The following is a 56904-nucleotide window of genomic DNA, read 5'->3' as shown; positions in this document are numbered from 1 at the left end:
TCCGTCATCACGAGGGGGTCTATCATAGGATGCGGAGACCGCCCATGTCAGGTCGGCCTCGGCCGGCCCGTCCGCAGGCTTCCGCGCTGCCTCCGCGCCTACCAGGCGAGGTCCGGCATGGCGAAGGCGGGCCGGTGCGGGGCGGCGGCGAGGAAGCGGCCCAGGGCGGCGGGGTCGAGCGTGCCGTCCCCCGGTCCCGTGTCGTCGCGGTGGATGCCGTTGGTGACGAAGAGGCAGTCGAGGCCCTGGCCGACGGCGCCCGCCACATCGGTCCGCATGCCGTCCCCGACCGTCAGCACGCGCCGGGGATCGACGTCGCGGCCGCGGCTCCGGGCGGCGAGGGACAGGGCGAGGTCGTAGATCGGGGCGTGCGGCTTGCCGGCATAGAGCACCGTGCCGCCCAGCGCCTCGTAGCGCTCCGCCAGCGCGCCGGCGCAGAAGATCAGCTGGTCCCCCACGTGCACCACGACGTCCGGGTTGGCGCAGATCATCTCGACCCCACGCTCGCGCATGGAGGCATAGGTGGCCTCGTAATGGTCGGGCGTCTCGGACCGGTCGTCGAAGAGGCCGGAACAGATGACGTGGGCGGCCTCGTCGAGGGCGCCGAGCGCGGGCCGGCGCCCGGTCCTGGCCTGGACCTCGTCCATCAGGGCGCGGTCGCGCTCGGGCCCGATGTGGTAGAACGGCCCCTCCCCCCGTGCCGCGATCAGCGCCACCGTGCTGTCCCCCGACGTGACGATGTCGTCGTAGGCGTCGCGCGGCACGCCGAAAGCGTCGAGTTGCTCGCGGATGGGGGCATTGGGCCGCGGGGCGTTGGTGATGAGCACCACGGTGCCGCCGCCCTGGCGGAAGCGCGCCAGCGCCTCGGCCGGCCCCGGGAAGGCGCGCTTGCCGTCGTGCAGCACGCCCCAGACGTCCGACAGGACGACGTCGTAGCGGTCGGCGACCTCGCGGAGGCCGGACAGGATGGGCGTGGAAGCTTGAGTCATGCCCCGGGGCTTAAACCCGGAGCCCGGCGTGTCAAGGCGGGGCGGGCGGGCCGTCGGCCGCCTCTGGCCCTTCGGCATCGGATGCCTGCTGCGCCGCGAAGGCTTCGCGCTCGACGTCGATGAAGGCCGCGATCATCGGACGGTAGGCGGCTTCGGCGATGCGTGGCGCGAGGCCCATCCGCGTGGCGAGGGATCGCACATTCGCGATGACCTCCTCGACGCGATGAGGCGCCGCGACGCCGGCGGTGGTGGTCTTGAACCGCGCCGCCCGCTTCACCTCGGTGCCCCGCTCGGCCATCAACCGAACGATGTCGCGGTCGATGCTGTCGATGGCGTCGCGCACCTCTCGGAGGGAACGAGCGCCTGGCAGACCGTCAGCGCGCGGGACCGCGGGTTCCGGAGCGACGCGCGACACCCGCCCGTCGCCGGACGGCTTCGCCCAGGCGAACAGGCCCAGCGCCTCGTAGATTTCCCCTTTGGTGTCGCGCGTCACCGCATCGGCTCGCGCGGTCCCGTCGCGCAGGATGTCCCTGAGCGTGTCCGGACGCCGCAGTATCTCGGCCCGACGCTCGCGGATCGGCCCGATGACGTCCTGCAGCACGGTCGTCAGATGCCGCTTCAGGGCGACGTCGCCCAAGCCACCGCGCCGGTACTGTGCCTTGAGGTCGGCGACCGCATCGCCGTCACGGTCGAACGCGTCGAGGTAGGCGAAGACGACATTGCCCTCGACGCGGTCGGGATCAGCGGCCCTGAGGTGGCCGGGGTCGGTATACATGGCGGCGACCGCCGCCGTGATCTCGGTGTCCGAGGCCGACAGCGTGATGGCATTGCCGCGCGACTTGCCCATCTTGCCACGGCCGTCCGGGCTCGGCAGCCGTCCGGTCTCGGTGAGCAGGGTCCGCGCCTCGGGCAGAATGGCTCGGCCGACCTGACGGTTGAGACGCCGAACGATCTCGTTGGACTGCTCGACCATCGGCGCCTGGTCGTCGCCGACAGGGACCAACTCGGCCTTGAATGCCGTGATGTCGGCGGCCTGCGCGGCTGGGTAACACAGAAACCCCGCCGGGCTGTCCCGCCCGAAGCCACGCACCCGGATCTCCTCCTTCACGGTGGGATTGCGTTAGAGGCGGGCGACGGAAACGAAGTTGAGGTACAGCCCCGTCAATTGCGCCAGGGCTGGAAGCGCGGACTGCACGCAGATCACCGACGCCACCGGATCGATGCCGACGGCGAGATAGTCGGCCGCGACATCAAGTACGTGGCGGGCGACCCTGCCGGGATCGGCGGCGTTGTCGGTCAGCACCTGGGCGTCGGCGAGCAGCAGAAATTGCCGGTGCGTATGCTGCAGGGCGACGCGGTTCCGCAGAGACCCCGCGAGATGCCCGAGATGCAGCGGGCCGGTGGTACGATCGCCCGACAGGACGACGGGTGTCTGGGACGGCGACATGAAGGCTCTCCGAGGATTGAGCCGCCGTCGAGCCGAGCCTTGGATGTGACGTGAACCGTGCTCGCCTCGGACGGCGGCAGCGGTCGCATGAACGACGGGCCGCTCCCTAAAGGGAGCGCCACCAGCACGATTTGACGTCGGGAAGTGCCGCGTTCATGGGACACCATGGTACCCGCCACGATAGAAGTTGCAAGGTCCAACGGCTCTCCGATGGGGCTCCGCATGCGGGCTGGTGCGAGGTTGCCGGGACACCCCTTCTTTCGCCGGCGCGAGACGGCGTCATCGGCGTGCGTACAGCGCTCGGGCGCCTCGCGTCGGCGGGTGAGGGACGATCGCGCAGGCTTGACCGACCTACGGGCCAAACGTACCCTGTGCTGGTGCATTTCACGTGGGACGAGGCTAAACGCGAAGCCAACCTGCGCAAGCATGGGTTGGACTTCGCCGACTTCGGAGCGTCTTTCGACCGTGCGACGGCCCTGGCGATCCCCACGCGCGCGAGTGCGACTGGCCGGTATCGCGACATGCTGATCGGACGGTGGGAGCACAGCCTCGTCGTGGTGGTGGTCGTATCGCCCCTCGGCCGCGAAGCCTTGTCCCTGGTGAGCATCCGCCCGGCCCGTCGACAGGAGCGCGACCTCTATGCCCAGTTCAAAGCGCCCGGCCCGCTACGTTCCGAGCCCGCATTACACGCGAGAGGACTGGGACGACGTGGGCGACAGCCCCGAACTGAGCCAAGCTGATTTCGCGCGTGCTCGGCCCCTCGCCGAGGCCATGCCGGATCTCCACGCCGCGCTGGAGCGGCCCTACTCCGGAGCACCCAGGATCGAACCCGAGAGCCCGCTCGCGCTCTTCGTCAAGCGCGTCCGCGCGGCGCGGGGCCTGACCCAGCGGGAGTTCGCCGACACCTACGCCATCGCGCTCGGCCGCCTGCGGGATTGGGAGCAAGGCCGTTTCAAGCCGGATGCCATGACGATCTCCTACCTTTCCGTCATCGAGCACGAGCCGGCGGCCGTGGCCCGCGCCAGGGACCGGCACAAAGCCGCCTGAACGACGCGGTGGCGTTCGGAGCCGCCGGCCCGCACGGGCGGTGCCGCCTCTGGCCCGCGGCGGGCCGGCACCCTATAAGCCTCGGAGATCGTCCCGATCCACCGTCTTCATCAAAGGTGTCCCATGACCATCTCGCCCATCAAGCCGCTGTTCACCGCCAAGTCCGTCTCCACCGGAGGCCGCAACGGCACCAGCAAGGCCGAGGACGGCACCGTTTCGGTGACGCTGTCGGTTCCCAAGGAGATGGGCGGCCCCGGCAAGCCCGGCACCACCACGCCCGAGCACCTCTTCGCCACCGGCTATGCGGCCTGCTTCGGCGGCGCGCTCGATTTCGCCGCCAAGCAGCACAAGAAGGACGCGACGGGGGCCGAGATCACCTGCGCGGTGTCGGTCGGCCCGCGCGATGCCGGCGGCTTCGGCATCGCCGTCAAGATGACGGTGACCGACAAGGCCATGCCCACCGCCGAACTCAAGGAGCTGGTGCAAGAGGCGCACGAGAAGATCTGCCCCTATTCGCACGCGACGCGCGACAACGTGCAGGTCGAGTTCGACGTCCAGGGCGCCTGAAGCGGCCGGGGAGGCGGGGGCATGCGCCCGTTTCCCTCCGCGGCCGTCCTGATCTAAGGTCGGCCGGGCGGCGCGGTCCCACGCGGGGGCCGCGCATCCCGTCCTCCAGCGAGCCTCGCCCATGCCGTCATCCGCCGCAGCCGCCCTGGGTTCCCCGACGTCCCAGACCGAGATCCCCAACGATCTCGAAGCCTTCTGGATGCCGTTCACGCCGAACCGCTCGTTCAAGAAGAACCCCCGCATGATCACGCGGGCCAAGGACATGTTCTACTACACGCCCGAGGGGCGCGCCGTGATGGACGGCACCGCCGGCCTCTGGTGCACCAACGCGGGCCACAACCGCGAGCCGATCGTCGCCGCCATTCAGGCGCAGGCCGCCGAGCTCGACTACGCGCCGGCGTTCCAGTTCGGCCACCCCAAGGCCTTCTCGGTCGCGTCGCGCATCGCCGCCCTGGCGCCCGGCGACCTCGACCACGTGTTCTTCGCCAATTCGGGCTCGGAGGCCGTCGACACGGCCCTCAAGATCGCCATCGCCTACAACAACGTCCGCGGCCAAGGCACCCGCACCCGGCTCATCGGGCGCGAGCGCGGCTACCACGGCGTCGGCTTCGGCGGCATCTCGGTCGGCGGCATCGTGTCGAACCGCAAGCAGTTCGGCACGCTGCTGGCGGGCGTCGACCACCTGCCCCACACCTACAGCCGCGAGCACCAGGCGTTCACGGTGGGCGAGCCCGAATGGGGCGCGCATCTCGCCGACGAACTCGAGCGCATCGTGACGCTGCACGACGCCTCGACGGTGGCGGCCGTGATCGTTGAACCCATGGCGGGCTCGACGGGCGTGCTGCCGCCGCCGAAGGGCTACCTGCAGCGCCTGCGCGCCATCTGCGACAAGCACGGCATCCTGCTCATCTTCGACGAGGTCATCTCGGGCTTCGGCCGCCTCGGCTTCGCCTTCGCGGCCGAGCGCTACGGCGTCGTGCCCGACATGATCTGCTTCGCCAAGGGCGTCACCTCGGGCGCCGTGCCGATGGGCGGCGTCGTGGTGCGCAAACCCGTCTACGACGCCTTCATGCACGGGCCCGAACACGTCATCGAGCTGTTCCACGGCTACACCTATTCGGCCCACCCGCTCGCCTGCGCGGCCTCGCTGGCGGCGCTCGACGTCTACCGCGACGAGGACCTGTTCGGCCACGCCCGGCGCATGGAGCCGGTCTGGGCCGAGGCCATCCACGGTCTGCGCGGCCTGCCAAACGTGCTCGACATCCGCACGGTCGGGCTCGTGGCGGCGATCGACCTCGCGTCCCGGCCCGACGCCGTCGGCGCCCGCGCCTACGAGGCCATGGATCGCGCCTTCCGCGAGGCCGACCTCATGATCCGCATCACGGGCGACACGATCGCGCTGACGCCGCCGCTGATCATTTCCGAAACGCAGATCGGCGAGGTCGCCGACAAGCTGCGCAAGCTGCTGTCGACCCTGCACTGAGCCTTCGTGGGTGACGGCCCCGCTCCCCGAAGGCTTCGGGGAGTGCTCCGCCACAGGTCCGGTCCCGCCACCCCCACCGAGCCCGCGACCGGTCCCCCTCCTCCATCCCCCCGCCGGCGGGGGATCCCTGCCCCGTCGCTCCCCGCTTGCGGGGGGCGTTCGCCGGGCGTAGCCAGGGCGGACCAGGGGACCCCGGCCCCCGTTCCCGATCCCGAGCACCATGACCGATCTCACCAGACCCCGCCTGCCGCGCGGCCTCGCCGACCGCGGCCCGGCCGACCTCGCCGCCACGGACCGCATCATGCGGTCGATCCGCGCCACCTACGAGCGCTACGGCTTCGAGGCGGTGGAGACCCCGCTGATCGAATATACGGATGCGCTCGGCAAGTTCCTGCCCGACCAGGACCGCCCCAACGCCGGCGTCTTCTCGTTCAAGGACGACGACGACCAGTGGCTGTCGCTCCGCTACGACCTCACCGCCCCCCTCGCCCGCTCCTTCGCGGAGCGGTTCGACAGCCTGCCCAAGCCCTACCGCTCCTATCGGGCCGGGCCCGTGTTCCGCAACGAGAAACCGGGTCCCGGCCGCTTCCGCCAGTTCATCCAGTTCGACGCCGACACGGTGGGGTCGAAGTCCATCGCGGCCGATGCCGAGATCTGCATGATGGCGGCCGACGCCCTCGAGGACCTCGGCATCGCACGGGGCGACTACGTGATCCGCGTCAACGACCGCAAGGTGCTCGACGGCGTGCTGGAATCGGCCGGCCTGTCGGGCGAGGCGAATGCGGGGCGGCGGCTCACCGTGCTGCGCGCCATGGACAAGTTCGACAAGTTCGGCACCGAAGGGGTGAGGCTCCTGCTCGGGCGCGGCCGCCGGGACGAATCCGGCGACTTCACCAAGGGCGCCGAACTCGGCGAGGCCGAGATCGACCGGGTGATGGGCGTGCTCGATGCCAAGGCGGGCGACAATGCCGCCACCTGCGACCGGCTCGACGCCGAGTTCGCCTCCACGCCGCGCGGCGCCGAGGGCGCCGGCGAATTGCGGGAGATCGCCGCCCTGGTGGCGGCGGCCGGCTATGCCGACCGGGTCGTGATCGACCCGTCGGTGGTGCGCGGGCTCGAATATTACACCGGGCCGGTCTTCGAGGCCGAGCTGACCTTCACGGTGACGGGGGAGGACGGGCAGCCGATCCGCTTCGGCTCGGTCGGCGGCGGCGGCCGCTACGACGGCCTCGTGGCGCGGTTCCGCGGCGAACCCGTGCCGGCGACGGGCTTCTCGGTCGGCGTGTCGCGGCTGGCGGCCGCGCTGCGCGCCATCGGCAGCCCCATCCTGGGCGCCGAACGGCCGCGCGGGCCGGTCGTGGTGCTGGTGATGGACCGCGGCCCGGAGGACATGGCGCGCGTCATGCGGCTCGTCGCGACCCTGCGTACGGGCGGCATCGCGGCCGAGCTCTACCTCGGCGACGCCGGCATGAACGCCCAGCTGAAATATGCCGACCGGCGCCATTCCGCCTGCGCCGTCATCCAGGGCTCGAACGAGCGCGATGCCGCCGGCGGGCCGGTGGTGATGATCCGCGACCTCGTGCTCGGCGCCGAGCTCGCCAAGGGCTCCAAGGACCGCGCCGATTACCTCGAGCTCCGCCAGAAGGCGCAGTTCCCGGTACCGGAGGCCGGGTTGGTGGATGCCGTGCGCGAAGTCCTGGCCCGGCATTGACGCGGTCGCCGGGGCGAGCCACGGCCGGCGGCGGGGCGACGGGCGCGGCGGCCCGCCTCCCCACGGTCGGTCGGCTCAGCCGAGGTGGAACACCACCTTGGTGCAGCCGTCCTTCTTGTCCTTGAAGGTCTGGTAGAGGTCCGGCCCGTCTTCCAGCTTGGTGCTGCGATGGCTGATGAGGCCGGTCATGTCGACCTTCTTCTCCTGGATCAGCTTGGTCAGCGGCTCGAGGTAGCGCTTCACGTGGGTCTGGCCGGAGCGCAGCGTCAGGCCCTTCTGCACGATGCTGCCCATGTTGACCGACTCCGGCCCGCCGTAGACGCCCGGCACCGAGACGACCCCGCAGCCGCGGACCGCCCTGATGGCCTGGTCGAGAGCCGTGGTGCGCTCCGCCGGCAGCAGCTTCTCCTTCACGGCATCCACCATGCCGGCGAGGCCGTGGCCGCCGCTGGCCTCCATGCCGACGCAGTCGATGACGCTGTCGGCGCCCTTGCCCTTCGAGATCTCCTTGATGCGCTCGTAGACGTCTTCCTTGGCGAAATCGATGATGTCGGTGGCGCCGGCCTTGCGGGCCAGCGCGATGCGCTCCGGCACGGTCTCGATGGCGATGATGCGCTCGGCTCCCATCACCTTGGCGGATTGGATGGCGAAATAGCCCACCGGTCCCACGCCCCAGATGGCGGTGATGTCGCCGGGTCGGATCTCGGCATGTTCGGCGCCCTGGTAGCCCGTGGGGAAGACGTCGGTGAGGAACAGCACCTCCTCGTCGGTCATGCCCTCCGGCACCAGCATGGGCGCCACGTCGGCCATGGGCACCCGCACGTACTCGGCCTGGCCGCCGGCATAGCCGCCGGTGAGGTGCGAATAGCCGAACAGGCCCGCCGTCGTGTAGCCGAACTGCGCCGCCGCCATCTCGGCATTGCGGTTCGAACGCTCGCACACCGACCAGTTGCCGCGACGGCACTGGTCGCAGGCGCCGCAGTTGATGTTGAAGGGGACGACGATGCGGTCGCCCTTCTTGAACTTGGTGAAGCCCTGGCCGACCTCGACCACCTCGCCCATGAACTCGTGGCCGAGCACGTCGCCGCTCTTCATGGTGGGCATCAGCCCGTCCATCAGGTGCAGGTCAGAGCCGCAGATCGCGCAGCTCGTCACCTTGATGATCACGTCGCGCGCGTCCTCGATCTTCGGATCGGGGACGGTGTCGCAGCGGATGTCGTTCTTGCCGTGCCAGCACAGCGCTTTCATCGTTTCTCTCCCGTGACGTCGCAGCTCAACGAACCCCGTCGGAGGCGCGTTCCCGTCGTCGTGGCTGGGGGAGAGTGCGATGCCGCGGGCGGGAGCCCGCTTGGCGCTTCGGGCGCTTGGCGCTTGGGGCGCTTGGCGCTTCGGGCGCGTGGCGCTTCGGGCGCTTGGCGCTTCGGGCGCGTGGCGCGTCAGACCTGCATGCCGAGCGCCTGGAGGTAGAGTTCCAGGATCTCCTCCTCCTCGCGGCGCTTGTCCTGGTCCTGCTTGCGGATGGAGACGATCTTGCGGATGATCTTCACGTCGTAGCCGGTGCCCTTGGCCTCGGAATAGACGTCCTTGATCTCGTCCGACACGGTCTTCTTGTCCTCCTCCAGGCGCTCGATGCGCTCGATGAAGGCCATCAGGTGGCCGGCCTCGATGGCGTTGGTGCTCATCCGTTCATCCGTGGGTCTTCGGTCCTGGGGCCGCGGGCGCGGCGCATCCGCCGCCTTATCGGGCGTTCAGGTTGGAATAGCCTTAACGGAGCCGGAAGGCGACCGCGCCCCGCCCGGGATCACCGACTGATCCAGGTCGTGCCCTCGATGACGCGGAAGGAGATGCCGCCGGTCTGCAGCGCGCGCCGCACGGCTTCGGACTTGCTGGCGCGGGTGTTGCCCTCGCTGCCGTCCTCCATGCGCTTGATGGTGGAGACCGAGACGCCCGACACCGAGGCGAGCTGGGCCAGCGACCAGTCGAGGAGGCCGCGCGCGCCGCGGATATGCGCGCCCGTCAGGGCCGGCACCTCGTCGGTGTCGGGATCGCCGATGACCGGACGGTAATCCCCGTCGATCGGCAGCAGCACGCCCTGCCATTCGCGGATGGCCCCGGACGCGTCGCGCACCGGGGCGCTGCGGGCATTGTACCAGCGGTACTCGCCCGCCTGGGTGAGGATGCGATAGTCGATGTTGTAGACGCCCCCCTGCGCCACCGCGGCGCGGTAGGAGGCGCGCACCCGGTCACGGTCGTTCGGGTGCACGGCATCGAGCCAGCCCTCGCCGGCGCAGCTGTCCGACCCCATGCCGGTGAGCTCGCACCAGGCAGTGTGGTCGATGGACTGGCCCGACAGGTCGGCGATCCAGCTGAGGGCCGAGGTGGCCTCGATCAGCGCCATGTGGCGACCGTGGTTGAACTCGACGGCCCGCTGCGCTTCGCGCCGCTCCGTGATGTCCGACAGGATGCCGATGAAGCGCACGGGGCGCCCGTCGTCGCCCAGCACGACGTCGATGCGCGACGACACCCAGCGGATCGTGCCGTCCGGACGCACGATGCGGAACTCGCGCCGCAGCGGCTGGCCGGTGTTGATCAGCCCGACCTGGTCGATCTGGAAGGGGCGGTCCTGCGGGTGGATCCGGTTCAGCAGGTTCTCATGCGTGCGGATGGCAGTCAGCGGCACACCCGAGATGCGGGCCGCCCCAGGCGACACGGAGAAGCGATCGGTCGCCAGATCGTGCCACCAGAACCCGATCTTTCCCTGTTCCTCCATGAGCCGCAGGATGGAGGAGAGCGACAGGCCCGGAACCTCGCCGAAACCATCCGCCGCCGTGTCGGATACAGGCAGCAGGGCCGACCAATTCAGCTCCTCGGCGGCGAGCGCCGAAACATCCGTTGCGTCCATGTCCGTCATTCTTTGTTTCTTCATCGGCATCTCGCGATACCCGCTCCTCGGCCCTTGCAGACGATCAGTCGATGACGACGCAGCAAGTTAGCTCTTCCGTGACGAAAAGCCTACGGAACAGTGGAGGAAAAAGGCCCCGACGCGACCATCCGGCCTGCGTCGAGCAGGTTGTGCTCAGGCGCTCCCCACGAGGACACGAACTGAGCATTTTTTATCCTCTTCTGGATTAGATATGGCCATAGAAGAACCCCAGCTTCAGCTCCGTTCATGATGAATCCCGGCTTCGCGCGGCCGCCGGGACGCCTCGGCGACCGAGCGGCACCGCGGGCCCGGACGCGGCCTCGATCGGGCCCTGGGCCGCGTGCGACCCGGATCCGCTCGTCGAGGACACCCTGGCGGCGGGATGCCGCAATGGCTTGACCGGCATGAAAGACAGAACCCGGGCCGGACCGCGCTCGCAAAGGCATGCAACAGCCTTGCGACACTTCCCCGCACGCTCACCGGGGGTTGATGGGGAGCGGAGCGGTCCCGGGCCAGACCGGAGGGCCGTGCCTGGCGCATCACGGCAGGGGCGGCGGGGGAAAGGCCAGGACGGCACCCGTATAGGTTTCCACCAGGGCGCTGAAGGGCGTGCCGTCGGGCAGCACCAGCACGGCCCGATGCCGCAGCACCTGCGCCGGGATGGCGAGGGCGCCCGGCCCCGCGGGCGGGAGCACGGCGCCGGTCTCCCATCCTGGCGGCAACGGATGCCACAACAGCTCCGCCGACAGCGTGCGCCGCTGGAACGCCAGGGCCGCGACGGCGCGACCGAAGGCCGTGTCGGTGGTGTCGAGCACCCGGTTCATCTCGGGCGTGAGCCGGGCCGGCCGGTACCAGTTGTCCGCCTCCGACAGCACGCGGTCGCCGCAGGACAGGCGCACGTGGCGGTGGCGGACGGGCTCGCCGGCGTCGACGCCGAGCAGCCGTCTCACGGCATCGTCCGCCGGCCCCTCGGCGTCGCGCAGCCGCGCAGCCGTGACGCGGGCCGGCGCGGCGAGGCCGTGGGCCCCGCACCAGCGCTCCAGCGTGAGCGTGGCGCTGTCGTGGCCGAGCAGGTCGGCGTTCAGCGTTTCGAGCAGCGCCAGGGCCGCCAACCGGCTCCTCGCGTCGTCCGGCCACGGCGGCGGCAAGGCCGGCGCCGCCGAGGCGGCACCCGGCGAAGCGCCCAGAATGACGGCGCCCAGGACGATGGCGCCCAGCACCAGGATGCCCAGCAGCGTGGCGGCGGGAAGCGAGGCCCCGGGAAGCGCCGCGCCGAAGCGGGATCGCGATATCGGCACGGTCGGTCTCCTGTGGTCGATCACCGCCGCGGCGTGGGTCGCATGTCCCGGCCCCGGCGTCGAGTCCGGCCGGGGGCCGGCGTTGACGGCACAGGGTGCCGCGACCATGTTCCTGCCCTTGAGGCCCGGCCTGCCCCGCCGCCGCCCGCCGCCGCCCTGCCGGACCGCGGGGTTCGAGGAGGAAACGCCATGTCGCTCGCGCCGCTCAGCCCGGACGCCCCGCAGGCCGCCCCGCAGGAGACTGCGACCGCGCCTCGCCAGGGCCGTGGGCGCGTCTACGATTCCATCACCGACACGATCGGCCACACGCCCCTGGTGCGGCTGCGGCGCCTCGGCGCCGAGAAGGGCTGCAAGGCCGAGATCCTCGCCAAGCTCGAGTTCTTCAATCCCCTGTCGAGCGTCAAGGACCGCATCGGCGTCAACATGATCGACAGCCTGGAGAAGGCCGGCAGGATCACGCCCGGCCGCAGCACGCTGATCGAGCCGACCTCCGGCAACACCGGCATCGGCCTCGCCTTCGTGGCGGCGGCGCGCGGCTACAGGCTGATGCTGGTGATGCCCGAGTCCATGTCGGTCGAGCGGCGCAAGATGCTGCTGCTGCTCGGGGCCGAACTCGTCCTCACGCCGGCCGCCCAGGGCATGAAGGGCGCCATCGCCAAGGCGGTGGAACTCGTCGAGACGACGCCCGGCGCCGTCATGCCCCAACAGTTCGACAACCCCGCCAACCCCGAGATCCACCGCAACACCACGGCGGAGGAGATCTGGACCGACACGGAGGGCAGGATCGACGTCTTCGTGGCGGGCGTCGGCACCGGAGGTACCATCACGGGCGTCGGCCAGGTGTTGAAGCCGCGGCGCCCGGGGCTCAGGATCGTGGCGGTCGAGCCCGAGGACTCGCCGGTCCTGTCGGGTGGCCAGCCCGGCCCGCACAAGCTCCAGGGCATCGGCGCCGGATTCGTGCCGGGCGTGCTGGCGCGCGGCCTGATCGACGAAGTCGTGACGGTCGGCAACCAGGCCTCGTTCGACATGGCCCGGCTGGTGGCGCGGCTGGAAGGGATCCCCATCGGCATCTCTTCGGGCAGCGCGGTCGCGGCGGCCGTGGAGGTCGCGTCGCGCCCCGAGATGGCCGGGAAGACGCTGGTGGTCATCATCCCGTCCTTCGCCGAGCGCTACCTGTCGACCGCCCTGTTCGACGGCCTGTGACCGGGCCGTCGGCCTCCCGGCTCAGCCCGCGTCGGCCAAGACAGCAGGGCTGACAGCAGGGCTGACGGCGGCGGGAACGCTGGGGACCGCCTCGCCGGCGCGGGGCGCGGCGTCCCAGCGTGCCAGGAGCGCCTTCGCGCTCGCCAGCGCCTGCCCCACCACCTGGTCCATGTTGTAGTAGCGGTAGGTGGCGAGCCGCCCGACGAAGCTGACGTCGTGCCGCGCCCGCGCCAGGGCCTCGTATTGCTTGAACAGCGCCTGGTTCTCGGGCCGGGGGATCGGGTAATAAGGGTCCCCGGCGGCGCGCGGATATTCGTAGGTCAGCGACGTCTTGGGATGGCTCTGGCCGGTGAGGTACTTGTATTCGGTGATGCGGGTGAACGGGACCGCCTCGTCGGGATAGTTCACGGTGCCGACCGGCTGGAAGCGCTCCTGGTCGAGCGTCACGTGCCGGAACTCCAGGCTGCGGTAGGGCAGCGGCCCGAACCGGTGGCCAAAGAACTCGTCGATCGCGCCGGTGAAGACCGTGTGGTCGAACACCTCGTCGGCCACCACGTCGCGATAGTCGACGCCCGTCTCGACCGTGATGGCGGGATGGTCGAGCATGCGCTCGAACATGGCCGTGTAGCCGTCGCGCGGCATGGCCTGGAACGTGTCGGTGAAGTAGCGGTCGTCCGTGTCGCTGCGGGCCGGCACGCGGGCCGCCACGGATTTGTCGAGCGAGGACGGGTCGAGCCCCCACTGCTTGCGGGTGTAGCCGCGGAAGAACCGCTCGTAGAGGTCGCGGCCGACGCTCGCCACCACGACGTCCTCCGACGTCCGGACGGGCGAGATCGGCTCCGCCACCGAGGCCAGATAGGCCGCGGCTTCGGCGTCGGAGGCGAGCGACAGGCCGTAGAGCGCGTTGAGCGTGGAGCGGTTGATCGGCATGGGCACGTCGATGTCGTGTCCGTCCGCCGCCCGCCGCGCCCGCGCCAGGACCCGGTGCTCGTAGGGGCGCCAGGCCGTGAACCGCGACAGGTAGTCGGCCACGGCCGTGGAATTGGTATGGAAGATGTGAGGCCCGTAGCGGTGGATCAGCAGCCCCGCCGCGTCGAGGTGGTCGTGGGCATTGCCCGCCACATGGGGCCGGCGGTCGACCACCAGCACGCGGCGTCCCCCGCGAGCGGCGATCTGTTCGGCCATGACGGCGCCGGCGAAGCCGGCTCCCACCACCAGCACGTCGGCCGCCCTGGCGCCGCGGTTCAGCGCCGGCATGGCGATGCCGTTGGGCAGCCCGGGCCCCGGACGGGGCGCGGCCGGCCGACGCGGAGGCGCGGCGTCGACGATGCGGGCCATGGACTCGAAGGTCGCCTGCCAGGAGACGGAGGCGAGGCGGGCCGCGACGGCATCGGCGAAGCGCTCCGGCGTCGCGGCGAGCGCCAGGGCCGCGTCGCAGGCCGCCACGAACGCTCCCGCCGTGTCGGCGATGAGCACGGCCGGAAGGTCGGAATAGTGCCGCACGACGTCGACCACCGGGGTCGACACCACGACGCGCCCGCCCGCCAGGTATTCCAGCGTCTTGGTGGGGGAGATGAAGCGCGTCGCCGCATTGATGGCGAAGGGCATCAGCGCCACGTCCCAGCCCGCCAGGTAGGACGGCAGTTCCGCATAGCTCCGCCCGCCGAGCCAGTGGATGTTGGGGCGCCGCGGCAGGGCGTCGGGGTCGATCTTCACCACCGGCCCCACCATCACGAGCTGCCAGTCCGGCCGGGCCGCCGCGAGCGCGTCGATGAGGGCGAGGTCCATCCGCTCGTCGACGACGCCGTAGAAGCCGAGGCGGGGATGCGGCAGGTGCCGCTGGTCCTCCGGCTCGGGCCGGCCGCCGGCGGCCGCGGGGGCGAAATGCGCCGCGTCGACGCTCGACGGGAAGGGGTGGATATTGGCGTGAAGGCCGCGCTTGGCCTCGTAGATGGCGTGGCCGCCGGTGAAGACCACGTCGGCTCGGGCCAGCAGCGCCGCCTCGAGGCGCGGCAGTTCGGGCGGGGCGAAGTCGAAGCCGGACAGTTCGTCCATGCAGTCGTAGACGACCGTGGCGCCGGCCACATGCGCGGCGAAGCCCCACATCATCGGCGTGTAGAACCAGAGGGTCGGGTGGCGCGCGCCGCTGTCGGCGAGCAGCCCGTCCAGCATGGCGCGGAGCGCGGGTTCGCGGTCCTCCGGCGGGAGGTCGCCGGACAGGTGCGGCGTCGCCACCGTAACGCCGCTCACCGGATCCCGGCTGCGGACGAGGCGGGTGCCGCCCCCGTCGAAGACGGGCTCCTCGAAGATCACCACGGGGCCGCGCCCGGCGAAGCGCGTCATGAGATGCTGGGGACGTTGAAAGACGAAGTTCCACCGCAGGTGGCTGAAGCAGACGAGGAGGTCGTTCCGGGAACCCGAGACGGGAGGGGTGGTGTCGCGCTTGAGACTGGGTTCGGAGACGGAATCCAACGGGTCAGCCTTGTGGCGGGAGGGAGGTCGCGCCCGCGCGGAAGTCGGGCGGACCGAGCCGCAACGATCCCGTCCGGTGTCATGTTCCGAAGCGAGCCGTCGTCGTGCCGCAAAGACGCCGGACCGGGCCCGGCGCGAAGCCCGCGCGATGCCGCGCGCCCGGATGCCGCGGCGCCTTGTGGCCGCGGCGCTCCGAGGCCGCGGCGCCTGGCGCGCTTCCGTTTCGGCGGGCTCGCTCCGGTTCCGGATCGACCGGGGCGGGCTGCCGCCGACAGCGACCGGGTCGGCACGCGATCCTGTTCACGGGTCCTCCGTGGCGGCGAAGCGTCGGCGCCGTCAAGGGTCGATGAGCAGCGCTTCGACGCCGAGTTCGGCCAGAACGGCGCGGAACTCGGCCTGGGTCAGCGACACCGTGGCGGTGTTGCGGAGCGGATGGGAGGTGATGCGCTCGGCGTCCCACAGCGACCGCTCCAGGACGAACCGCACCGCACGGGCCTCGTCCTTCACCAGGCTGAGGAACCCGACCGCGCCGGGGCGGGTGCCGAGATGCTCCATCAGCCGTTCGGGGCTGGCGAAGGACAGGCGCTTGGCGCCGAGCCGGGGCGCCAGGGCCTTCATGTCGACGCGGGTCTCGGCGCCGAGCGTCACGAGATAGAGCCGCGGGCCGTCCTTGAGGAACAGGTTCTTGGTCTGCGCGCCCGGCAGCGCCTCCCAGTGCGGTCTCGCCTCCTCGACCGTGTGGACCGGCGGGTGTTCGACGCGCAGCGGCGCCAGCCCGAGCCGGGCGAACAGCCCCGTCACCGCTTCGTCGTCGCCCGTCATCCCGCCTCCATGGCTCCGTCCCGGCCCGCTGCGGCTTAACCGGAGCCCTGCCCGGCGTAAAGCCGGGCCGGATCTTTACCCGGTCTTCACCACGACGGACGGTCGCGCGGTCGCGGAAGGGAAGCGGCAAGCGGGGCCGCGCCAGGGTGGACCCGAGCGGTGCCGCCCCCCTCGGGCGGAAAGGCGGAGCCACATGATCGACGTCAACCTCATCGGGGCACCGGCCTTCGCCGTGAAGGTGGTGGGGGACGGTTTCGCCTATGCGGGCGTGAACCGGCGCATGACCGACCTCGTCGGGCTGCGCCCGGAAGACGTCGTCGGCCAAAGCCCGCAGCGGTGCTGGCCGCCCGAGATGGCCCGGGCCATCGTGGCGCGCTACCGGCATTGCGTGACGACCCGGCAGGCCCTGGCCTCCGAAGCCCATTACGACCTGCCGGGCGGGGGCCGCTGGTGGCATGTGACGATGACGCCCGTCTTCGCGCCCGATGGGCAGGTCTCCGCCCTGGTGGGCCTCGCCGCCGACGTCAGCGACCGCAAGGCGGCGGAGCGCGAACGCCGCGAGTCTGACGCCCGCATGGCATTGGCCATGGACGTGCTCGACGGCGGCTTCTGGCACCTCGACCTCGCGTCGCGGCTCGTCGAGATCAGCCCGAAGCTGTCGGGGCTGATGGCGGGGCGGCCCGAGCCCCGCATGGGCTGGGACGATTTCACGGCCGCCATCCACCCCGAAGACCGCGACGCCCTCGACGTGTCGGCCCTGGCGCGGGGCGAATGCGAGGACGCCACCATGGAGTTCCGCGCCGGCGCCGGCCCGGCCGACGGCATGCGCTGGTTCCGCTCGCGCTGCCGGGTGATGCGCTGCCCGGCTGGCCGGCCCCGGCAGATCGTCGGCGTGGTCCGGGACATCACCGACCAGAGGCGCCTGCAGGACCTTTACGAGCGGCAGGCCCGCACCGACGCCCTGACGGGCCTCGCCAACCGGCGCGGGTTCGAGGGCAGTGCGGGTCGGTTCCTGCGCGGGGACCGCGCCGCGCAGGCGCGCTTCGGGCTGGTCCTGCTCGACCTCGACCGGTTCAAGCCCATCAACGACCGCTACGGCCACGCCGTCGGCGACGCCGTGCTGCGTGAGATCGCCAGGCGGCTCGGCGCCCTTGTCCGCCCCGAGGACGTCGTGGCCCGGATCGGCGGGGACGAATTCGCCATCCTGGTGGCCGACGTCGCCGGGGATGCCCTGCCGGCGCTGGCGGAGCGCCTCGTCCGCGCCGCCGACGCGCCCGTATCGACGCCGGTCGGCGACCTGTCGGTCGGCTTCAGCATCGGGGTGGCGACCTCGACGATGGCCGACGCGGCGATCGGCGACCTGTCGGATCGGGCCGACCGCGCGCTCTACGAGGTCAAGCTGTCGGGCCGCGGCACTTGGCGGCTGGCGGCCTGAACGGTTCTTGCCGGCTGCCGCCCGAACAGCCCCTGCGGCTGCCGCCCGAACGGCATTCGGCGGCGTCAGTCCTGCGGCATGGCCTCGTTGAGGCGGTCGAAGTTCTTCGTCACGACCGCGACGTTGTCGGGATACTGCAGCTTCGGGATGGTCGCCAAGGCGGCCGTCAGCTGGTCCACCGTGTCCTTCTTGTCCTTGGCGGGGATCTGCTTGTCGGCCTGGACCTCGCCGATCTGCTTCTTGATGACGGCCTCGGGGCCGATATACTGCTTGGTGGCGGGGTCGATGCCGGCCATGACGATACCGATGTTGGTTTCCGTCGCGTCGTACTGCTTGTAGTCGTCGAACTTGTACTTCTTGGCGACGGCATCCAGCTTGGCCAGCGTGGCCGGGTCGGGCTGGTCGACGCCCTCCGGCATGGCGTCGAGGGCGGCGTCCACGTCCTTCTTGGCCGCGATGAACTGGTCCACCAGCGCGGGCGTGAGCGGGATCTGCTTCACGTCGGCGGCATTGCCGGCCGCCGCGGCGGCGGGGCTCTGCGGAGCCGCGGCGGGCGCCTGCGGGGCGGCGGCGGCCGGCGGGGTCTGGGCGAAGGCGCCCGAGGCCGCCGGGACGCCGGCCGCGAGGCCGAGAAGCAGGAGGGCGGGTTTCGTGATGGCGCGCATGACGTGTCCTTCCGATGGCTGGCAACCCCGGCGCTCGGCGCCCGGGGCTTCGGGACGGCCGCGTCGTCCCCCGGGCCACAACGTCTGCCGTGCCGCCGGGATCCTCGCCGGACCGCGGCTGCACCGTCCGGGCCGGAACCCCGGCGCGCCGGCGATACTGCGGGCCGGCAGCGGCGCGGCCGTCGCATCGCAATAGAGGTCCGGTCCAGGCCGTCGCGAAACCTCGGTAGAACCAGGGTTTACCCCGGCTTTTCAACACAGCGACGACTTGACAGGCCCCGGCAAAAGGCTCCAGCTTAGCGAAGATCGGCAGAATTGGCGCATGTTGGCTTTCAAGTCGTGCGGCGAGGTCGATCGACGGCGGTCGGTGGCCCTCATGTCTTCGAGCGTGGGCGCTTCCGCACGGGATCGACGTCGGGGGGCACGGTCCTCCTTCACCGCCGGACGACGGGCGCCGCGACAGCCGCGGGGCTCGACACAGGAGGACGCGCGATGAGTTTCAGTTCCAAGCCCCCTGCGGATGCCCGGGCCCGGGCGGAGTCCAAGTTCCACCTCGCCGAGCGCCGCAAGAGCGAAGCCGACCAGGCGTTGACCGAAGCCCGCGCCGCCAAGACCGCCGAGAGCCAGAAGACCGCGCGCCTGAAAGCGCTGCGCCTCGCCAAGGAGGAGGCCGACCGCGCCGCCGCCGCAGCCGCGCCGCCCCCCGCCAAGGCCCCGGCCAAACGCAAGCTCCGCGTCGCCGCCACGGCCTGAAGGCCGCCCGAAGGCTCCTCGAGGCCCGCGCCTCTCATCCGCCGTCCCGCCCCGGCCGCTTTCCCAGGATCCACCCTTCCCAAAGCCGCATCGCCTGGGTTTCCGGCGGTCCGGCCGGGCGCTCGCCCCGCGCGACCGCCACCGCCGCGAGCAGGCCCAGGACGGCGTCGAAGCCGTCGTCGCCGCCCGTCCCCGGTGGAAAGCCCGACAGCATGGCGGCGGCGAGGCCGGCGTCGGGCCGGATGTCACGGGCCGCCGCCCAGTCGAGGAGCCGGGGCGCGAGGCTCGCCCGCAGGCCGCGGTCGCGCTTGCTGCGGACCGAGACGCCGATCTGCCCGTAGGCGTCGGCCGGGTAGGATTCCGCCAGCACGAGGCCGCCCTGCCCGGCCAGGGTGGCGAAGTCCCCATCGAACGGCCACAGCCGCGCACCGGCGCGGCGCGCCGGCACGATCACGTCGCGCCAGCCGAGCAGCGCGGCCTTGCCGACCTGCTTCGCCCCGAGCGTCCAGAACATGCAGCCGGCCGGCCCGCTGTCGGGCCCGGCGCGCTCGCAGGCGCGGACGAGGTCGGCGACCGACGCGACCCCGTGGCCGTCGAGGAGGTGGCCGAGCCGCGTGCCCCCTGGCCGTGCCGGATAGAAGGGGCGGCGCGCCCCGACCTCCCCGGGGACAGAGGCTACGTCGAAGAGCTCCGGCCATTCGCCCCGGCCGATCGCGTCGAGCGCGGCGGGGAAATCGCCGAAGCCCGTCCGCGCCCCGAAGCCGGCCGGAAAGCCGATCGGGAAGTCGAAGGCCGCCAGGGTGGGGACGGCTTCGGCGGAGGCCGCGAGGTCACGGGCCAGTGCGGCGGGGTCGGGCACGGGGTCCGGTCCGGAAGCCTGCCAGGCCCCGTCGAGGCCGCGATGCGCCGCGGCCATCCAGCGCCCGCGGGCATGGAGGCTCCAGTCGCAATGGACGACGCGGCCGAACATGCCGGCGGGCGCGGCGTCAGCCCTTGGCCGCCACAGTCGCCGGGAACATGTGGCGGCGCGCCTCCTCGTCCATCTCGGCCTTGAAGCTGTGCTTGGCCTTGATGGCTTCGGCGCGCTGCGCGGCCGGCCGCGCATTGACGGCGTCGAACCAGCGCTTGATGTTGGGGAGCTTTTCCCAGGCGGTCTCGCCCAGGACGAAGGGCACCATGCGGGCCCAGCCCCACACCGCCATGTCGACGACCGTGTAGTCGTCGCCGAGCATGTGGGTCCGCCCGGCGAGGCGCGCATCGATGATCGACCAGTGGCGCAGGGCCTCGAAGTCGTAGCGCTCGACGGCGTAATCCTGCGGCTTCGGCGCGAAATGCTTGAAGTGCACGGCCTGGCCCGAATAGGGGCCGATGCCGCTGGCGACGAACATCAGCCAGGAGAAGAATTCGCCGCGCGCCCTGTCGCCGGCCGGGGGCAGGAACCGGCCCGTCTTCTCGGCGAGGTAGAGCAGGATGGCGTTGGAGTCGAACACCGTGGCGTCGCCGTCGACGAGGACGGGCAGTTTGCCGTTGGGGTTCAGCGCCATGAAGGCTTCCGCATGCTGCTCGCCCTTGCGGGAGTCGACCGGCACCGTCGCGTAGTCGAGCCCCGCTTCCTCGAGGAAGAGCACCACTTTCATGGGATTGGGGGCGAGGTTGTAATAGAGGGTGATCATGGCGCGGAAGCTCCCGTGGTCCCGCCGGGTCGGCGGCCGCAGCCGGCATAGCCCGTCCGCGTGGCGAAGCCGAGACGGAGGAGCGCGCCAGCAGGAGCGTCGTCGTCGACGCGTCGTCGTCGCACGTGTCGTCCGTGAGCGACGCGAGGCGGCCCGGCGCTCCTCGTGCATCCCGGCATCGAGCGAGGCCCGATGCCACCGGGCATTGTGAAAACTTTAAGCTTCTTCACGATACAAGACTCTCGTTATTCCCTCCACGGTGACAAACCCATGCTGTTTCGCCGGCCACCGCCCAGCTTCGGCCTGTCGCCCGAGGCAATGAAGATCATGATCTGCAAGGCCGGCGCCATCGATCGGGTGCAGGCGGTGATCGAATTCGAGCCGGACGGCAGGATCATCACCGCCAACGACAACTTCCTGAGTGTCATGGGCTACACGTCCCAGGAAGTCGTGGGGCGGCACCACAGCATGTTCGTCGAGCCCACGCAGCGCGACAGCGCGGATTACGAGGCCTTCTGGGCCCGGCTGCGTCGCAAGGAATTCATCCAGGAGACGTTCAAGCGGATCGGGCGCGACGGGCGCGTCGTGTGGATCCAGGGATCCTACAATCCCCTGATGGACGCGGACGGGAACGTCTACCGCGTGGTGAAGTTCGCCACCGACATCACGGCCGCCGAGACGGCGCGCGGCGCGCGGGATGCGCAGTCGGCCGAGACGGCCCGCAGCCAGATGCAGGTCGTGGCCGCACTCGCGGCCGGGCTGAAGCGCCTCGCGGCGGGCGACCTGCTGTGCCGCATCGACGAGGTCTTCGCCGCCGACTTCGACCAGCTCCGCCACGACTTCAACGCCACGGCCGACACGCTCCAGGAGGCGCTGTGCCGCGTGTCGGAGAATGCCGACGTCATCTCGCGCGGCGCCGCGCGAGATCGGCGCCGCGGCCGACGACCTCAGCCGCCGCACCGAGCAGCAGGCGGCCTCGCTCGAAGAGACCGCCGCGGCGCTCGACGAGATCACCGCCACGGTGCGCAAATCCGCCGAAGGCGCCAACCATGCCAACAAGGTGGTGGCCTCCGCCAAGTCCGGCGCCGAACAGTCGGGGCGGGTCGTGCGCCAGGCCGTGGAGGCCATGGGCAGCATCGAGCGATCCTCGCGCGAGATCGGCCAGATCATCGGCGTGATCGACGAGATCGCCTTCCAGACGAACCTGCTGGCGCTGAACGCCGGCGTGGAGGCGGCGCGGGCGGGGGACGCCGGCCGGGGCTTCGCCGTGGTGGCATCCGAGGTGCGGGCGCTGGCGCAGCGCTCGGCCGACGCCGCCCGGGAGATCAAGGGCCTGATCTCGACCTCGACCTCCCAGGTCCAGCAGGGCGTCGCCTTCGTGGGACAGACCGGCACGGCGCTGGGGCAGCTCGGCACGCAGGTGGCGGAGATCGACGAGATCGTCGGCAGCATCGCGGCCTCGGCCCGTGAGCAGGCGCTGGCCCTCGAGGAGGTCAACACGGCCGTGAACCAGATGGACCAGGTGACGCAGCAGAACGCCGCCATGGTCGAGCAGTCCACCGCGGCGAGCCACGCCCTGGCGCAGGAAGCCGATGCCCTGAACCAACTCATCGGCGCCTTCCAGGTCGGGCAGAGCAGCCGCGGGGCCCGCGCCCCGGCGCGCCCGGCCCCCGGCCGCCACCGCGCGGCGGCCCCCGCCACGGCGGTCGCCCTCAAGACCACGGGCCGGGGCGGAGCGGCCCGCAAGCCGGCTGCCGCGGCGGCCGAGGACGATTGGCAGGAGTTCTGAAGCTTCGCCCAGGCCGGGCCTGCGCCGGCGCGGCGTCGACGCCCCCCCCGAAAACCGACATAATGGACGGGTGTTGATGGCAGGCCCGCCGCCGGGCCTGCCGCAGGAGCCGTTGACCCCATGCCGACCCTCACCCGCCGCTCGGCCGTCCTGTCCGGCCTGGCCCTGGGCTCCACACTCGCGGCGGCCGCCACGGCCCGGTCCTGGCCGGCCCTCGCCGGGGAGGTTCCGTCCGGCTGGCCCGAGCCGCTGCCGCAGGGGTGGACGGAGAGCCACGGCCTGTCGGCCTTCGGCGAACTCGGCCTGCCCGCCGACTTCCGGTCCCTGCCCTACGTCGATCCCGCGGCGCCCAAGGGCGGCACGATCGTGCTGGAGCCCACCACGGCGGGGCTGAACCAGAGCTTCACGACCTTCGACACGCTGAACATCTACATCCTGCGCGGCGATGGCGCCGCCGGCATGTCGCTCATCTTCGACACGCTGATGAGCGGCACGCTCGACGAGCCGGATGCGCTCTACGGCCTCGTGGCGGCGTCGGTGCGCTGGTCGGCCGACCGCCTCACCTACCGGTTCCTGCTCCGTCCGGAGGCGCGCTTCCACGACGGCTCGAAGCTCACGGCCGCCGATGTCGCCTTCTCGCTCGACCTGTTGAAGACCAAGGGGCACCCCAACCTGCGCACCGGGCTGCGCCACGTCCTCGGCGCCAGCGCCCTCGCCGACGGCGTGCTCGAGGTGACGCTGTCTCCCGACCGCACGCGAGAGACCCACCTCACGGTGGCGGGCCTGCCGATCTTCTCGGAGGCGTTCTACACCGCCCAACCCTTCGACCAGACCACGCTCACGCCCCCGCTCGGGTCTTCGGCCTACCGGGTCGGCACCTTCGACCAGGGCCGCACCATCGCGTTCGACCGCGTGAAGGACTATTGGGCCAAGGACCTGCCCATCAACCGCGGCCAGGGCAACTTCGACCAGATCCGCTACGAATATTACCGCGAGCGCCAGGTCGGCTTCGAGGCGTTCAAATCCGGCTCCACCACGTTCCACGAGGATGCGACCTCGATCAACTGGGCCAAGGGCTACGACTTCCCCGCCGCCCAGGATGGGCGCGTGCAGCGCAGGACGGTGCCGAGCGAGGCCCCGTCCAGCATCCAGGGCTGGTGGCTGAACACCCGGCGCGAGCAGTTCAAGGACGCCCGGGTGCGCCAGGCCCTGGGCTGCTGCTTCGACTTCCAGTGGACCAACAAGAACATCATGTTTGGCCTCTACAGCCGCACGGTGTCGTATTTCCAGAACACGCCCATGATGGCGGAAGGCAGGCCCGGGCCGGACGAACTGGCCGTGCTGGAGCCCTTCCGCGGCAAGGTGCCCGACGCCGTCTTCGGCGACGCGGTGCTGCCGCCCGTCTCGGACGGTTCGGGGCAGGACCGGGCGCTGCTGGGACAGGCCTTCAAGCTGCTCCAGGCGGCAGGCTGCAAGCGCGACGGCACGGTGCTGAAGCTGCCGTCGGGCGAGCCGTTCCGGATCGAGTTCCTCGATTTCGGCGGCGCGCTGGAGCGGCATACCCAGCCCTTCATCAGGAACCTCCAGCTGCTCGGCATCGACGCCCGCTTCCGGGTGGTCGACGCCGCCCAGTACCAGTCCCGGCTCAACACCTTCGATTTCGACGTCATCACGCTGAACCGCGGCGGCGATTCCACCCCGGGCGAGGGCCTGAGGATCTCCTACGGCTCCGAGGCGGCGCGGCAGGACGGTTCCCAGAACTTCACCGGCACCTCCGACCCGACCGTCGACGCCCTCATCGAGCGGGCGCTGCAGGCCAAGACGCGAGCCGAGCTGACGACGGTGTGCCGCGCCCTCGACCGCGTGCTGCGGGCCTCCTATTATTGGGTGCCGATGTGGAACAAGCCGGACCATTGGCTGGCCTATTGGGACCAGTTCGGCTGGCCGGCCCACACCCCCAAGCTCGACCCCGGCGTGCTCTCCACCTGGTGGTTCGACGAGGGCAAGGCCAAGCAGCTGAAGGCGCGGGGCTGACATGGCGGCCTATATCCTGCGGCGCATCCTGCTGATGGTGCCGACCGTGCTGGGCATCATGTTCGTGTCCTTCGTCATCGTGCAGTTCGCCCCCGGCGGGCCGGTCGAGCGCGTGGTGGCGCAGCTCCAGGGCGTCACCAGCGGCGCTTCGGGGCTCGGCGGCGGGGGCGCCGACATCGGCGCCTCGGCCGGCGCCCAGGCCGGCATGGGCGGCGAGGGCTCCAAGTACCGCGGTGCCCAGGGGCTCGACCCCAAGTTCATCAAGGAACTCGAGAAGCAGTTCGGCTTCGACAAGCCGGCCTACGAGCGCTTCCTGCTCATGGTCCGCAACTACGCCACCTTCGATTTCGGCCAAAGCTACTACCGCGACGTGCCGGTGCTGAAGCTCATCGGCGAGCGCCTGCCGGTGTCGATCTCGCTCGGGCTGTGGATGACGCTGCTGTCCTACGCCATCTCCATCCCGCTCGGCATCTCCAAGGCCGTGAAGGACGGCTCGCGCTTCGACATCTGGACGTCGAGCGTCGTGACGATCGGCTATGCCGTTCCGTCGTTCCTGTTCGCCATCCTGCTCATCATCCTGTTCGCCGGCGGCTCTTTCTATCAGGTCTTCCCCCTGCGGGGCCTCGTGTCGGAGAACTGGGCGGAGCTCGACCTGGTCCACAAGGTGACGGATTACCTGTGGCACATCACCCTGCCGGTCGTGGCCATGTCGGTCGGCGCCTTCGCGACTTCGACCTTCCTGACGAAGAACTCCTTCCTCGACGAGATCAAGAAGCAATACGTGCAGACCGCCCGCATGAAGGGCCTGTCGGAGCGGCGCGTGCTCTACGGCCACGTCTTCCGCAACGCCATGATGATCGTCGTGGCGGGCTTCCCCGGAGCCTTCATCTCCGCCTTCTTCACCGGAGCCATCCTCATCGAGGAGATCTTCAACCTGCCGGGGCTGGGGCTGCTCTCCTACGATTCGATCATCAACCGCGATTATCCGGTGGTGTTCGCCAACCTCTACATCTTCGCGCTGCTGGGCCTCGTGGTGAACCTCGTCTCCGACCTCACCTACACCTGGATCGACCCCAGGATCGATTTCGAAACGCGGGGCGCCTGACGATGGACGCCCGCGTCGACCCCCAACTCCTCGCCCCGCCCGCCAGCCGCGGCGGCTGGCTCCGCCTGACCCCGCTGAACCGTCGCCGCCTCGACGGCTTCAAGCGCAACCGGCGGGGCTACGGGTCCTTCCTGGTCTTCGGCCTGCTGTTCGTCGTGTCGCTCGGCGCCGAATTCGTGTCGAACGAGCGGCCGCTCGTGGTGTCCTACAAGGGCGACATCCTGTTTCCGGTGTTCAACGACTACCCGGAGGATCGCTTCGGCGGCTTCCTGGCCCATACGGACTACCGCAACCCCGAAACCGCCCGCGAGATCGAGGACCACGGCTGGATGGTGTGGGCCCCGAACCGCTATTCCAACGCGACCCGCAACCTCAGCCCCCCCACCACCCTGCCCTCGCCGCCGACCTGGCTCCTGTCGGACGCGCAATGCGAGAAGGCCATCCGGGACGGGGGCGGCACGCCGCCCGCCAGCCGCCCCTGCTCGGCCCTCGAAACCAACTGGCTCGGCACCGACGACCACGGCCGCGACGTGCTGGCCCGGCTCATCTACGGCTTCCGCCTCAGCGTCGTCTTCGCCCTGCTGCTCGCCGGCATCTCCTCCGCGGTCGGCATCGCGGCCGGCGCCGTCCAGGGCTATTTCGGCGGTTGGACCGACCTCATCATGCAGCGCGTCATCGAGATCTGGTCCTCGCTGCCGCACCTCTACATCCTCATCATCGTGGCGGCGGTCATCACGCCCTCCTTCGGCGTGCTGCTCGGCATCCTGCTGCTGTTCTCCTGGGTGAACCTCGTCCACCTCGTGCGGGCGGAGTTCCTGCGCGCCCGCAACTTCGAGTATGTCAACGCCGCCCGGGCGCTCGGCCTGTCGAACCTGCGCATCATGTGGAAGCACGTGCTGCCCAACGCCATGGTGGCGACGCTGACCTTCCTGCCCTTCATCCTGTCGGGCTCGATCACCACCCTCACCTCGCTCGACTTCCTCGGCCTCGGCCTGCCGCCCGGCTCGCCCTCGCTCGGCGAGATGCTGCTGCAGGGGACCTCCAACCTGCAGGCGCCCTGGCTCGGCCTCACGGCCTTCCTCACCATCGCCATCATGCTGTCGCTGCTGATCTTCATCGGCGAGGCGGTGCGCGACGCCTTCGACCCGCGCAAGACCGTCCGGTGACGCGGGCCGAAGGGCGGCGGGCGGGAACGGTCGATAGCATAAGGTGGGGAAGACGGTCCGGTAACGATCTTGCGTCATCGTCCGCTCGACACGAGGGTGACGCGGCGCCGTCCGTCACCCACCAGAACGACAGGGACAGAGTCGGACCATGATCGGTCTCGGAAAGATGTGGAAGAGCGTCAGGGGCGACGACCGGGGGGCGGCCCAGGCGGAGGAGGCGCGTCCCTCGACCATCCCGCGCGCCATCCCGGCCCCGCGCGCGCCCCTTCCCCCTCAGGTGATCGAGGCGGCCCCGCCCAGCGAGACCCGCGGTGCCGAACGCTTTGTCCCCACCCGCACCGGGACGGTGCTGACCACGGTGTCGGGCAAGCGCATCGCGGCCCGCATCATCAACATATCGCAGACCGGCGTCGCCCTGGAGGCGGAGCTCTCGGAATTCGGTGCCGGCGACATCGCCCTCGTGGGCACCCGGCCGGTGCTGCCGGGACGGCGCATCACCCTCGGCATCGTCTTCATGTTCCGCAAGCCCCTGGACCCCAAGCACTGCGGGCCCGACATCGTCCTGTGACACGCCGGGCCGGGAGCGCGCCGGCCCCACGACAGCGTCGCGGGGTCGGAGCGCCGCAGCGACTGCGACGGCGCCGACGCCGCTGCGTCGCCGTCACTCCGCCGCGGCGGCCGCGGAGCCCGCCATGGCGGCCTCGACGGCCGACAGGGCCGCCGCCGCCTGGGCGCCGTCGGGACCGCCGGCCTGGGCCATGTCGGGCCGGCCGCCGCCGCCCTTGCCCCCCAGCAGGGCCGCGCCGGCCCGCACCAGTTCGACGGCGTTGAAGCGCTGAACGAGGTCCTTCGTCACCGCCACAACGAGGCCGGCCTTGCCGTCCTCTCCGACGCCGACCAGCGCCACCACGCCGGAGCCGAGCGCCGCCTTGGCTTCGTCGGCGAGGCCCTTGAGGTCGCGCATGTCGATGCCGGTGACGACCCGGCCCATGTAGCCGACCCCCGCCACCTCGCGCGCGGCCTCGGCCCCGGCGCCTCCGCTCCCGCCGCCGAGGGCGAGCTTCTTGCGCGCCTCGGTCAGCTCGCGTTCGAGCCGGCGCCGCTCGTCGACGAGCCCGGCCAGGCGCTCGGCGGCGAGGTCCGGCGACGCCTTGAGCAGCTGGGCGAGGTCGCGCAGCCGGCCGCCCGCCTGGTTGAGCCCGCGGCGTGCCGCGTGTCCGGTGCGGGCCTCGACGCGGCGGACGCCCGAGCCGACGGCGCTCTCGCCCAGCACCGAGACGAGGCCGATGTCGCCGGTGCGGCCCGCATGGGTGCCGCCGCAGAGCTCGATGGAATAGAGCGCCTCGGTCGCGCCCCGGCCGCCCTCGGGGCGGCCCATCGAGACCACGCGGACCTCGTCGCCGTATTTCTCGCCGAACAGCGCCCGGGCGCCGCTGGCCCGCGCCTCGTCGATCGCCATGATGCGGGTCACGATGGGCTCGTTCTGCAGGACGACCGCGTTGGCGATGTCCTCGACCTCGGCCAGCTCCTCCGGCGTGATGGGCTTGGGATGGGAGAAGTCGAAGCGGAGGCGATCCCCGTCGACCAACGAGCCCTTCTGGGCGATGTGGGGGCCCAGCACCTGGCGCAGGGCCTCGTGCAGCAGGTGGGTGGCCGAATGGTTGGCGCGGATGGCGCGGCGGCGATCATGGTCGACCTCCGCGACGACGCCGGCCCCGACCGTCACGATCCCCTCCACCACCTCGACGTCGTGCACGACGACGTCGCCGAGCTTCTTGCCCGTGTCGGTCACGCGGAGCAGCAGGCCGGGCGCGGTGAGGCGGCCGGTGTCGCCGACCTGCCCGCCGGACTCGCCGTAGAAGGGCGTCTGGTTGAGCAGCACCTGGCCGCGCTCCCCCGCCCCGAGGCTCTCGACCTCGCGGCCGCCGGCGAGCAGCGCCGTGACGGTGCCCTCGGTCCGCTCGGTGCTGTAGCCCAGGAACTCGGTCGTGCCGACGCGGTCGCGGATGCCGAACCAGACGGCATCGGTGGCGGCCTCGCCGGAGCCCGCCCAGGCCTTGCGGGCCTCGGCCTTCTGCAGCGCCATGGCGGCGGCGAAGCCTGCCTCGTCGACGCCGATGTCGCGGGCGCGGAGCGCTTCCTGCGTCAGGTCGAGCGGGAAGCCGTAGGTGTCGTAGAGCTTGAAGGCGACCTCGCCCTTGAGCTGGCCGCCGGACGACAGCTCGCGCGTCTCGTCCTCGAGGATCGACAGGCCACGCGCCAACGTGGTGCGGAAGCGCGTCTCCTCCGAGCGCAGGATGTCGCTGACGCGCTCCCGCGCCGCGATGAGTTCCGGATAGGCCTCGCCCATGAGCTGCACCAGCACCGGAACGAGGCGCCACATCAGCGGCTCGGCGGCGCCGAGCAGCTGGGTGTGGCGCATGGCGCGGCGCATGATGCGGCGCAGCACGTAGCCACGGCCCTCGTTCGAGGGATCGACGCCGTCCGCCACCAGGAAGGCCGAGGCGCGCAGGTGGTCGGCGATGATGCGGTGGCTCGCCGCCTGCGGCCCGTCCGGGTCGACGCCGGTGAGGTTGGCCACGGCCTGGATGATGGTGCGCATCAGGTCCGTGTCGTAGTTCGACGTCACGCCCTGCAGGATGGCCGAGATGCGCTCGAGGCCCATGCCGGTGTCGATCGAGGGGCGCGGCAGCGGCACGCGGTCGCCGGGGCCGAGCTGGTCGTACTGCATGAAGACGAGGTTCCAGAACTCCAGGAACCTGTCGCCGTCCTCGTCGGCACTGCCGGGCGGCCCGCCCCAAACCTTGTCGCCCTGGTCGTAGAAGATCTCCGAACAGGGGCCGCAGGGGCCGGTGTCGCCGGCCGCCCAGAAATTGTCCGAGGTGGCGATGCGGATGATGCGGCTGTCCGGCAGGCCGGCGATCTTCTTCCACAGGTCGAAGGCCTCATCGTCGTCGTGGTAGACGGTGACGAGCAGCCGTTCCCTGTTCAGCCCGAAGCCGCCCGTGACGAGCTTCCAGGCGTTCTCGATGGCGGTCGCCTTGAAGTAGTCGCCGAACGAGAAGTTGCCCAGCATCTCGAAGAACGTGTGGTGGCGCGCCGTGTAGCCGACGTTGTCGAGGTCGTTGTGCTTGCCGCCGGCGCGCAGGCACTTCTGTGCCGTGGTGGCGCGCGTATACGGCCGCTTCTCGACGCCGGTGAAGAGGTTCTTGAACTGCACCATGCCGGCGCTGGTGAACATCAGCGTGGGGTCGTTGCGCGGAACGAGCGGGCCCGAGGCGACGACCTCGTGGCCGGCCTGGCGGAAGAAGTCGAGGAAAACCGCGCGGGTCTCGTTGACGCTTGTCATGGCACTGGGACTCGGGGGGTGTGGCTTGGACGTCTCTCGCCCTCGGGCGTGCGGGACGCCGCACGCGAAAAAAAGGGCGCCGGCCTCCTTTAGCCGCGCCCTTCGGAGCTGTCGAGACGAGGGGCCGGGGCCCCTTCACTTTGCCTTAACCCGAGGCGGGACCGGGGTCCCGCCGTCTCAGGCCTCCGGCGGCGTCTCGTCGTCGTCGTCGGCCTCCGGGCCGCCCGTCTCGAGGATGCGCTCGGCGATCAGGCCCGAGTTCTCGCGGATGGCGGCTTCGACCTTGCGGGCCACGTCCGGGTTCGCCTTGAAGAAGGCCTTGGCGTTCTCGCGGCCCTGGCCGAGGCGCTGGCTGTCGTAGGAGAACCAGGCGCCCGACTTCTCGACGATGCCGGCCTTCACGCCGAGGTCGACCAGCTCGCCGACCTTGGAGATGCCCTCGCCGTACATGATGTCGAACTCGACCTGCTTGAAGGGCGGCGCCACCTTGTTCTTGACGACCTTCACCCGGGTCGCGTTGCCCGTCACCTCGTCGCGGTCCTTGATCGATCCGGTACGGCGGATGTCGAGGCGGACCGAGGCGTAGAACTTCAGCGCGTTGCCGCCCGTCGTGGTCTCGGGCGAGCCGTACATCACGCCGATCTTCATCCGGATCTGGTTGATGAAGATCACCATGGTGTTGGACTTGGAGATCGAGGCCGTGAGCTTGCGCAGCGCCTGGCTCATCAGGCGTGCCTGGAGGCCGGGCTGCACGTCGCCCATCTCGCCCTCGATCTCGGCGCGGGGCGTCAGCGCCGCCACCGAATCGACCACCAGCACGTCGATCGCGCCGGAACGCACCAGCGTGTCGGTGATCTCGAGCGCCTGCTCGCCCGTGTCGGGCTGGGAGATCAGCAGGTCGTCGAGCTGCACGCCGAGCTTGCGGGCGTAGACGGGGTCGAGCGCGTGTTCGGCGTCCACGAAGGCGCAGACGCCGCCGTTCTTCTGGGCCTCGGCGATGCAGTGCAGCGTCAGCGTGGTCTTGCCGGACGATTCCGGCCCGTAGATCTCGATGACGCGGCCGCGCGGCAGACCGCCGACCCCGAGGGCGATGTCGAGGCCCAGCGACCCGGTCGAGACCGTCTCGATCTCGACGGCCTTCTGGTTCTTGCCGAGCCGCATGATGGAGCCCTTGCCGAAGGCTCTCTCGATCTGCGACAGCGCTGCGTCGAGCGCCTTGGTCTTGTCCACGGAGGATCCTTCAACGAGGCGGAGATTGCTCTGGCTCACGGCGTGACGTCCTTTTGACATGGGCTGGACGGCCCTGCAACTGACGTGAATGTACGCGTTTTGTTCTCATTCGCAAGGGCTGCGACCGGTCGGCGCGAAAGAATCCGGCGGGGCCTGGCGGGTGTGACCGCAGGCCCCCTCACGCCGCCGCGCTCGTCCCCTTCGGCTCCCATTCCTCGCCCCAGGCCTGCACGACGTGGCCGGGCGAGACTTCGCGGTACTGCCGCACCGGGGGCACGTAGTCGAGCGCCCGGATCGGGTTGCGGATCTCGTCCGCCGACACCTTGTGGCGGGCGCCGCGCCGGGCGGGGTCGGGCACCGGCACGGCGGCGAGGAGGCGGCGGGTGTAGGGGTGCTGCGGGTCCCCGAAGACGGCGGCGCGCGGCCCCATCTCGACGATCTCGCCGAGATACATCACGGCGACGCGGTGGCTCACCCGCTCCACCACCGCCATGTCGTGGCTGATGAACAGGAAGGCCAGGCCGAACTCCGCCTGGAGCTCCAGCATCAGGTTGACCACCTGCGCCTTCACCGACACGTCGAGGGCCGAAACGCTCTCGTCGGCCACGATCAGCCGGGGCCGCACCGCGAGGGCCCGGGCGATGCAGATGCGCTGGCGCTGCCCGCCCGAGAACTCGTGCGGGAAGCGCGACGCCATGTCGGGGGTGAGGCCGACGCGCTGCAGGAGGTCGGCGGTGCGCGCGCGCGCTTCGGCGCGGGTGCCGAGGCGGTTCAGCAGGATGGGTTCGGCGATGGCGGCCCCGACGCTCATGCGCGGGTCGAGCGAGGCGAAGGGGTCCTGGAAGATCATCTGCATGCGCTTGCGGCGCTCGCGCAGGGCGGCGGGGCCGAGCGTCAGCACGTCCTCGCCGTCGAGCAGCACGGAGCCGGCCGCGGGCTCGATGAGCCGCAGCACCGAGCGGCCCGTGGTGGACTTGCCGCAGCCGGATTCGCCGACGAGCGCCAGGGTTTCGCCCGCCCCAAGCGTGAAGGACACGCCCTCGACGGCGTGGACGCAACCCCGCACCTTGCCGAGCAGCCCGCCGCGGATGTCGAACCGGGTCGTGAGGCCGCTTACCTCCAGCACGGGCCTTTGCCCGGGCGTGACGGTGTCGGGGAGGCCGGGCGGCACGTCGACCGCGCCCGTCGTGGCCGACACGATGGGGAAGCGCAGCGGGCGCGTTTCCCCCGCCATGGAGCCCAGCTTCGGCACCGAGGACAGCAGCGCGCGCGTATAGGGGTGGTGGGCGCCGCGGAAGATCTCCGCCGTGTCGCCGGCTTCGACGGCGCGGCCGTGCCGCATCACCACGGTGCGGTCGGCGATCTCCGCCACCACGCCCATGTCGTGGGTGATGAACAGCACCGCCATGCCTTCCTGGTCCTGAAGCTCCTTCAGCAGGTCGAGGATCTGGGCCTGCACCGTCACGTCGAGCGCCGTCGTGGGCTCGTCGGCGATGAGCAGCTTCGGCCGGCAGGCCAGCGCCATGGCGATGACGACGCGCTGGCGCATGCCGCCCGAGAAGCGGTGCGGGTGGTCGTGCAGGCGCGAGCGCGCCGCCGGGATGCGGACGCGGTCGAGCAGCCGCACCGCCTCGGCCTCGGCGGCCTCGCGCCCGAGGCCGCGGTGCAGCATCAGCCCCTCGGCGATCTGGAAGCCGATGGTGAGCACGGGGTTGAGGCTCGTCATGGGCTCCTGGAACACCATGGCGATGGCGTCGCCACGCAGGCCCCGCATGGCGGGCTCCGGCAGGGCGAGCAGGTCGCGCCCCTCGAACAGCACCCGCCCGCCGACGCGGCTCGCCTGGCGCGGGTGGAGCCGCATGACGGCGAGGGCGCTGACGCTCTTGCCCGAGCCCGACTCGCCCACCAGCGCCACGGTTTCGCGCGCCCCCACCGTGAAGGAGACGCCGTGGACCACCTCGCGCCAGGCGCCGTCGCGGCGGAACGCGGTGGTGAGGTTCTCGACCTCCAGCAGGGGCGTGGACACGGCGGCGGACACGGGCGCGGACACGGCTGTGGGCATGGGCGATCTCACACGACGCGGCGTGCGTCGAGCGCGTCGCGCAGGCCGTCGCCGATGAAGTTGATGGACAGGACGGTGAGGAAGATCGCCGCCCCGGGGAAGAGCGCCCAGTGGGGCGCGACGTCGAGGTGGTCCTTGGCGTCGAACAGGATGCGACCCCAGGTCGGGATGTCGGGTGGGAAGCCGAGCCCGAGGAACGACAGGGTCGATTCCGCGATGATGGCGGAGGACACCTCGATGGTGCCGGCCACGATGACGGGCCCGAGCGCGTTCGGCAGGATGTGGTGAAGCACGAGGTGGAACGTCGTGGCGCCCTGCGAGCGGGCCGCCTCGACGAACTCCTTCTCGCGCAGTGACAGGAACTGCGCCCGCACCAGCCGCGCCACCGGCATCCAGCCGAGCCCGCCGATGACCAGCACGATCATGACGAAGACGCCGCCCTCGACGCCGAAGATGCGCTTCAGCGTGTCGCGGAAGAGGTAGATGAGCAGCAGCAGCAGCGGCAGCTGCGGCAGGGCGAGGAACAGGTCCGTCACCCACATCAGCACCGGCCCCAGGGCCCCGCGCGACATGCCGGCGAGGCTGCCGACGGTGAGGCCGACCACGGTGGCGACCAGCATGGCCGAGACGCCGACGGCGAGGGAGATGCGCCCGCCGGAGATCATGCGGGCCAGGATGTCCTGCCCGAGGTCGTCGGTGCCGAAGGGATGGGCGGCCGAAGGGCCCTGCAGCATGGCGGAGAAGTCGATGTCGTCGATGGCGATCGGCCACAGCAGCGGCCCGAGCAGCACCCCCAGCACCAGCATCGCCAGCACCACGACGCTGACCAGCGCGAGGCGGTGGCGGCTGAAGCGGTGCCACACCTCGTGCGGCCCCGAGCGGCGGCGCGCCGGCGCCGCGTCGGGCACGGCCGCGGCCAGGGCCGGAGCGGCCGCCACGAGGGCCGCCGTGCCCTCGGCGACGAGGGGCGAGCCCATCGCGGCGGGCGTGGGGTCGAGGCCCAGGACGGCGGGGTCTCGCATCAGCTCAGCCGAAGGAGATGCGGGGGTCGAGCCAGCCATAGAGCAGGTCCGCGATGAGGTTGAACAGGACGACCAGGCAGGCGAAGACGAAGGTGACGGCCATGACGACCGGCGTGTCGTTGGCCAGCATGGCGTTGATGAGGAGCGCCCCGATCCCCGGCACGCGGAAGATCTGCTCGGTGACGATGGCGCCGCCGAAGACCGCCGGCATCTGCAGCGCCACGAGCGTGACGACCGGGATGAGGCCGTTGCGGGCGATGTGGCGCCGCGTGACCGTTCCCTCGGCGAGGCCCTTGGCGCGGGCCGTGGTGACGTAGTCGAGCCGCGCCACGTCGAGCACGGCCGAGCGGACGTAGCGCGTGTAGGAGGCGGCCTGGAAGAAGCCCAGCACGCAGACCGGCATGATGGCCTGGCGCACGTGCTCCCAGTACCAGGCGAGGCCGGTCGCCTGGATGTCGGCGTCGTAGACGAAGGGCAGCCAGTGCAGGTTGATCGAGAAGACCAGGATGAACAGGATGCCGGTGAAGAATGTCGGCAGCGAGAAGCCCGCGAAGGCCAGCGTGTTGGCGAGCTTGTCGAGCAGCGAATAGGGCCGCACCGCCGCCGCGATGCCGACCGGCACGGCGATGAGCAGGGCCAGCACCTGCGAGGAGCCGACCACGAAGAGCGTGGTGGGCACCCGGTCGAGGATCAGCCGGGCCACGTCCGTCCGGCTCTGGAACGAGAAGCCCCAGTCGCCCCGCACCATGGCGACGAGCCAGTGCCAGTAGCGGAACAGCACGGGGTCATCGAGCCCGAACTTGGCCCGAAGCGCCAGGCGCACCTCGGGCGGGATGTTGGGGTTCGACGCCATGTCGCCGAAGGGGTCGCCCGGCGCCAGCGCCAGGATGGTGAACAGGATCAGGCTGATGCCGAGCAGGCTCGGCACCGCGACGAGGAGGCGGCGGAGGAGGTAGGCGCCCATCGGTCAGCCTCCCGGCGCCCGCCTCACGCCTCCTTCCACCAGTCGGCGATGTCCCACAGGTCGTTGTCCCAGCCGCTGCGCGGCGCGTGCAGCCCCTTGGCCAGGCCGGCGGCCGAGCCACGGTAGATCAGCGGCAGCACGTTGTCGGCCACGGCGAGGTCGTTCATGCGGATGATCATGGCGGCGCGCTTGATGGGATCGAGCTCGGTGGCGGCCTTGCGGTTGAGGTCGTCGAACTCGGCGTTCTGCCAGCGCGAGATGTTGCGGCCCTGCCACTTGTTGCTCTTCTGCGCGGCCTCCCAGGAGGCGTATTGCAGGAGCCAGGTGGTGGGGTCGGGCTGGGTCGCGTTGAAGGCGTATTCCTCCATGTCGGCGTAGAAATGCGGGTAGGTGTCGGGGTTGGCGACGTCGGAGGAGAAGAACACCGAAGCGGCGATGTTCTTCAGCTCGATCTCGATGCCGGCCTTCGCGGCCGCCTGCTTGACGATGGCCTGGGTCTTCTGGCGCGGCGCATTGGTCGAGGACTGGTAGACGAAGTGCATCCGCTTGCCGTCCTTGGCGCGGACGCCGTCCGAACCCTTGGCCCAGCCCGCATCGTCGAGCAGCTTGTTGGCCTTGGCGATGTCGAACGCGAAATGCGTGTTGGGCGAGACGTAGCGTTCCGGCCCGTTGATGGAGTTGGCCGACGCCTTGCCGGTCCGCCCGTAGATGTAGTCGGCGATCGCCTTGCGGTCGACGAGGAGGTTCATGGCCTGGCGTACGGCGGGGTCCGAGAAGGCGAAATGCTTGGTCTTCAGCGAGGACTTCTCGCCATCGACCTCCGTGTTGGGGTCGGTCGCGTTGAGCAGGAGGAATTCGAGGTAGTTGCCGAAGACGATGTCGACCCGGCCCTTGCCGCCCTCCTCGAGGCGCTTGAGGATCTCGTCCTCGACCTGGAGATTGTAGGCGTAGTCGTATTCGCCGGTCTGCAGCACGGCGCGGGCGGCCGAGACGGCGTCGCCGCCGCCCTTGAGTTCGACCGTGTCGAAGAAGGGCCGGTTCGGCAGGTGGTACCCCGTGTTGCGCTCGCCCCGCACGGTGTCGCCCGGGCGGAACTCCACGAAGCTGTAGGGGCCGGTGCCGACGGGATGGAGGTTCGCCGGCGCGTCGCGCGACTTCGCCCCGGTGTAATCGGCGAAGAGGTGCCGGGGGATGATGCAGCCCGGCACCGACACGAAGGCGTCGGCCCAGAAGGGCGTGGGCTTGTCGAACAGGACCTTGATGGTCAGGTCGTCGATCTTCTCGACCGTGATGTCCTTGTAGGAGCCGATCGTGGTGGCGGCCGTGGCGGGGTCGCGGGCGTATTGCCAGTTGAAGACGAGGTCGTCGGCCGTCAGAGGCTGGCCGTCCTGCCACTTCACACCCGGCTTCAGCTTCCACACGACGGACCGGCCGTCGGCCGCGACGGCGCCGTTCTGGGCCGACGGGATCTCGGCCGCCAGCACCGCCTGCAGCTCGCCGTCGTTGTTCCAGGCCGCCAGCGGCTCGTAGAAGATGCGGCAGGCCTCCTGGTCCTTGGTGCCGATGGCGAAATGCGGGTTCAGCAGCGTCGGCGCCTGCCAGAACAGCAGCTTCAGCGGCCCGCCGCCGCCCGCCTTCGTGGGCTTGTAGGTGGCGCGCACGTCCTCGGCCCGCGCCACGCCCCCATGGGCCAGCATCATGCCGGCCAGCGGCGCCGTCAGGCCCAGGGCCACCATGCGCTGCACGAAGCCCCGGCGGGACAGGCGCCCGCCCTTCACGTCGGCGACGAGGCCGCGCAGATCATGCTCATCCATTAGGCAACTCCACCCGCCCGCACAGCCCGCGAGCATAGACATTCGGGTTTCGGCAGCAAGACACGCGCCAAGTCGGCCCCGCCGAGCCGGGCCCGGCCCGGCGCGGCTGGCCTCCGTCCTGCATGCAGGACCGTGATAGGCTGGCGCGCCTCGCTCCCCCGCGCCAGCCCGAAAGGACCCGAAACCCATGGACAACCGCAACGACCTTTGGCGCCACGTCGACCTCCAGGCCGAGCGGCTCGTCGCCCTGTCGGACCGCGTGTGGGGCGTGCCGGAAGTCTGCTACACCGAGGCGCGCTCCTGCGCCGAGCATGTGGCGGAGCTGCACCACCAGGGCTTCCGCGTGACCGAACACGTCGCCGGCATCCCCACGGCCGTGATGGGCGAGGCCGGCGAGGGCGGGCCCGTCATCGCCTTCCTCGGCGAATACGACGCCCTGCCGGGCCTCAGCCAGGAGGCCGGCGTCGCCCGGCACAGCCCCGTGGAGGCCGGCGGCCACGGCCACGGCTGCGGCCACAACCTCCTCGGCTCGGCGGCGCTGCTGGCCGCCACCGCCATGAAGGACTGGCTCGCCGCGACGGGCACGCCGGGCCGCGTGCGCTATTACGGCTGCCCGGCCGAGGAAGGCGGCGCCGCCAAGGCCTTCATGGTGCGGGCCGGCGCCTTCGCCGACGCCGACGCCGCCATCACCTGGCACCCGTCGAGCTTCTGGGAGGTGACGCCGCCCTTGGCGCTGGCCAACACCCGGGCGGATTTCGTCTTCAAGGGCCGCTCGGCCCATGCCGCCGCCGCGCCCCACCTCGGGCGCTCGGCGCTCGACGCCGTGGAGCTCATGAACGTCGGCGTCAACTACATGCGCGAGCACATGCCGAGCGACGCGCGGGTGCATTACGCCTATCTCGACACGGGCGGCATCGCCCCCAACGTCGTGCAGGCCCATGCCCGCGTGCGCTACTCCATCCGGGCCCGCGACCTGCCCGGCATGCTGGAACTCGTCGAGCGCGTGAAGAAGGTCGCGCAGGGCGCCGCCCTGATGACCGAGACGGAGGTCGAGGTGCGGATCGTCAGCGCGGTGTCGAACCTCGTCGGCAACGCGCCGCTGGAGCGAACCCTGCAGGGCGTGATGGAGGACCTCGGGCCGCCGCATTTCGACGAGGCCGACCGCGCCTTCGCGCGGGACATCCGCGACACCTTCGGCCCCGGCGCCATCGACGCCGCCTTCAAGACCATCGGCATGGCGCCGACCGACGTGCCGCTCGCCGACTTCACCGTGCCGGCCGATGCGCGGCGCGACCCTTCCGTGGGGTCGACCGACGTCGGCGACGTCAGCTGGGTGGTGCCGACCGTGCAGGCCCATGCCCCGACCGTGGCGGTGGGCACGCCCTTCCACACCTGGCAGGTGGTGGCGCAGGGCAAGACGCCCGCCGCCCACAAGGCCATGCTGCAGGTCGCTAAGGCCATGGCGGCGACCGGCGCGGCCGTGCTGACGGACCCGGCGCTGCTCGCCGCCGCCAAGGCCGACCTCGCGGCCCGCGTCGGCCCCGGCGGCTACCGCTCGCCGCTGCCGCCCGAGGTCGAGCCCCCGCTCACCATGTCGGTGGCCTGAATGGACGGCCGCGCCGAGGCGATCGCGGCGGCCGTCGCCGCCTACGACGACGGCACCTTCCTCGCCGTGCTGCGCCGCCGCGTCGCCATGCCGACCGTCAGCCAGGGCGCGGCGGACCTCGCGGCGCTGCGCGCCTACCTCGACGACGAGATGGCGCCGAGCCTCGCCGGGCTCGGCTTCGCGTCCGAGGTCTACGCCAACCCGCACGAGGGTTTCGGGCCGCTCCTCGTGGCGGAGCGCCACGAGGGCGCGGACCTGCCCACCGTGCTGATCTACGGCCACGGCGACACGGTGCCGGGGCAGGACGCCGCCTGGCGCCCGGGCCTCGTCCCCCATGCCGTGACGGTCGAGGGGGACCGGCTCTACGGGCGGGGCACGGCCGACAACAAGGGCCAGCACACGATCGGCCTCCTGGCCCTGGGCTGCGTGGCGGCGGCCCGCGGCGGCCGGCTCGGCTTCAACGCCAAGGTCCTCATCGAGACCGGGGAGGAGGCGGGCTCGCCGGGGCTCGACGCCTTCTGCGCGGCGCATCGGGCGGAGCTCGCCGCCGACGTCCTCATCGCGTCGGACGGCCCGCGCCTCGCCGCGGACCGGCCGACGCTGTTCCTCGGCTCGCGCGGCGCCTTCAACATCGACCTGTCGGTCACGTCGCGCGACCGTGCCCACCATTCGGGCAACTGGGGCGGATTGCTGCGCAACCCCGCCACGGTGCTCAGCGCCGCTATCGCGTCGATGGTGGATGCGCGCGGCCGCATCCTGGTCGAGGCCCTGCGCCCGCCGCCCATCCCGCCCGGCGTGCGCGCCGCTCTGGCGGACCTCGCGGTCGGCGGCGGGCCCGACGACCCCGCCATCGACGCCGACTGGGGCGAGCCCGGCCTCAGCGACGCCGAGCGGGTCTTCGGCTGGAACAGCCTCGAAGTGCTCGCCCTGCTGGCCGGCACCCCGGAGGCGCCGCAGAACGCCATCCCGGCCTGGGCCCGGGCGACACTGCAGCTGCGCTTCGTCGTCGGCACGGACTGGCGCGGCGTGGTCCCGGCGCTGCGGCGCCACCTCGACGGCTTCGGCCTCGGCCGCGTGGCGGTGCAGCCCGCCCGCGGCGACGTGCTGGGGGCGACGCGGCTCGACCCCGCGGATCCCTGGGTCGCCTGGGCGCTCGCCTCCCTGGCGGCCACCACCGGCCGGCCGCCGGCGCTGCTGCCGAACCTCGGCGGCTCCCTGCCCAACGACGTCTTCGCCGACACGCTCGGGCTGCCGACGCTGTGGGTGCCGCACTCGCACGGGGCCTGCAACCAGCACGCGCCGAACGAGTTCCTGCTCGGCCCGATCGCCCGCGAGGGCCTCGCCATCATGGCGGGGCTGTTCTGGGACCTCGGCGAGGGCGGCGGGGCCGTGCTGGCCCGGCGCCGGGCGGGCTGACGCGGCCCGCCCGGCCCGCCAGCGGGCCGCCTGCGCTCAGGCCGAAGCGCCGCCCCGGGGCAGGAGCTGCTCGGCGAGCGTCGCCCAGTAGCTGGCGCCCGTGGTCAGCACGGCGTCGTTGAAGTCGAAGGCGGGATGGTGGACCTGCGGGTTGTCGCCCTCGCGCGCCGCCCCCAGCATGATGTAGTTGCCGGCCTTGGCGTCCAGCATGAAGGAGAAGTCCTCGCCCCCCATGGTGGGATGCTCCATCGGCAGCACCCTGTCGCGGCCCGCCACGGCTTCGGCGGCGCGGCGGGCGAGGTCGGTGGAGTCCGCGTCATTGACCAGCGCCGGATAGGTACGGACGAAGCCGGCCTCGGCTTCGGCGCCATAGGCGGCGGCGGTGGAGCGCACGATGCGGCCGAAGGCCTCCTCGAGCAGGTCGCCGACCGCCGGCGAGAACCAGCGCGCCGTGCCCCGCATCGTCACCTCCGACGGGATGACGTTGAAGGCGTTGCCGCCCTTGATCTCGCCGATCGTCATGACGGCGCTTTCGGTGGGGCGGATGTTGCGCGCCACGACCGATTGCAGTGCCGACACGATGGCGCCCGACACCACGATGGGGTCGACGCCGTTGTGGGGCTGCGCGCCATGCGCGCCGACGCCCCGCACCGTGATGGACAGGTTGGCCACCGCCGCCATGGTGGGGCCGACGCGCCAGTTGAAGGTGCCGAGGGGCTCGCTCGGCCAATTGTGCATCCCGAAGATGCGGTCCATCGGGCAGCGGTCGAACAGGCCCTCCTTCACCATCACCTCGCCGCCGCCGCCCTGCTCCTCGGCAGGCTGGAACACGACGTAGACGGTGCCGGCGAAATTGCGCGTCTCGGCGAGGTAGCGCGCCGCCCCGAGCAGCATGGCGGTGTGGCCGTCGTGCCCGCAGGCATGCATCACGCCGGGGTTCTGCGACGCATAGGGCAGGCCCGTGGCCTCCACGATGGGCAGGGCGTCGATGTCGGCCCGCAGGCCGATGGCCTCGGCCCCGGGCTCGCTCCCCCGGATCACCCCCACCACGCCCGTGCCGGCGAGGCCCGTGATGACCTCGTCGACCCCGAAGGCGCGCAGCTTCTCCTGGATGATCGCGCTGGTGCGGTGCTCGGCAAAGGCGAGCTCGGGGTGGAGGTGGAGGTCGCGGCGCCACGCCGTCATGTCGGCTTCGAAGGCGGCGATGCGGTTGAGGATGGGCATGGGGTCGGGTTCCGGTGATCGGGGCGGCTGTCGCGCCATGATGGCATGCAATCTCGCAAGTTCGATGCCGGGCGGGGCCGCGCGTGTTACGGATCCCGGCCCGTCGCCGCTCGAGGAGCCGCCCGTGACCGACCTTGCCGACACGCCGTCCCTTTCCGAAACGACTTCGCTGGCCGACATGACGGCTTCGGCGCTGCGCGACGCCATCGCGTCCAAGGCCGTCTCGCCCGTCGAACTCATGGACGCCTGCCTCGCCCGCATCGCGGCCGTGAACCCGGCCGTCAACGCCATCGTGGCGCTGGATGCCGAGCGGGCCCGCGCCGCCGCCCGCGCCGCCGAGGCGGCCGTGATGCGGGGCGACGCCCTGGGGGCCCTGCACGGCCTGCCGGTCGGCATCAAGGACACGCAGGACACGGCCGGGCTGGTGACGACCTACGGCAGCCCCCTCTTCGCCGACCACGTGCCGGCGGCCGACGAGGCCTGCGTGGCGCGGCTGCGTGCCGCCGGCGCCATCGTGATCGGCAAGACCAACACGCCCGAATTCGCGGCCGGCGCCAACACCCGCAACATCGTGTACGGCGCCACCGGCAACCCCTTCGACCCGTCCCGCTCGGCGGCGGGCTCCTCGGGCGGCTCCGCCGTGGCGCTGGCCTGCGGCATGGTCCCGCTCGCCTCGGGCTCCGACACGGGCGGCAGCCTGCGCAATCCCGCCGCCTATGCCGGCATCGTCGGGATGCGCCCCTCGCCCGGCCTCGTCGCCAGCGACAAGCGCGGCCTCGGCTGGTCGGCCCTGCCGACCGACGGCCCCATGGCGCGCGACGTCGCCGACACCGCCCTGATGCTGTCCGTGCTGGCGAGCGATGCCGCCGACGACCCGCTCGCCTATACGCTGCCGGGCGAAGCCGTGCGGGCGAGCCCCGGGCGCTGGTCCCCGCCGCGGCCGGTCGCGCTCGCGGGGCTGCGGCTCGCCGCAACGGAAGACTTCGGCTTCGCCCCGACCGAAAGCCACATCCGCCGCGTGTTCCGCTCCCGCGTCGCGGCGGTGTCGCCGCTCTTCGCCCGCACCGAGATGGCGACGCCCGACTGTTCCGGCGCCGACGACTGCTTCGCGGTGCTGCGGGCGTCGCATTTCCTGGCCCAGCACGGCCCCGCCTACCGCGACCGGCCCGGCCTGCTCGGCGCCAACATCCGCGCCAACGTCGAGGAGGGGCTGGGCTACGACCTCCAGGACTACGCCCGCGCCGCCGCCGCGCAGACCCGCATCTACCGCGCCTTCCAGAGCTTCTTCCGCCACCACGACGTGCTGGTGAGCCCCGCCGTGACGCTGAGCCCGCGGCCCTGGACCGAGATGTATCCCACCGCCATCGACGGCGTGCCGACGCGCTCCTACTTCCACTGGCTGGCGCTGGCCTATGCGGTGACGCTGGCGGGCCATCCGGCACTGTCCCTGCCGCTCGGCACCGACGAGGCCGGCCTGCCCTTCGGCCTGCAGATCGTCGGGCCGCGCGGGGGCGACGCGCTGCTGCTCGGGGTCGCGGCGGCGCTGGAGGCGGCCTTCGCCGGCGATCCGGCGCTGGGCCGGCCACGGCCGGACCTCGGACGCCTCGCCGCCGCCCCGCCCCTCGCCGCGGCCCCGGGCTTCCGCGACCCGGGCTGAGCGCCGTCAGGCCGCGCTGCTCAGCCCGCCAATCGGGCGGGACCGGCCGGCCAGGACCGCGTCGCCCTCCGCCACCACGCGGTCGCGGCCGCCGTTCTTGGCGGCGTAGAGGCAGATGTCCGCCCGGCCCAGCAGGTCGACGATCTCGGCCGGCGGTTCGGAGGCGGACGCGAGCGCGATGCCGATGCTCACCGTCGTGCGGACGGGGCCCTGCGGACCCTCGATGACGATGTGGGCGAAGAGGGCGCGGATCTCGTCCGCCACGGCCCTGGCCCGATCGGCGTCGGCGCCCGGCAGCACGGCGGCGAATTCCTCGCCCCCGACCCGGCACACGAGGCTGGTGGGCGGCAGGTAATCGTGGGCGAGATGCGCGAAGGCGACCAGCAAACGGTCGCCGGCCGGGTGGCCGTGGCGGTCGTTGACGAGCTTGAAGCCGTCGAGGTCCATCAGCAGCAGGGCCGTCGGCAGGCCCGCGCGGCACGAGGCCGCCACCAGCGCGGGGCCCGAGCGGGACAGGGCGCGTCGGTTGCCGATGCCGGTGAGCACGTCCTCGAGGGCCTCGCGGCGATGCAGGCTGGCGGCCCGCTCGCGGTCCGTCGCGATGGACGCGACGCCGAGCAGCACCACCACCAGCACGGTTTCGAGCCCCAGCACCCCGCCCCAGACCTGGGCGACGTCGGCGCCGAAGGGCGCCAGCCCGAAGGTGGGGCCCAGGACGGCACGCAGGGCGAAGAAGGCGCCGTGGCCGAAGAAGACGCGCGCCGCCCAGCGCCGCGCCACCGGCCCGGTCGCGGCGGCGCCCTCGCCGCGGTGGTGTTCGACAGCGGTCGCCAGGCTGTAGAGGGCCACGATGGCGGAGGTCACACCGATGCGCCAGGCCTGCGACAGGTCGAACAGCGACACGGCGACGAGCCAGGCGAGGGTCCCGGCGACGATGATCTCGAAGGGCGCCGACCGCGCGTCGAAGCGCCGGGCCGCCGCCCAGAGCAGCCCATAGGACAGCATGAGGGCGGCATTGCCCAGCACGCGCAGGGGGGCGTGGATGTCGGTGGGGGCGGCCAGGACCATGGTGAAGCCCGCGCCGAGGCACAGGAAGGCGCAGCCCGTCCACCTCAGCAGCGGGCCCGCCTCCGCCCCGCGCGCGGCATGGACCATCAGGCCGCCCAGGCCGAACAGGACCAGAACCGAGATCGTGAGCAACGTGACGGGATCGAAAGCCATTGCCGACGGGTCCGGACGCAACCTTGCGTGACCAGGTCAAGCTAGGGCGCAGCGGTTAAGAACCTCACCGCTCGCCTGCGTTGCAGCGTCACTGCGCCACGAGTTCGGCCTGGAGGGCGCCGGCCGACTTGATGGCCTGCAGGATGGCGATGATGCCGGAAGGCTTGAGGCCGATCTGGTTCAGGCCGTTGACCAGCGCCTTGAGCGTGGTGCCGTGCAGCATCTCGAGCGTGCCCTTCGGCTCGGACGACGAGATGGCGGTGGACGGCACCACCTGCGTCTTGCCGCCGGACAGGGGCGCGGGCTGGGACACCTGCGGCGATTCCGTGATGCGCACCGTCAGGCTGCCGTGCGTGACCGCGACGGTCGAGATCTGCACGTCCTCGCCGATCACCACCGTGCCGGTCCGCTCGTCGATCACGACGCGCGCCGGCACGTCGGGGTCCACCGTGAGGTCGCCGATCTCCGACATGAACCGCGTGGCGCCGACGCCCGGCGGGCACAGCAGCGCCACGCGCCGCAGGTCCTCCTCGTGGGCGCCCCGCGTGTGGAAGCGCTGGCGCGTGTAGGCGTTCACGGCATCGGCGACCCGCACCGCGGTCTTGAAGTCCGGGTTCTTGAGTTCGAGCACGAGGCTGCCGCCCGGCCCGAAGCTGCCCGGCGCTTCGCGCTCCACCACGGCGCCGTTGGCGATGCGGCCCGCCGTCGGCACACCCTGGCTGTAGCTTTCGGCGGCGCCCTGGGCGGAGGAGCCCGACACCGAGACGGCGCCCTGGGCGACCGCGTGGGTCTGGCCGTCGCCGCCCATCAGCGGCGTCATGATGAGCGTGCCGCCGAGCAGCGACGTCGCGTCGCCGAGCGACGAGACGGTGACGTCGAGCGGCTGGCCGCGGCCGGCGAGCGGCGGCAGCTGGGCGGTGACGATGACGGCGGCGACGTTGCGGTTGCGGAGCGACATGTTGCGCACGTTGACGCCCATGCGGTCGAGCATGGACTGCACGGCCTGTTCGGTGAAGGGCGCGTTGCGCATCGTGTCGCCGCTGCCGAGCAGCCCCACCACGAGGCCGTAGCCCACGAGCTGGTTGTCGCGCATGCCGCCGAGCGTCGTGATGTCCTTGATGCGCACGGCGGCGGCAGCCGGCAGCGCGCTGCCCAGCAGGGCGAGGGTGGCCAGCGCCGCGAGGGCGAAGGGCGAGGGGCGGCGCATCAGCCCGCGCCCGCGCCGGAGAAGACGTGGACGGCCCCGTCCCCGCCGATGGTCCCCGACACGGTGAGGCCGCTTTCGAGGTTGCGGACCGGGATGACGTCGCCGATCGCGCCGGACTGCAGCGCCGAGCCATAGGTGGCGATGGTGAGGCCGCCCTCGGCGTAGACGATCCGCACCATGGCGTTCAGCGACACGACCTTGGGCTCGCCGATGGCGTTCTTCGGGATGGGCAGGCGCGGCAGCAGGGTGCGGCGGGACGTCTTGTTGACGAGGGCGTTGCGGTCGAGCACCGCGGCGGCGCGGCCGGCGAAGTCGTCCGGCATCTCCATCTCGGTCAGCATGCCGTCGCGGATGATGTCGCCCGGGTAGATGACCACGGCCGGCACCGGGACGAACTGGCCGGCGAGGGCGGGCGCGGCCCAGAGCGCGAGCACGGCCGGGGCGGCCCGGAGCGCGAGCACGGCCGGGGCGGCCCGGAGCGCCGCGAGCGCCCGCGCAGCGCCGTTGTGGCGGGGGCGGCGGAGGGGGCGCGTCATCCGCGGGTTCCCGTCGTGAGGGTGGAGCCCATCTGGTCGCAGGCCTGGATGACCTTGGAGTTCATCTCGTAGGCGCGCTGGGCCGAGATGAGGTCCGAGATCTCCTTGACGGGGTCGACGTTGGAGGCCTCGAGGTAGCCCTGGCTGATGGTGCCGACGCTGGGGTCGCCCGGCACGCCCACCACGGCATTGCCGGACGCGGCCGTCTCGCGGAACATGTTGGAGCCGAGGTGCTCGAGGCCGGTCTCGTTGGCGAAATTGGCGAGGGTGAGCTGCCCGAGCTGCGTCGGGGTCGTGGCGCCGTTCACCGTCGCCGTCACGATGCCGGACGACGAGACCGTCACGTTGGTGCTGTTGGCCGGCACCAGGATGGACGGGCTGACGGCGTAGCCGTCGAGGCTGACGAGCTGGCCGGCCGCGTTGGTGTTGAAGGCGCCGGCGCGGGTGTAGACGGTGTCGCCGTTCGGGCCCGTCAGCTGGAACCAGCCGCGGCCCTGGATGCCGAGGTCGAAGGTGTTGCCGGTGTTGGTGAAGGAGCCCTGCGTCTGCAGGTTCCGGATCGCCGCCATGCGCACGCCGAGGCCGAGCTGCGCGCCCTCGGGGATGGTGCTGCCCGTCCCCCGGTTCGACACGCCCTGCAGGCGCTCGGCTTCGTACATGAGGTCGGAAAACTCCGCCTTGCCGCGCTTGAAGCCGGTCGTGTTGATGTTGGCCAGGTTGTTGGCGATGACTTCGACGTTGGTCTGCTGGGCGGACATGCCGGTGGCGGCGATCGCAAGGGCGCGCATTCAAAAGGTCCCCGGAGCCGGCCGACCCATCGGGGCCGCGTGAGGCTCGTTCTCGAAAAGGATGCCGGGCCACCGAGCCCCGGGAGGGCGGGGCGGGCTCTCGCGAGCCGCGTGAGGCGGACCGGCGGGGCGTCGCGGGGCGGTGCCGGTCAGATCGCCATCCGGCTGACCTCCTGGAAGGCCGCCACCGACTTGTCCCGGATGGCGAGGACGGTCTGCAGCGATTCCTGGGCCGACATCACGGTCTGCACCACGTCCTGGGCGCTGGACTGGCCCTGGATGCCGGAGATCGCGGTGGCCTCGGCCGCCTTCATCTTCTTCACGGCATCGCCCGACACCTGGGCCATGACGGAGCCGAAGTCCCCGCCGCCGGCCGAAACCGCGGAGGTGGCCGAGGCCGCGAGCGAGGACGCGGCGGAGCCGGCCGCGGCGCCGAGCGAGGGCGCCAGCGACGACAGGGCCGAGGTGACGAGCGGGAGGGCTGCGATGATCATGATGAGCCTTTCAGGAGGTCGATGGTCATGGAGATCAGGTCGCGCGACTGCTTGATGACCTGGAGGTCGGCTTCGTAGGAGCGGTTGGCTTCGCGCATGTCGCTCATCTCGGAGATCATGTTGACGTTGGGCATCTTGACGGCGCCCTTCTCGTCGGCGGCGGGGTTGCCGGGGTCCTGCTGGACCTGGAAGGCGCTCGGGTCCTCGCCGACGGACTTCACCGCCACCACGTCCTGGCCCGCCACCTGGTCGAAGGTGTTCTCGAACGTGATGGTCTTGCGGCGGTAGGGGTCGGCCCCCGGCGTGGCGCCGGTGGACTGGGCGTTGGCGAGGTTCTCCGACACGACGCGCAGGCGCGCCGATTGGGCGGACAGGCCCGAACCCGCGACCCGGAGCGCCGCCTGGAGGGAGTCGATCATCGGCGCCTCGGGGATTGTGCAGGGATCGAGCTTGTGCCGGGATGCCCTCCGGCAGCATCGGGACGTCTCTGTTCGTCGGCTGAGAAACGGGACTTCATCCGCGAACCCTCAGCTCTTCACCGCCGACATCAGCATGGCGTGAAAGCTCTTCACGATGCCGGTGTTCAGCGAATAGGCACGGTTGACGTCGCCGGCCTTGATCAACTCCTGCTCGAGGCTGACCGAGTTGCCCGACTCCGTCACCTCCCACGGGGTCTCCTCCTTCATGGCGGCGGCCTGGGCCTGGATAGGGTCGAGCGCGAGATGGCTGGGGTCGGTCGACGCCATCTCGAGCTTGGTCTTGTCGAGCACTTCGGAGAAGGGCTTGACGGATTGGGCCCGGTAGCCGGGCGTCGAGGCGTTGGCGACGTTGGCGGCGATCACCGACTGGTCGGTCGACAGCCAGCGGGCCTGCCGCGCCGCGAGATCGAAGAGGTGGATGGGGTCCACGGCGACACTCCCCGGCACGTGGTTCAGGACGAGGCCGACCGTGCCGGCCCAACCTTGCACGGGGCTGTCGCGCGGCCGTCGCGGTGCCGCAGCAGACCCGGCCGTCCCAAGAATAGAACTCGCGGCCGCACGCTCCCGAAAGTCGCGAGCCGCCACGCCAGCCCGGAATACAACCCGGTTAACCCGGCGGTGACGTCCGGCTCGCGCGAATCACCCGGTCCGGCTCGGTTCGTTACCGAAACGTTACCTGACGCTGGGGCATGGGATCGACATTGTCTTCATGAAAAGAGGGGCGCGGCAGGGGGCGGGGACGCCGGATCGCAACGCTTTATTAAGCATCCCGGCTCTAAAAAATTTCCACAGATGGTGAATGAAACGTGAGCGCGGCCCGGCCAACCGGACCCGCACCGGACCGAGGATGCCCCCGATGCTGATTCTGATCGACGACCGGGAAATCGTGGCGGTCGGCTATGCCGGCGGCTTCAAGTCCGAAGGCGTCTGCTCGACCGGCTTCTGCCCGACCGACTTCCGGGGCTGGATCGAGACCGTCGCGGACCACGACCTCCAGGCCGTCGAAGCCTTCCTGATCGGCAATTGCCGGGATCGGTCGGAGTATCCGGGCTGGATCCGCGAGCGCTCCGGCGCGCCCATCATCGCCATCAACGAGACCCAGTCCCTCGAACAAACGCTGGACCTCTTCGCCGCCGGCTTCGACGACGTGGTGCGCAAGCCCATCCACGTCCGCGAACTCCTGGCCCGCATCGACGCCATCCGGCGCCGCGTGGCGGCCGGTGCCGCCAAGAAGGCCGACGTGACGGTGGGCGAGATCCGCGTCTTCTTCGACGGGCGCGACCCCGAGATCCGCGGCGAAGCCTTCCTGTTGCCGCGCCGCGAGCGCCGCATCCTGGAATACCTGGTCAAGAACCGCGGCCGGCGCGTCTCCAAGACCCAGATCTTCAACGCTATCTACGGCATCTTCGACGAGAACATCGAGGAGAACGTGGTCGAGAGCCACGTGTCGAAGCTGCGCAAGAAGCTGCGGGCCAAGCTCGGCTACGACCCGATCGAGTCCAAGCGCTACCTCGGTTATTGCCTAGAGGATCCTGCCGGCGCAGCCCCGGCCGGGGTGTGGGACGGCGAGCGGGCAGAGGTCGCCGGCCGGGCGCTGGTGGCGGACGCCGCCTGACCGGGGGCGGCCCACCGCCGCCCCTGCCGCCCCTGCCGATCCACGCCGCCACGCCGCGCTTGAAGCGGCGTGGCCGCAGGCCATCGCGGCTCGCGCCGGGAACCTGTCGGCCTGCATCGGGGCGACGCGGGATCGGTTCGGATCAGCGTCGGATCCCGCAGGTCCGCAGGTCCGCAGCGACCCGCGTCAGTTCGCACCGAAGCGCAAGTGCCCCAGCAGGCCCAGGGTCGCGTCCTCCATCAAGCGATCCACGCCAAGGCCGCCGTCACTGGGGTGCCGGTAGGTCCCGCGAGCCAGATTGACGGCGAGATGCCCGACTCGCCCGAGCGCTCGTTTGCTGGTGTTCAGGTCGCGCCGAGCCGCGCAGTGACGGTGGATCCGTCGCCAGTGCGCGACTGGCGCGACGAACCGGGGATCGTCGGCGGCGTGCGCATCCAGCATCGTCAGTCGGTGCAGGGCGATGTCGACCAGCCAGGCGACCCGCCGTACCCTCGACGGCTCGTCGGCCATCTTGGCCCGGATCTTCCCGACGAAGTTGCGGTTCTGGAAGCCGAAAACGTTGGCGCTGTGCTGACGGTAACCGACCAGCGGCTCGTCCAAGAGCGCGATCTTGCCGAAGCTGCCGGCGAGGAACGAGGTCCAGCCATCGTGACCGAGGGCGTTTTCGGGAGCGTTGCTGTCACTGCCGCGCGTCGCGCGGTCGTGGGGCAGCAGATCGAGCAGCCGTCGGTCGAACGTTTGCGCAAAGCCCCAGAACATCGTCCAAGGTTCGAGCGTGCAGGGCGGGACGGTTCGGGACCCATCGATGTGACGCCGCATCTCGCCGACAGGCTCGCCGGCGGCGTCGATGAGCGTAGCGGTGTGGACCGCCATGACCGCTCCGCCATCCCGGATGGCGGCGAGCGAGCGTTCGATCTTGTCGCGACGCCAGATGTCGTCCTGGTCCGAGAAGGCTATGTAGGGATGGGTCGTGAGCGATGCCGCCTTGAAGAAATTGTCCGCGTAGCCGAGATTGACAGCATTGCGTTCGAACCGGATCGGCACGGGAGACCGTGCGGCGAACTCGCCAACTATGCTCGCCGTCCCGTCTGACGATGCGTCATCGCAGATCACGATCTCGCTCGGCGGAACCGTCTGCGACACGATGCTGTCGAGCTGCTTCTCCAGGAAGCGCGCCCCGTTATAGGTTGCCATGGCGACCGAGACAGACATCTCGCCTCGCGCGGACGGGCTCAACACCGGATGTCGTGTGCACATAGAATAACCATCCAATGTCGATCGAACGGGATCCTATTCAGTGCATTAATCTTGTCAACTGTGTCGCGCGACGGCATTGAGCGGCAGTCGGCTCACCGGCGCCCGCACCGCTCCGGCGTGGAGTTCGAAGACTCCCCCCATGGCCTACCGCCACCTCGTTCCGTCCAGCGCCACTCCAAGACCGTCACGGCCGCCCCGCGAGGCCGCGACCCTTTCACGATCGATGTCGTCGACGATCTCGCCCCGGCTCACACGTTCGGCGACACGGTGACGATCGACGGCCTGAGCGCCCACAAGGTGAAGGCCGTGCGGGAAGCCATCGGGGCCGCAGGGACCCGCCTGCTCTGCCGTCACGGCTACAGTCCCGACTCCGACCCCATCGAGAACGCTCTTGCCAAGCTGAAACCCTGCTTCGGACCGCGGCGGCTCGAACCGTCTCCGACCTGCGCGCCGCCCTCCGGCAAGCCTCGACGTGCTTCACCATTGCAGACCGCCGCAACTGTCTCGCCGCCCCAGCCAACGGAACACAGGATTCGACCTGATGGGCAACAGCTCCAACGTCCGAAAATGATGGAATAAATAATATCCCGGCAACGCATCTGGATTGACATTAGGCAAAGGGACACTTCCTGCTTTGCTAAAATTGTTCTGTTGGCTTTGGTTTGGTGAGACCCGGATTCACAACAATTGCGGTCCGGGAATGATGTCATGGATCTTCAGATCAGGCGATGGAAGCGATGCAGACCATTTCTAGTAAAGATATTATAGCGTCTTGGTTTGTAGCAGACGACCCCCTCAATGCGTCGGATTTTCCGCAGACCGGGCATGACTCGTCCCGCGAAAAATTCCAGCAAGTCTACTGGCGCTGTGTCGTCGGCTTCTACGCCACGCTGGCACGACAATCGCCGAACGCAAGAAAAGTGTTTTTCACGAACCTTGAGACCCTGCCCAAGATCGGAACGTTTGATATTGCCGAGTTCTTCTCGCGCATCGGCGTGGAGGTCATCACGCTGCGAACCGTTCGACGCTTGGGAAGCGCAAAGGTAAAAACCTGGAACAATCAGTTCTTCATCCTCGATATCATCGAGCATCTGGCGTCGCGCACGGATTTCGAGACCGTGATGGTGCTGGATGCCGACTGCGTCTGGGTCCGTTCGCCCGACGCGATGGTGTTCGACGTGCGCCGGAGGGGGATCCTGTCCCTCTCGCAACCCTACCCCGAAAGCTTCGCCATCAACGGCGTGACCAGGCCGGACATGATGAGAGCCGCCGCGCTCCTGGCTGGTCGGCCTCTGCCATGCGTGCCGCATTACTCGGGCGGCGAGCTGTTTGCCGCCACGGCAGCGCGCGTCAAGGATGTTTGGCGAACTGCCGAGCCGATGTGGCAGCGCCTGCTCGACGCGGCGCCTGGGGAAATCACGGTGACGGAGGAAGGTCAGTTCCTCAGCATCATCTATGAATTCCTCGACGTCCCCGTTGGGACTGCCGATCCTCACTGCCGGCGCCTGTGGACGGCTCTTCGCCTCAACAACGTGTCGATGGAGGACAAGGACAGCTCTCGCTGTGTCTGGCATCTCCCCATGGAGAAGAAGACCGGTTTCGCCGATCTGTTCAGAGCCATAGGCCAGAACGATTCCTGGGTCTGGACGACCGATCCTGACGGACTCCGCGAGATCATCGCCAAGACGATGGGCATCCCGCGTCGCAGCGGGAAGCAGTGGTTGATGCAGGTCGCGGCACGCGCAGAATTCTACAGGGAAAAGTTGGACAAGCGAGCACGGACCAGCTGAACAGGCGAGAGGCGACGACGGAACGTGGCGACCCCGCGCAAGGGTTCGGAGGGCTCGAAGCGCGTTCGCCCTGAGCCGCGCCACGCCGCCGGGCCAATGCGGGTTCGACCGTCGACAAGCATCACGTCCCCCGCGGCCTTGACCCGCGCCCGCCGCATCTCCATGTCCTGGACGTTCCACGGAGATCCCCGGCAAGGGGCTGAGACACCGCTGGGCCCTCCGCATCGCGGATGGGCGGCGCGGAAATCCATAGAACCTGATCCGGTTCGCACCGGCGTAGGGAATGGAACCGGCCCCGCCTCGCTGCATCCGCCGGTCCCCGTCCCTCGCCGCCATGCCAGGGGGAGTGGATGCCATGGCGGGTGCGCCCGTCCTTTATAACGGCCTCGGGCCCGCGCCGCGCCCTTCCGCGCTCCCGGCCCCCGCCGTGCCGGCCGCGGTCGACGTCGCCATCGTGGGCGGCGGCGTGGTCGGGCTGTCGGTCGGCTGGCGCCTCGCCCGGCGCGGCCTCGCGGTCGCGGTGTTCGACGCCGGAGCGGCCGGCGGCGGCACGAGTTCGGCCGCCACCGGCATGCTGGCGGCCGCCGCCGAACACGAGCCGGGCGGCGACGCGCTGCTGGACCTCGCGCGCGAAAGCCTCGCCCTGTGGCCGGCGTTCCGCGACGCGCTCGAGGCCGACGCCGATGCCGCCATCGACTATTGGGCCAAGGGAACGCTCGTCGTGGCGGTGGGCCGCGACGAGGTCGACCGGCTTCGCGCCCGGCACGCCCTGCAGCTGCGGGCGGGGCTCGACGCCCGCTGGCTCGGCGCTTCGGCGCTGCGCGAACTCGAGCCCGGCCTCAGGCCCAACGTGGCGGGCGGCATCCTGTGCCCCGGCGACCATCAGGTCGACCCGCGGCTCACCGTGGCGGCGCTGCGGGCGGCCTTTCTGCGCCGCGGCGGCCTGCTCGTCGAGGGCGCGGCCGTCGAGGCGCTCGACATGGCGGGCGGTGCCGTCGTCGGGCTGGTGGCGGCGGGCCGGCCCTGCCGCGCCGGCACGGTCGTGCTGGCGAGCGGCGCCGCCGCGGCGTCGGGCGGGCTGCTGCCCGCGGGGTTGAACCTTCCGCTGCGGCCGCTCAAGGGCCAGTCCATGGCGCTGCGGGCCCGCCCCCAGTTCGGCCGCAACCAGCCCCTCCCCATCGACCACGTCGTGTGGACCGCCGAGGTCCATATCGCGCCGAAGTCGGACGGCCGCATGATCGTCGGCGCCACCATGGAGGAGGCGGGATTCGATCCCCACGTGACGGCGGGCGGGCTCTATGCGCTGCTGGAGGGCGTGAGGCGGGCACTGCCGGGGGTCGAGGAGATGGCGGTCGAGGGCGTCTGGGCGGGGTTCCGCCCCACGACCGAGGACGACGCGCCGGTGCTGGGGGGCTCGGCGGTGCCGGGCCTCGCCTTCGCGGCCGGGCACCATCGCAACGGCTACCTGCTGGCGCCGGTGACCGCGCAGGCTCTGGAAACCTGGATCGTCGACGGCGCCGTCGCGGGCGCGGCGACCGGTTTCGGCATCGGCCGCTTTCAACGGCCTACGGGAGGATGACGCATGAAGCTCATGGTCAATGGCGAGGACCGGGACACGGAAGCCCGGACGCTGGCGGCGCTGTGGTCGGCCGAGACGGAGCATCTCGAACCGGCCTCGCGCCGGGGCTTTGCCATCGCGCTCAACGGCGAGGTGGTGCGGGCGGCGCGCTGGGACGAGACGACGATCGACGAGGGCGACCGGGTGGAGATCATCCGCGCCGTGGCGGGAGGCTGACATCATGACGGACATCAACGACGATCCCCTGGTCATCGCGGGCCAAACCTTCGCGTCGCGGCTGATCCTCGGCACGGCGGGCTATCCCACCCAGCGCATCATGGCCGACGCCGTCGCGGCCTCGGGCTGCGACATGGTCACGGTGTCGATGCGGCGGATCTCGCTCGCCGGCCACGGCTCCGACACGGTGAGCCTGCTCAAGGGCCTGCGCTTCCTGCCCAACACGGCCGGCTGCGAGACGGCGCGCGACGCCATCCTCACGGCGGAACTCGGCCGGGAAGCGCTCGGCACCGATTGGGTCAAGCTCGAGATCATCGGCGACCGCGAAACCCTCTATCCCGACGCCGCGGAACTGTTGAAGGCCACGGAAGAGCTCGTCGAGCGCGGCTTCACCGTGCTGCCCTACTGCTTCTCCGATCCCGTCCTGTGCCAGCGCCTCGCCGACCGCGGCGCCGCCGCCGTCATGCCGCTCGGCTCGCTCATCGGCTCGGGCCTCGGCGTGTCCGACCCCGCGCTGCTGGAACAGCTGTGCCGCCGCTCGCCCGTGCCGGTGATCGTCGACGCCGGCCTCGGCACGGCGTCGGACGCCGCCATCGCCATGGAACTCGGGGCTTCGGCGGTGCTGCTCAACACGGCCGTCTCGAAGGCCGACGAGCCCGTGCTGATGGCCCGCGCCTTCCGCCACGCCGTGGAAGCGGGACGGCTCGCCCACCGGGCCGGCCGCATCCCGGCGCGGCGGCGCGCCGAGCCGTCGAGCCCGCAGATGGGTCTCGTCGGCTCGTGACGCCGCTGCCGGCGCGCCTGCTCGTCGTCACCGACCGGCACCAGGCGCCCGAGCCCCTGGCGGACCGGGTGGAGCGACTGCTCGCCGCCGGCATCCGCTGGATCTGGCTGCGCGACAGGGATCTGCCCCCGGCGGAGCGCCGGGCCCTGGCCCGCGACCTCGCGGCTCGGGTGGCGCGCCACGGCGGGTGCCTGTCGGTGGGGGCCGACGTGGCCTTGGCCGCCGCCGTCGGGGCCGGCGTCCAGCTCGGCGCCGGCTCCGACGTGGCGGCGGCGCGCCGCGTCCTCGGATCCGGGTCCCTCGGGTCCCGGGCCCTCGTCGGCGTTTCGGCCCATTCCCTCGCCGACATCGGCGCGGCGCGCCGGGCCGGCGCCGACTATGCGACGCTGAGCCCCGTCTTCGCCTCGGCCAGCAAGCCCGGCTACGGCCCGGCGCTCGGTCTCGCCGCCCTGCGCGACGCGGCCGCGCTCGGCCTGCCGGTGCTGGCGCTCGGCGGGGTCGGGGCGGCTGCCGCGCGCGGCTGCCTTTCCGCCGGCGCCGCCGGCGTGGCGGTGATGGGCGAGGCGATGCGCGGCGACGGCGCGACCGTTGAGGCGCTGGCCCGGATCTGAGCGCACCTGCGCGCCCGGCTTGCCAAAGCCGCGCCGAACCGCGACAGCTCCCCGCCGCCATCTCCGCCGCCCCTTCCCTTCCGCGAGGCCGCGACCGTGAACCCCGTCTTCGCCGACCTGCCCACCACCGTCTTCGAGACCATGTCGCGGCTCGCGCGCCAGCACGGGGCCGTCAACCTCGGGCAGGGCTTTCCGGAGGACCCCGGCCCGCTCGATGTGCGCCGGCGCGCCGCCGAGGCCGTGCTCGACGGCTCGAACCAGTACCCGCCCATGATGGGCCTGCCCGAGCTGCGAGAGGCGGTGGCCCACCACTACCGTCGGTTCCAGGGGCTGGCGCTGTCGGCCGACGACGTCATGGTGACGTCGGGGGCCACGGAGGCCCTGGCCGGCGCACTGCTGGCGCTGATCGAGCCCGGCGACGAGGTGGTGCTGTTCCAGCCGATGTACGACGCCTACCTGCCGCTGGTGCGGCGCGCCGGCGGCGTGCCGCGCTTCGTGACGCTGACGCCGCCGCACTGGGACTTCACCGACGCCGACCTCGCCGCGGCCTTCTCGCCCCGCACCCGGGTGGTGCTGTTCAATTCGCCCCTCAACCCCTCCGGCACCGTCTTCCCCCGCGCCGCCCTGGAGCGGCTGGCGCGGTTCTGCGTGGCGCACGATGCCGTCGCGCTCTGCGACGAGGTGTGGGAGCACATCGTCTTCGACGGGGGCCGACACGTCCCCATGATGGCCGTCCCCGGCATGGCGGAGCGCACCGTCAAGGTCGGCTCGGCCGGCAAGATCTTCGGGCTGACGGGCTGGAAGGTCGGCTTCGTGGTGGCGCCGCCCCCGCTGATGCGGGTGCTGAGCCGGGCGCACCAGTTCCTCACCTTCACGACGCCCCCGAACCTGCAGAGCGCCGTCGCCTTCGGGCTCGGCAAACCCGAGGCCGATTTCGACGCCATGCGGGCCGACCTGCAGCGCTCCCGCGACCGGTTGGCCGACGGGCTCGCCCAGCGCGGCTTCGCCGTGCTGCCGACGGCCGGCACCTATTTCCTCAACGTCGACCTGGCGCCGCTCGGCATCGCCGACGACGTGGCCTTCTGCCAGGCGCTCGTGGCCGACCACGGCGTCGCCGTCGTTCCGGTCTCGGCCTTCTACGCCCGGGACGCCGTGCGCAGCGTGGTGCGGTTCTGCTTCGCCAAGAGCGACGCGACGCTGGACGCCGCGCTTGAGCGGTTGGAGGGGGTGGCGCGGCACGCAACCTGATCGGGGCCTACGGCACCGGATTGGCAACGGGCATTGACCGACCATGCCATCGACGTATCTACATTGACGATCTGAAGCGCATGCCGCCCACGGGCCGGACGAGACAGGATCCCACGATGATTGCTCAAGTCGCCAGATGGGGGAACAGCTTGG

Annotated in this window: 50 protein-coding genes and 2 pseudogenes (1 of these 52 cut by a window edge); 25 read left to right on the top strand and 27 right to left on the bottom strand. The window is 71.1% G+C overall.

Annotation, left to right across the window (positions count from 1 at the left end):
- Positions 1-98 precede the first annotated feature (98 nt).
- The 3 genes and pseudogenes from D3272_RS08120 to D3272_RS08110 form a co-directional block, all read right to left on the bottom strand.
- Positions 99-989: a TIGR01459 family HAD-type hydrolase gene (locus tag D3272_RS08120; protein ID WP_129218643.1), complete on the bottom strand. Its 891-nt coding sequence runs from the start codon at positions 987-989 to the stop codon at positions 99-101.
- Between the two features lie 31 nt (positions 990-1020).
- On the bottom strand, positions 1021-1332 hold the full coding sequence (locus tag D3272_RS08115) for a chorismate mutase (RefSeq protein ID WP_281010672.1): 312 nt from the start codon (positions 1330-1332) through the stop codon (positions 1021-1023).
- Between the two features lie 261 nt (positions 1333-1593).
- Positions 1594-2436: pseudogene (locus D3272_RS08110) on the bottom strand (tryptophan--tRNA ligase); the annotation flags it as partial.
- Between the two features lie 155 nt (positions 2437-2591).
- Here D3272_RS08110 and D3272_RS28290 point away from each other — a divergent pair.
- The 5 genes from D3272_RS28290 (at position 2592) to hisS (ending at position 7244) form a co-directional block, all read left to right on the top strand.
- Positions 2592-3176 (top strand): BrnT family toxin, encoded by a 585-nt coding sequence (locus D3272_RS28290; RefSeq protein WP_342634169.1) that lies wholly within the window; start codon positions 2592-2594, stop codon positions 3174-3176.
- The gene (locus tag D3272_RS27660; RefSeq protein ID WP_207210168.1) at positions 3076-3483 is read left to right on the top strand and encodes a helix-turn-helix domain-containing protein; all 408 of its coding nucleotides are present in this window, start codon (positions 3076-3078) and stop codon (positions 3481-3483) included. The genes D3272_RS28290 and D3272_RS27660 overlap by 101 nt, the downstream gene beginning before the upstream one ends.
- Before the next feature lie 123 nt (positions 3484-3606).
- A complete protein-coding gene (locus tag D3272_RS08095) occupies positions 3607-4050 on the top strand; it encodes an Ohr family peroxiredoxin (protein WP_129218642.1) in 444 nt (147 codons plus the stop codon).
- A gap of 121 nt (positions 4051-4171) precedes the next feature.
- Positions 4172-5533 (top strand): omega-aminotransferase AptA, encoded by a 1362-nt coding sequence (aptA, locus tag D3272_RS08090; RefSeq protein WP_129218641.1) that lies wholly within the window; start codon positions 4172-4174, stop codon positions 5531-5533.
- A gap of 220 nt (positions 5534-5753) precedes the next feature.
- A complete protein-coding gene (gene hisS, locus D3272_RS08085; RefSeq protein ID WP_129218640.1) occupies positions 5754-7244 on the top strand; it encodes a histidine--tRNA ligase in 1491 nt (496 codons plus the stop codon).
- 75 nt (positions 7245-7319) lie between these two features.
- On the opposite strand, the gene D3272_RS08080 is transcribed toward hisS, so the two are convergent.
- The 4 genes from D3272_RS08080 to D3272_RS08065 all read right to left on the bottom strand — a co-directional run bounded on the left by D3272_RS08080 (position 7320) and on the right by D3272_RS08065 (position 11369).
- Complete coding sequence (locus D3272_RS08080; RefSeq protein ID WP_129218639.1) at positions 7320-8492, bottom strand: zinc-dependent alcohol dehydrogenase; 1173 nt, start codon at positions 8490-8492, stop codon at positions 7320-7322.
- A gap of 188 nt (positions 8493-8680) precedes the next feature.
- Positions 8681-8926 carry a DUF2312 domain-containing protein gene (locus D3272_RS08075; protein ID WP_129218638.1) on the bottom strand — a complete coding sequence of 82 codons (246 nt, stop codon included), beginning with the start codon at positions 8924-8926 and terminating at the stop codon, positions 8681-8683.
- A 119-nt stretch (positions 8927-9045) separates the two neighbouring features.
- A complete protein-coding gene (locus tag D3272_RS08070) occupies positions 9046-10146 on the bottom strand; it encodes a PAS domain-containing protein (RefSeq protein WP_165361271.1) in 1101 nt (366 codons plus the stop codon).
- Positions 10147-10706: 560 nt separating this feature from the next.
- Positions 10707-11369, bottom strand: a complete 663-nt coding sequence (locus D3272_RS08065) for a hypothetical protein (RefSeq protein WP_428977969.1) — start codon at positions 11367-11369, stop codon at positions 10707-10709.
- Between the two features lie 285 nt (positions 11370-11654).
- On the opposite strand from D3272_RS08065, the gene cysK reads away from it, so the two are divergent.
- Positions 11655-12668, top strand: coding sequence for a cysteine synthase A (cysK, locus tag D3272_RS08060; protein WP_129218636.1), 1014 nt, complete (start codon positions 11655-11657; stop codon positions 12666-12668).
- Between the two features lie 21 nt (positions 12669-12689).
- Here the strand turns inward: cysK and glf are convergent, their stop codons facing one another.
- Both glf and D3272_RS08050 read right to left on the bottom strand, forming a co-directional pair.
- Positions 12690-15011, bottom strand: coding sequence for a UDP-galactopyranose mutase (gene glf, locus D3272_RS08055; protein WP_129218671.1), 2322 nt, complete (start codon positions 15009-15011; stop codon positions 12690-12692).
- A 465-nt stretch (positions 15012-15476) separates the two neighbouring features.
- Complete coding sequence (locus D3272_RS08050; protein WP_129218635.1) at positions 15477-15962, bottom strand: prolyl-tRNA synthetase associated domain-containing protein; 486 nt, start codon at positions 15960-15962, stop codon at positions 15477-15479.
- A gap of 193 nt (positions 15963-16155) precedes the next feature.
- Here D3272_RS08050 and D3272_RS08045 point away from each other — a divergent pair, with 193 nt between their 5' ends.
- Positions 16156-17397: a sensor domain-containing diguanylate cyclase gene (locus tag D3272_RS08045; protein ID WP_129218634.1), complete on the top strand. Its 1242-nt coding sequence runs from the start codon at positions 16156-16158 to the stop codon at positions 17395-17397.
- Positions 17398-17462: 65 nt separating this feature from the next.
- Here the strand turns inward: D3272_RS08045 and D3272_RS08040 are convergent, their stop codons facing one another.
- Positions 17463-18062 carry a hypothetical protein gene (locus D3272_RS08040; RefSeq protein ID WP_129218633.1) on the bottom strand — a complete coding sequence of 200 codons (600 nt, stop codon included), beginning with the start codon at positions 18060-18062 and terminating at the stop codon, positions 17463-17465.
- A 492-nt stretch (positions 18063-18554) separates the two neighbouring features.
- On the opposite strand from D3272_RS08040, the gene D3272_RS08035 reads away from it, so the two are divergent.
- On the top strand, positions 18555-18815 hold the full coding sequence (locus D3272_RS08035) for a hypothetical protein (protein ID WP_129218632.1): 261 nt from the start codon (positions 18555-18557) through the stop codon (positions 18813-18815).
- Between the two features lie 34 nt (positions 18816-18849).
- Here D3272_RS08035 and D3272_RS08030 read toward each other — a convergent pair whose 3' ends face one another.
- Complete coding sequence (locus D3272_RS08030; protein ID WP_129218631.1) at positions 18850-19785, bottom strand: DUF429 domain-containing protein; 936 nt, start codon at positions 19783-19785, stop codon at positions 18850-18852.
- Between the two features lie 16 nt (positions 19786-19801).
- Positions 19802-20488, bottom strand: coding sequence for a glutathione S-transferase family protein (locus tag D3272_RS08025; RefSeq protein ID WP_129218630.1), 687 nt, complete (start codon positions 20486-20488; stop codon positions 19802-19804).
- A 192-nt stretch (positions 20489-20680) separates the two neighbouring features.
- Here D3272_RS08025 and D3272_RS28285 point away from each other — a divergent pair.
- The 6 genes and pseudogenes from D3272_RS28285 to D3272_RS08000 form a co-directional block, all read left to right on the top strand.
- Positions 20681-21118 (top strand): annotated as a pseudogene (locus D3272_RS28285) (PAS domain-containing protein); the annotation flags it as partial.
- Between the two features lie 262 nt (positions 21119-21380).
- Positions 21381-22277: a methyl-accepting chemotaxis protein gene (locus tag D3272_RS28280; RefSeq protein ID WP_342634167.1), complete on the top strand. Its 897-nt coding sequence runs from the start codon at positions 21381-21383 to the stop codon at positions 22275-22277.
- 120 nt (positions 22278-22397) lie between these two features.
- On the top strand, positions 22398-24311 hold the full coding sequence (locus D3272_RS08015; protein WP_129218629.1) for an extracellular solute-binding protein: 1914 nt from the start codon (positions 22398-22400) through the stop codon (positions 24309-24311).
- Between the two features lies 1 nt (position 24312).
- Positions 24313-25416, top strand: coding sequence for a microcin C ABC transporter permease YejB (locus D3272_RS08010; protein WP_129218628.1), 1104 nt, complete (start codon positions 24313-24315; stop codon positions 25414-25416).
- 2 nt (positions 25417-25418) lie between these two features.
- Positions 25419-26582: an ABC transporter permease gene (locus D3272_RS08005; protein WP_207210164.1), complete on the top strand. Its 1164-nt coding sequence runs from the start codon at positions 25419-25421 to the stop codon at positions 26580-26582.
- Between the two features lie 148 nt (positions 26583-26730).
- On the top strand, positions 26731-27150 hold the full coding sequence (locus D3272_RS08000; protein WP_129218627.1) for a hypothetical protein: 420 nt from the start codon (positions 26731-26733) through the stop codon (positions 27148-27150).
- 93 nt (positions 27151-27243) lie between these two features.
- Here D3272_RS08000 and alaS read toward each other — a convergent pair whose 3' ends face one another.
- From alaS to D3272_RS07970, 6 genes are all read right to left on the bottom strand, one after another.
- The gene (alaS, locus tag D3272_RS07995) at positions 27244-29931 is read right to left on the bottom strand and encodes an alanine--tRNA ligase (protein ID WP_129218626.1); all 2688 of its coding nucleotides are present in this window, start codon (positions 29929-29931) and stop codon (positions 27244-27246) included.
- Positions 29932-30108: 177 nt separating this feature from the next.
- Entirely contained in the window at positions 30109-31200 is a 1092-nt protein-coding gene (gene recA / locus D3272_RS07990; RefSeq protein WP_207210163.1) for a recombinase RecA, read from the bottom strand.
- A 139-nt stretch (positions 31201-31339) separates the two neighbouring features.
- Positions 31340-33223, bottom strand: a complete 1884-nt coding sequence (locus tag D3272_RS07985) for an ABC transporter ATP-binding protein (RefSeq protein WP_129218624.1) — start codon at positions 33221-33223, stop codon at positions 31340-31342.
- A gap of 8 nt (positions 33224-33231) precedes the next feature.
- Positions 33232-34200, bottom strand: a complete 969-nt coding sequence (locus D3272_RS07980; protein WP_129218669.1) for an ABC transporter permease — start codon at positions 34198-34200, stop codon at positions 33232-33234.
- 49 nt (positions 34201-34249) lie between these two features.
- Positions 34250-35209 (bottom strand): ABC transporter permease, encoded by a 960-nt coding sequence (locus D3272_RS07975; RefSeq protein WP_129218623.1) that lies wholly within the window; start codon positions 35207-35209, stop codon positions 34250-34252.
- A gap of 23 nt (positions 35210-35232) precedes the next feature.
- Positions 35233-37023, bottom strand: a complete 1791-nt coding sequence (locus D3272_RS07970) for a peptide ABC transporter substrate-binding protein (protein ID WP_129218622.1) — start codon at positions 37021-37023, stop codon at positions 35233-35235.
- Positions 37024-37210: 187 nt separating this feature from the next.
- Here D3272_RS07970 and D3272_RS07965 point away from each other — a divergent pair, with 187 nt between their 5' ends.
- Both D3272_RS07965 and D3272_RS07960 read left to right on the top strand, forming a co-directional pair.
- On the top strand, positions 37211-38629 hold the full coding sequence (locus D3272_RS07965) for an amidohydrolase (protein WP_129218621.1): 1419 nt from the start codon (positions 37211-37213) through the stop codon (positions 38627-38629).
- Positions 38630-40045, top strand: coding sequence for a M20 family metallopeptidase (locus D3272_RS07960; RefSeq protein WP_129218620.1), 1416 nt, complete (start codon positions 38630-38632; stop codon positions 40043-40045).
- A 36-nt stretch (positions 40046-40081) separates the two neighbouring features.
- Here D3272_RS07960 and D3272_RS07955 read toward each other — a convergent pair whose 3' ends face one another.
- Positions 40082-41269, bottom strand: coding sequence for a M20 aminoacylase family protein (locus D3272_RS07955; protein WP_129218619.1), 1188 nt, complete (start codon positions 41267-41269; stop codon positions 40082-40084).
- Between the two features lie 178 nt (positions 41270-41447).
- Between D3272_RS07955 and D3272_RS07950 the strand changes: the two genes are divergently transcribed.
- On the top strand, positions 41448-42926 hold the full coding sequence (locus tag D3272_RS07950; RefSeq protein ID WP_129218668.1) for an amidase: 1479 nt from the start codon (positions 41448-41450) through the stop codon (positions 42924-42926).
- 6 nt (positions 42927-42932) lie between these two features.
- Here the strand turns inward: D3272_RS07950 and D3272_RS07945 are convergent, their stop codons facing one another.
- The 7 genes from D3272_RS07945 to flgB form a co-directional block, all read right to left on the bottom strand.
- On the bottom strand, positions 42933-44147 hold the full coding sequence (locus D3272_RS07945; protein ID WP_129218618.1) for a GGDEF domain-containing protein: 1215 nt from the start codon (positions 44145-44147) through the stop codon (positions 42933-42935).
- A gap of 88 nt (positions 44148-44235) precedes the next feature.
- Entirely contained in the window at positions 44236-45354 is a 1119-nt protein-coding gene (flgI, locus tag D3272_RS07940) for a flagellar basal body P-ring protein FlgI (protein ID WP_129218617.1), read from the bottom strand.
- The gene (gene flgA / locus D3272_RS07935) at positions 45354-45890 is read right to left on the bottom strand and encodes a flagellar basal body P-ring formation chaperone FlgA (RefSeq protein ID WP_129218616.1); all 537 of its coding nucleotides are present in this window, start codon (positions 45888-45890) and stop codon (positions 45354-45356) included. The genes flgI and flgA overlap by 1 nt, the downstream gene beginning before the upstream one ends.
- Positions 45887-46678: a flagellar basal-body rod protein FlgG gene (gene flgG / locus D3272_RS07930; protein ID WP_129218615.1), complete on the bottom strand. Its 792-nt coding sequence runs from the start codon at positions 46676-46678 to the stop codon at positions 45887-45889. The genes flgA and flgG overlap by 4 nt, the downstream gene beginning before the upstream one ends.
- A gap of 149 nt (positions 46679-46827) precedes the next feature.
- Positions 46828-47172 carry a flagellar hook-basal body complex protein FliE gene (gene fliE / locus D3272_RS07925; RefSeq protein WP_129218614.1) on the bottom strand — a complete coding sequence of 115 codons (345 nt, stop codon included), beginning with the start codon at positions 47170-47172 and terminating at the stop codon, positions 46828-46830.
- Positions 47169-47588 carry a flagellar basal body rod protein FlgC gene (gene flgC, locus D3272_RS07920; RefSeq protein WP_129218667.1) on the bottom strand — a complete coding sequence of 140 codons (420 nt, stop codon included), beginning with the start codon at positions 47586-47588 and terminating at the stop codon, positions 47169-47171. Before flgC ends, fliE begins: the two co-directional genes overlap by 4 nt.
- Positions 47589-47699: 111 nt before the next feature.
- Complete coding sequence (gene flgB, locus D3272_RS07915) at positions 47700-48080, bottom strand: flagellar basal body rod protein FlgB (RefSeq protein ID WP_129218666.1); 381 nt, start codon at positions 48078-48080, stop codon at positions 47700-47702.
- A gap of 427 nt (positions 48081-48507) precedes the next feature.
- Here flgB and D3272_RS07910 point away from each other — a divergent pair, with 427 nt between their 5' ends.
- Positions 48508-49266: a response regulator transcription factor gene (locus D3272_RS07910; protein WP_129218613.1), complete on the top strand. Its 759-nt coding sequence runs from the start codon at positions 48508-48510 to the stop codon at positions 49264-49266.
- A 186-nt stretch (positions 49267-49452) separates the two neighbouring features.
- Here D3272_RS07910 and D3272_RS07905 read toward each other — a convergent pair whose 3' ends face one another.
- Positions 49453-50478 (bottom strand): glycosyltransferase, encoded by a 1026-nt coding sequence (locus tag D3272_RS07905; RefSeq protein ID WP_165361270.1) that lies wholly within the window; start codon positions 50476-50478, stop codon positions 49453-49455.
- A 773-nt stretch (positions 50479-51251) separates the two neighbouring features.
- Between D3272_RS07905 and D3272_RS07900 the strand changes: the two genes are divergently transcribed.
- The 7 genes from D3272_RS07900 to D3272_RS07870 form a co-directional block, all read left to right on the top strand.
- Positions 51252-52313: a hypothetical protein gene (locus D3272_RS07900; protein ID WP_129218611.1), complete on the top strand. Its 1062-nt coding sequence runs from the start codon at positions 51252-51254 to the stop codon at positions 52311-52313.
- Positions 52314-52668: 355 nt separating this feature from the next.
- Complete coding sequence (gene thiO, locus D3272_RS07895; RefSeq protein WP_129218610.1) at positions 52669-53892, top strand: glycine oxidase ThiO; 1224 nt, start codon at positions 52669-52671, stop codon at positions 53890-53892.
- 3 nt (positions 53893-53895) lie between these two features.
- Positions 53896-54108 (top strand): sulfur carrier protein ThiS, encoded by a 213-nt coding sequence (gene thiS, locus D3272_RS07890; protein WP_129218609.1) that lies wholly within the window; start codon positions 53896-53898, stop codon positions 54106-54108.
- Positions 54109-54112: 4 nt separating this feature from the next.
- Positions 54113-54892 (top strand): thiazole synthase, encoded by a 780-nt coding sequence (gene thiG / locus D3272_RS07885; protein WP_129218608.1) that lies wholly within the window; start codon positions 54113-54115, stop codon positions 54890-54892.
- On the top strand, positions 54889-55503 hold the full coding sequence (locus tag D3272_RS07880) for a thiamine phosphate synthase (protein ID WP_129218607.1): 615 nt from the start codon (positions 54889-54891) through the stop codon (positions 55501-55503). The genes thiG and D3272_RS07880 overlap by 4 nt, the downstream gene beginning before the upstream one ends.
- Positions 55504-55599: 96 nt before the next feature.
- A complete protein-coding gene (locus D3272_RS07875) occupies positions 55600-56751 on the top strand; it encodes an aminotransferase (protein WP_129218606.1) in 1152 nt (383 codons plus the stop codon).
- A gap of 80 nt (positions 56752-56831) precedes the next feature.
- Positions 56832-56904: the start of an AbrB/MazE/SpoVT family DNA-binding domain-containing protein gene (locus D3272_RS07870; RefSeq protein ID WP_129218605.1), read on the top strand. 206 nt of this gene lie beyond the right edge of the window; the window shows 73 of its 279 coding nt (coding positions 1-73); it begins with the start codon at positions 56832-56834; the stop codon falls past the right edge of the window.

This window comes from Lichenibacterium ramalinae (assembly GCF_004137085.1).
GTDB classification, from domain to species: domain Bacteria; phylum Pseudomonadota; class Alphaproteobacteria; order Rhizobiales; family Beijerinckiaceae; genus Lichenihabitans; species Lichenihabitans ramalinae.
The sequence above is the reverse complement of the archived record's forward strand: the minus strand, read 5'-3'. Positions and strand labels throughout refer to the sequence as shown.

Coding starts and splice junctions, on each gene's coding strand:
- D3272_RS07950 (WP_129218668.1), top strand. CDS start 41,448: ATGACGGCTTCGGCGCTGCGCGACGCCATCGCGTCCAAGGCCGTCTCG.
- D3272_RS07980 (WP_129218669.1), bottom strand. CDS start 34,200: ATGGGCTCGCCCCTCGTCGCCGAGGGCACGGCGGCCCTCGTGGCGGCC.
- aptA (WP_129218641.1), top strand. CDS start 4,172: ATGCCGTCATCCGCCGCAGCCGCCCTGGGTTCCCCGACGTCCCAGACC.
- fliE (WP_129218614.1), bottom strand. CDS start 47,172: ATGATCATCGCAGCCCTCCCGCTCGTCACCTCGGCCCTGTCGTCGCTG.
- D3272_RS07955 (WP_129218619.1), bottom strand. CDS start 41,269: ATGCCCATCCTCAACCGCATCGCCGCCTTCGAAGCCGACATGACGGCG.
- D3272_RS07970 (WP_129218622.1), bottom strand. CDS start 37,023: ATGGATGAGCATGATCTGCGCGGCCTCGTCGCCGACGTGAAGGGCGGG.
- D3272_RS07985 (WP_129218624.1), bottom strand. CDS start 33,223: ATGCCCACAGCCGTGTCCGCGCCCGTGTCCGCCGCCGTGTCCACGCCC.
- D3272_RS08040 (WP_129218633.1), bottom strand. CDS start 18,062: ATGCGCGCCATCACGAAACCCGCCCTCCTGCTTCTCGGCCTCGCGGCC.
- D3272_RS08070 (WP_165361271.1), bottom strand. CDS start 10,146: ATGGACGCAACGGATGTTTCGGCGCTCGCCGCCGAGGAGCTGAATTGG.
- flgI (WP_129218617.1), bottom strand. CDS start 45,354: ATGCGCCGCCCCTCGCCCTTCGCCCTCGCGGCGCTGGCCACCCTCGCC.
- glf (WP_129218671.1), bottom strand. CDS start 15,011: ATGACGCGCTTCGCCGGGCGCGGCCCCGTGGTGATCTTCGAGGAGCCC.
- cysK (WP_129218636.1), top strand. CDS start 11,655: ATGTCGCTCGCGCCGCTCAGCCCGGACGCCCCGCAGGCCGCCCCGCAG.
- D3272_RS08035 (WP_129218632.1), top strand. CDS start 18,555: ATGAGTTTCAGTTCCAAGCCCCCTGCGGATGCCCGGGCCCGGGCGGAG.
- D3272_RS28280 (WP_342634167.1), top strand. CDS start 21,381: ATGCCGACGTCATCTCGCGCGGCGCCGCGCGAGATCGGCGCCGCGGCC.
- D3272_RS27660 (WP_207210168.1), top strand. CDS start 3,076: ATGCCCAGTTCAAAGCGCCCGGCCCGCTACGTTCCGAGCCCGCATTAC.
- D3272_RS07910 (WP_129218613.1), top strand. CDS start 48,508: ATGCTGATTCTGATCGACGACCGGGAAATCGTGGCGGTCGGCTATGCC.
- D3272_RS07960 (WP_129218620.1), top strand. CDS start 38,630: ATGGACGGCCGCGCCGAGGCGATCGCGGCGGCCGTCGCCGCCTACGAC.
- D3272_RS08095 (WP_129218642.1), top strand. CDS start 3,607: ATGACCATCTCGCCCATCAAGCCGCTGTTCACCGCCAAGTCCGTCTCC.
- hisS (WP_129218640.1), top strand. CDS start 5,754: ATGACCGATCTCACCAGACCCCGCCTGCCGCGCGGCCTCGCCGACCGC.
- D3272_RS07905 (WP_165361270.1), bottom strand. CDS start 50,478: ATGTCTGTCTCGGTCGCCATGGCAACCTATAACGGGGCGCGCTTCCTG.
- D3272_RS08000 (WP_129218627.1), top strand. CDS start 26,731: ATGATCGGTCTCGGAAAGATGTGGAAGAGCGTCAGGGGCGACGACCGG.
- D3272_RS08080 (WP_129218639.1), bottom strand. CDS start 8,492: ATGAAAGCGCTGTGCTGGCACGGCAAGAACGACATCCGCTGCGACACC.
- flgA (WP_129218616.1), bottom strand. CDS start 45,890: ATGACGCGCCCCCTCCGCCGCCCCCGCCACAACGGCGCTGCGCGGGCG.
- D3272_RS07975 (WP_129218623.1), bottom strand. CDS start 35,209: ATGGGCGCCTACCTCCTCCGCCGCCTCCTCGTCGCGGTGCCGAGCCTG.
- D3272_RS08120 (WP_129218643.1), bottom strand. CDS start 989: ATGACTCAAGCTTCCACGCCCATCCTGTCCGGCCTCCGCGAGGTCGCC.
- D3272_RS08030 (WP_129218631.1), bottom strand. CDS start 19,785: ATGTTCGGCCGCGTCGTCCATTGCGACTGGAGCCTCCATGCCCGCGGG.
- D3272_RS08015 (WP_129218629.1), top strand. CDS start 22,398: ATGCCGACCCTCACCCGCCGCTCGGCCGTCCTGTCCGGCCTGGCCCTG.
- D3272_RS08045 (WP_129218634.1), top strand. CDS start 16,156: ATGATCGACGTCAACCTCATCGGGGCACCGGCCTTCGCCGTGAAGGTG.
- flgG (WP_129218615.1), bottom strand. CDS start 46,678: ATGCGCGCCCTTGCGATCGCCGCCACCGGCATGTCCGCCCAGCAGACC.
- D3272_RS07965 (WP_129218621.1), top strand. CDS start 37,211: ATGGACAACCGCAACGACCTTTGGCGCCACGTCGACCTCCAGGCCGAG.
- D3272_RS08025 (WP_129218630.1), bottom strand. CDS start 20,488: ATGATCACCCTCTATTACAACCTCGCCCCCAATCCCATGAAAGTGGTG.
- D3272_RS08075 (WP_129218638.1), bottom strand. CDS start 8,926: ATGAGCACCAACGCCATCGAGGCCGGCCACCTGATGGCCTTCATCGAG.
- D3272_RS28290 (WP_342634169.1), top strand. CDS start 2,592: ATGGGACACCATGGTACCCGCCACGATAGAAGTTGCAAGGTCCAACGG.
- D3272_RS07945 (WP_129218618.1), bottom strand. CDS start 44,147: ATGGCTTTCGATCCCGTCACGTTGCTCACGATCTCGGTTCTGGTCCTG.
- D3272_RS07900 (WP_129218611.1), top strand. CDS start 51,252: ATGGAAGCGATGCAGACCATTTCTAGTAAAGATATTATAGCGTCTTGG.
- thiG (WP_129218608.1), top strand. CDS start 54,113: ATGACGGACATCAACGACGATCCCCTGGTCATCGCGGGCCAAACCTTC.
- thiS (WP_129218609.1), top strand. CDS start 53,896: ATGAAGCTCATGGTCAATGGCGAGGACCGGGACACGGAAGCCCGGACG.
- D3272_RS08050 (WP_129218635.1), bottom strand. CDS start 15,962: ATGACGGGCGACGACGAAGCGGTGACGGGGCTGTTCGCCCGGCTCGGG.
- D3272_RS08005 (WP_207210164.1), top strand. CDS start 25,419: ATGGACGCCCGCGTCGACCCCCAACTCCTCGCCCCGCCCGCCAGCCGC.
- D3272_RS08010 (WP_129218628.1), top strand. CDS start 24,313: ATGGCGGCCTATATCCTGCGGCGCATCCTGCTGATGGTGCCGACCGTG.
- thiO (WP_129218610.1), top strand. CDS start 52,669: ATGGCGGGTGCGCCCGTCCTTTATAACGGCCTCGGGCCCGCGCCGCGC.
- alaS (WP_129218626.1), bottom strand. CDS start 29,931: ATGACAAGCGTCAACGAGACCCGCGCGGTTTTCCTCGACTTCTTCCGC.